The organism is Saccharomonospora glauca K62 (assembly GCF_000243395.2).
In the GTDB taxonomy this organism is placed as follows: Bacteria; Actinomycetota; Actinomycetes; order Mycobacteriales; family Pseudonocardiaceae; genus Saccharomonospora; species Saccharomonospora glauca.
The window spans coordinates 1,930,901-1,988,571 of record NZ_CM001484.1; the positions used below are offsets into that span (position 1 = coordinate 1,930,901).

The 57,671-nt window shown below is 67.1% G+C and carries 38 protein-coding genes, 1 tRNA gene, 1 pseudogene and 2 CRISPR repeat arrays (2 of these 42 running past the window's edge); of the genes and pseudogenes, 14 read left to right on the forward strand and 26 right to left on the reverse strand.

All coding sequences use genetic code 11. The features are described 5' to 3' along the window. Nucleotides 1-1,802, forward strand: the 3' portion of a protein-coding gene (locus tag SACGLDRAFT_RS21530; RefSeq protein ID WP_005463944.1) for a CHAT domain-containing protein. Its footprint begins 1,333 nt before the window's first position; 1,802 of the gene's 3,135 nt are visible here — the last part of the coding sequence; its start codon lies off the left edge, out of view; its stop codon occupies nucleotides 1,800-1,802. Between the two features lie 2 nt (nucleotides 1,803-1,804). Here the strand turns inward: SACGLDRAFT_RS21530 and SACGLDRAFT_RS09365 are convergent, their stop codons facing one another. The 6 genes from SACGLDRAFT_RS09365 to SACGLDRAFT_RS09395 form a co-directional block, all read right to left on the reverse strand. Then, entirely contained in the window at nucleotides 1,805-2,926 is a 1,122-nt protein-coding gene (locus SACGLDRAFT_RS09365) for a tetratricopeptide repeat protein (protein WP_005463946.1), read from the reverse strand. 110 nt (nucleotides 2,927-3,036) lie between these two features. After that, a complete protein-coding gene (gene nrfD, locus SACGLDRAFT_RS09370) occupies nucleotides 3,037-4,110 on the reverse strand; it encodes an NrfD/PsrC family molybdoenzyme membrane anchor subunit (RefSeq protein WP_005463948.1) in 1,074 nt (357 codons plus the stop codon). Beyond that, complete coding sequence (locus tag SACGLDRAFT_RS09375; RefSeq protein ID WP_005463950.1) at nucleotides 4,107-5,126, reverse strand: 4Fe-4S dicluster domain-containing protein; 1,020 nt, start codon at nucleotides 5,124-5,126, stop codon at nucleotides 4,107-4,109. The genes nrfD and SACGLDRAFT_RS09375 overlap by 4 nt, the downstream gene beginning before the upstream one ends. Beyond that, on the reverse strand, nucleotides 5,123-8,434 hold the full coding sequence (fdh, locus tag SACGLDRAFT_RS09380; RefSeq protein WP_005463951.1) for a formate dehydrogenase: 3,312 nt from the start codon (nucleotides 8,432-8,434) through the stop codon (nucleotides 5,123-5,125). The genes SACGLDRAFT_RS09375 and fdh overlap by 4 nt, the downstream gene beginning before the upstream one ends. Nucleotides 8,435-8,544: 110 nt before the next feature. Continuing rightward, a complete protein-coding gene (locus tag SACGLDRAFT_RS09390; protein ID WP_005463956.1) occupies nucleotides 8,545-8,781 on the reverse strand; it encodes a YbdD/YjiX family protein in 237 nt (78 codons plus the stop codon). Next, nucleotides 8,778-11,000: a carbon starvation CstA family protein gene (locus SACGLDRAFT_RS09395; RefSeq protein WP_005463957.1), complete on the reverse strand. Its 2,223-nt coding sequence runs from the start codon at nucleotides 10,998-11,000 to the stop codon at nucleotides 8,778-8,780. The genes SACGLDRAFT_RS09390 and SACGLDRAFT_RS09395 overlap by 4 nt, the downstream gene beginning before the upstream one ends. 451 nt (nucleotides 11,001-11,451) lie before the next feature. Between SACGLDRAFT_RS09395 and SACGLDRAFT_RS09400 the strand changes: the two genes are divergently transcribed. Beyond that, entirely contained in the window at nucleotides 11,452-12,078 is a 627-nt protein-coding gene (locus tag SACGLDRAFT_RS09400) for an IMPACT family protein (protein WP_005463960.1), read from the forward strand. Between the two features lie 37 nt (nucleotides 12,079-12,115). Here SACGLDRAFT_RS09400 and SACGLDRAFT_RS09405 read toward each other — a convergent pair whose 3' ends face one another. Both SACGLDRAFT_RS09405 and SACGLDRAFT_RS09410 read right to left on the reverse strand, forming a co-directional pair. Continuing rightward, the gene (locus SACGLDRAFT_RS09405; RefSeq protein ID WP_005463962.1) at nucleotides 12,116-12,493 is read right to left on the reverse strand and encodes a PH domain-containing protein; all 378 of its coding nucleotides are present in this window, start codon (nucleotides 12,491-12,493) and stop codon (nucleotides 12,116-12,118) included. Between the two features lie 95 nt (nucleotides 12,494-12,588). Then, entirely contained in the window at nucleotides 12,589-14,181 is a 1,593-nt protein-coding gene (locus SACGLDRAFT_RS09410; RefSeq protein WP_005463964.1) for an amidohydrolase family protein, read from the reverse strand. 244 nt (nucleotides 14,182-14,425) lie between these two features. Here SACGLDRAFT_RS09410 and SACGLDRAFT_RS09415 point away from each other — a divergent pair, with 244 nt between their 5' ends. From SACGLDRAFT_RS09415 to SACGLDRAFT_RS09455, 10 genes and pseudogenes are all read left to right on the forward strand, one after another. Continuing rightward, entirely contained in the window at nucleotides 14,426-14,887 is a 462-nt protein-coding gene (locus tag SACGLDRAFT_RS09415) for a MarR family winged helix-turn-helix transcriptional regulator (RefSeq protein WP_005463966.1), read from the forward strand. 351 nt (nucleotides 14,888-15,238) lie between these two features. Further along, a pseudogene (locus tag SACGLDRAFT_RS22705) lies at nucleotides 15,239-15,379 on the forward strand (helix-turn-helix transcriptional regulator); the annotation flags it as partial. Nucleotides 15,380-15,519: 140 nt separating this feature from the next. Then, nucleotides 15,520-17,607, forward strand: coding sequence for an NACHT domain-containing protein (locus SACGLDRAFT_RS09420; protein ID WP_051036191.1), 2,088 nt, complete (start codon nucleotides 15,520-15,522; stop codon nucleotides 17,605-17,607). A gap of 150 nt (nucleotides 17,608-17,757) precedes the next feature. Continuing rightward, nucleotides 17,758-18,909 carry a hypothetical protein gene (locus SACGLDRAFT_RS09425; RefSeq protein WP_005463969.1) on the forward strand — a complete coding sequence of 384 codons (1,152 nt, stop codon included), beginning with the start codon at nucleotides 17,758-17,760 and terminating at the stop codon, nucleotides 18,907-18,909. Then, nucleotides 18,906-19,292 (forward strand): hypothetical protein, encoded by a 387-nt coding sequence (locus tag SACGLDRAFT_RS09430; protein WP_005463971.1) that lies wholly within the window; start codon nucleotides 18,906-18,908, stop codon nucleotides 19,290-19,292. The genes SACGLDRAFT_RS09425 and SACGLDRAFT_RS09430 overlap by 4 nt, the downstream gene beginning before the upstream one ends. After that, on the forward strand, nucleotides 19,289-20,092 hold the full coding sequence (locus SACGLDRAFT_RS09435; RefSeq protein ID WP_005463972.1) for an ESX secretion-associated protein EspG: 804 nt from the start codon (nucleotides 19,289-19,291) through the stop codon (nucleotides 20,090-20,092). The genes SACGLDRAFT_RS09430 and SACGLDRAFT_RS09435 overlap by 4 nt, the downstream gene beginning before the upstream one ends. Before the next feature lie 35 nt (nucleotides 20,093-20,127). Continuing rightward, the gene (locus SACGLDRAFT_RS09440) at nucleotides 20,128-20,475 is read left to right on the forward strand and encodes a YbaB/EbfC family nucleoid-associated protein (protein ID WP_005463981.1); all 348 of its coding nucleotides are present in this window, start codon (nucleotides 20,128-20,130) and stop codon (nucleotides 20,473-20,475) included. Then, nucleotides 20,472-20,804, forward strand: a complete 333-nt coding sequence (locus SACGLDRAFT_RS09445) for a type VII secretion target (RefSeq protein WP_005463982.1) — start codon at nucleotides 20,472-20,474, stop codon at nucleotides 20,802-20,804. The genes SACGLDRAFT_RS09440 and SACGLDRAFT_RS09445 overlap by 4 nt, the downstream gene beginning before the upstream one ends. Then, nucleotides 20,801-21,730 carry a WXG100 family type VII secretion target gene (locus SACGLDRAFT_RS09450; protein ID WP_005463983.1) on the forward strand — a complete coding sequence of 310 codons (930 nt, stop codon included), beginning with the start codon at nucleotides 20,801-20,803 and terminating at the stop codon, nucleotides 21,728-21,730. Before SACGLDRAFT_RS09445 ends, SACGLDRAFT_RS09450 begins: the two co-directional genes overlap by 4 nt. A gap of 316 nt (nucleotides 21,731-22,046) precedes the next feature. After that, entirely contained in the window at nucleotides 22,047-22,979 is a 933-nt protein-coding gene (locus tag SACGLDRAFT_RS09455; RefSeq protein ID WP_232284107.1) for an alpha/beta hydrolase, read from the forward strand. Between the two features lie 309 nt (nucleotides 22,980-23,288). Here the strand turns inward: SACGLDRAFT_RS09455 and SACGLDRAFT_RS09460 are convergent, their stop codons facing one another. Next, nucleotides 23,289-23,882 carry a hypothetical protein gene (locus SACGLDRAFT_RS09460; RefSeq protein WP_005463986.1) on the reverse strand — a complete coding sequence of 198 codons (594 nt, stop codon included), beginning with the start codon at nucleotides 23,880-23,882 and terminating at the stop codon, nucleotides 23,289-23,291. Nucleotides 23,883-23,989: 107 nt separating this feature from the next. On the opposite strand from SACGLDRAFT_RS09460, the gene SACGLDRAFT_RS21850 reads away from it, so the two are divergent. Further along, nucleotides 23,990-24,798, forward strand: a protein-coding gene (locus SACGLDRAFT_RS21850) for an IS5 family transposase (protein WP_005463988.1) whose coding sequence is annotated in 2 segments (ribosomal slippage) — nucleotides 23,990-24,332 and nucleotides 24,332-24,798 — 810 coding nt in all. Because the reading frame shifts where the segments join, the coding sequence is not laid out codon by codon here. Between the two features lie 452 nt (nucleotides 24,799-25,250). On the opposite strand, the gene SACGLDRAFT_RS09475 is transcribed toward SACGLDRAFT_RS21850, so the two are convergent. From SACGLDRAFT_RS09475 to SACGLDRAFT_RS09540, 15 genes are all read right to left on the reverse strand, one after another. Beyond that, nucleotides 25,251-26,597 carry a hypothetical protein gene (locus tag SACGLDRAFT_RS09475; RefSeq protein WP_005463989.1) on the reverse strand — a complete coding sequence of 449 codons (1,347 nt, stop codon included), beginning with the start codon at nucleotides 26,595-26,597 and terminating at the stop codon, nucleotides 25,251-25,253. Nucleotides 26,598-26,837: 240 nt separating this feature from the next. After that, nucleotides 26,838-28,064 (reverse strand): DUF3322 and DUF2220 domain-containing protein, encoded by a 1,227-nt coding sequence (locus SACGLDRAFT_RS09480; protein ID WP_005463991.1) that lies wholly within the window; start codon nucleotides 28,062-28,064, stop codon nucleotides 26,838-26,840. After that, entirely contained in the window at nucleotides 28,061-31,399 is a 3,339-nt protein-coding gene (locus tag SACGLDRAFT_RS09485) for an ATP-binding protein (protein ID WP_005463996.1), read from the reverse strand. The genes SACGLDRAFT_RS09480 and SACGLDRAFT_RS09485 overlap by 4 nt, the downstream gene beginning before the upstream one ends. After that, entirely contained in the window at nucleotides 31,396-32,064 is a 669-nt protein-coding gene (locus SACGLDRAFT_RS09490) for a DUF4194 domain-containing protein (RefSeq protein ID WP_005463997.1), read from the reverse strand. The genes SACGLDRAFT_RS09485 and SACGLDRAFT_RS09490 overlap by 4 nt, the downstream gene beginning before the upstream one ends. Next, nucleotides 32,061-33,554: a DUF3375 domain-containing protein gene (locus SACGLDRAFT_RS09495; protein WP_040918847.1), complete on the reverse strand. Its 1,494-nt coding sequence runs from the start codon at nucleotides 33,552-33,554 to the stop codon at nucleotides 32,061-32,063. Before SACGLDRAFT_RS09495 ends, SACGLDRAFT_RS09490 begins: the two co-directional genes overlap by 4 nt. 719 nt (nucleotides 33,555-34,273) lie before the next feature. Further along, nucleotides 34,274-35,269 carry a phosphotransferase gene (locus SACGLDRAFT_RS09500; RefSeq protein ID WP_005464002.1) on the reverse strand — a complete coding sequence of 332 codons (996 nt, stop codon included), beginning with the start codon at nucleotides 35,267-35,269 and terminating at the stop codon, nucleotides 34,274-34,276. A gap of 784 nt (nucleotides 35,270-36,053) precedes the next feature. Further along, nucleotides 36,054-39,684: a CRISPR direct-repeat array (repeat unit 29 nt; unit sequence CGGACCACCTCCACGTGCGTGGAGAGCAC). Between the two features lie 18 nt (nucleotides 39,685-39,702). Beyond that, nucleotides 39,703-40,032: a type I-E CRISPR-associated endoribonuclease Cas2e gene (gene cas2e, locus SACGLDRAFT_RS09505; RefSeq protein WP_005464003.1), complete on the reverse strand. Its 330-nt coding sequence runs from the start codon at nucleotides 40,030-40,032 to the stop codon at nucleotides 39,703-39,705. Nucleotides 40,033-40,037: 5 nt separating this feature from the next. After that, nucleotides 40,038-40,970, reverse strand: coding sequence for a type I-E CRISPR-associated endonuclease Cas1e (cas1e, locus tag SACGLDRAFT_RS09510; protein ID WP_232284150.1), 933 nt, complete (start codon nucleotides 40,968-40,970; stop codon nucleotides 40,038-40,040). Nucleotides 40,971-41,030: 60 nt separating this feature from the next. After that, nucleotides 41,031-41,702: a type I-E CRISPR-associated protein Cas6/Cse3/CasE gene (gene cas6e / locus SACGLDRAFT_RS21855; protein ID WP_005464005.1), complete on the reverse strand. Its 672-nt coding sequence runs from the start codon at nucleotides 41,700-41,702 to the stop codon at nucleotides 41,031-41,033. Beyond that, the gene (cas5e, locus tag SACGLDRAFT_RS09515; protein WP_005464006.1) at nucleotides 41,687-42,454 is read right to left on the reverse strand and encodes a type I-E CRISPR-associated protein Cas5/CasD; all 768 of its coding nucleotides are present in this window, start codon (nucleotides 42,452-42,454) and stop codon (nucleotides 41,687-41,689) included. Before cas5e ends, cas6e begins: the two co-directional genes overlap by 16 nt. Continuing rightward, nucleotides 42,451-43,623 (reverse strand): type I-E CRISPR-associated protein Cas7/Cse4/CasC, encoded by a 1,173-nt coding sequence (gene cas7e, locus SACGLDRAFT_RS09520; RefSeq protein WP_005464007.1) that lies wholly within the window; start codon nucleotides 43,621-43,623, stop codon nucleotides 42,451-42,453. Before cas7e ends, cas5e begins: the two co-directional genes overlap by 4 nt. Next, nucleotides 43,601-44,317: a type I-E CRISPR-associated protein Cse2/CasB gene (casB, locus tag SACGLDRAFT_RS09525; protein WP_005464014.1), complete on the reverse strand. Its 717-nt coding sequence runs from the start codon at nucleotides 44,315-44,317 to the stop codon at nucleotides 43,601-43,603. Before casB ends, cas7e begins: the two co-directional genes overlap by 23 nt. Further along, the gene (gene casA, locus SACGLDRAFT_RS09530) at nucleotides 44,310-45,881 is read right to left on the reverse strand and encodes a type I-E CRISPR-associated protein Cse1/CasA (RefSeq protein WP_005464015.1); all 1,572 of its coding nucleotides are present in this window, start codon (nucleotides 45,879-45,881) and stop codon (nucleotides 44,310-44,312) included. The genes casB and casA overlap by 8 nt, the downstream gene beginning before the upstream one ends. A gap of 404 nt (nucleotides 45,882-46,285) precedes the next feature. Further along, entirely contained in the window at nucleotides 46,286-49,045 is a 2,760-nt protein-coding gene (locus tag SACGLDRAFT_RS09535; RefSeq protein WP_005464016.1) for a CRISPR-associated helicase/endonuclease Cas3, read from the reverse strand. Nucleotides 49,046-49,214: 169 nt separating this feature from the next. Beyond that, nucleotides 49,215-54,682: direct repeats of the CRISPR family, unit length 29 nt; unit sequence GTGCTCTCCACGCACGTGGAGGTGGTCCG. Between the two features lie 218 nt (nucleotides 54,683-54,900). After that, a tRNA-Leu gene (locus SACGLDRAFT_RS09540) sits at nucleotides 54,901-54,984 on the reverse strand. Between the two features lie 101 nt (nucleotides 54,985-55,085). On the opposite strand from SACGLDRAFT_RS09540, the gene SACGLDRAFT_RS09545 reads away from it, so the two are divergent. Next, nucleotides 55,086-56,408 carry a M20/M25/M40 family metallo-hydrolase gene (locus tag SACGLDRAFT_RS09545; protein ID WP_005464017.1) on the forward strand — a complete coding sequence of 441 codons (1,323 nt, stop codon included), beginning with the start codon at nucleotides 55,086-55,088 and terminating at the stop codon, nucleotides 56,406-56,408. Between the two features lie 93 nt (nucleotides 56,409-56,501). On the opposite strand, the gene SACGLDRAFT_RS09550 is transcribed toward SACGLDRAFT_RS09545, so the two are convergent. Together SACGLDRAFT_RS09550 and SACGLDRAFT_RS09555 are read right to left on the reverse strand one after the other, a co-directional pair. After that, entirely contained in the window at nucleotides 56,502-57,302 is an 801-nt protein-coding gene (locus SACGLDRAFT_RS09550; protein WP_005464018.1) for an alpha/beta fold hydrolase, read from the reverse strand. Between the two features lie 47 nt (nucleotides 57,303-57,349). Continuing rightward, nucleotides 57,350-57,671 carry the 3' end of an SRPBCC family protein gene (locus SACGLDRAFT_RS09555; protein WP_005464019.1) on the reverse strand. It continues 416 nt past the right edge of the window, so the window shows 322 of its 738 coding nt (coding positions 417-738); the start codon falls outside the window, past its right edge; it ends in the stop codon at nucleotides 57,350-57,352.

Genomic DNA, 57,671 nt, shown 5'->3' on the forward strand with positions numbered 1-57,671 from the left:
ACCCGAAGTTCGTCGACGGCCTCGGCTACGCCCTCCGCAAGCTGTACGACGCCACGGGCTCACGGGCCGATCTCGAGGAATGCGTCGCGGTGCTCCGCCGGGCCGTCGACGCCTTCCCGGAACACGACCCGCGGGGACTGCCCACCCGGATCTCCCTGGCCCAGGCGTTGCGTGCGAGACAACTCGTCACGGGGGAGAACGACGGCCTGTCCGAAGCTGTGGACGTGGCGTTGGCCGGGGCGAGAAACCCCGCGGGCGGGGTGTTTTCCAGGATGGAGGCCTTCGCGGCGGCCGGACACGCTCTCGCCACGTTGGGGGAGTGGGCGCGAGCGGTGGAGGTCTTCACCGAGGCCGTCGCGTTGACACCACGACTGGTCTCCCGCGGCCGAACGCGGTTCGACCAGTACGCCGACCTCGGTCAGACGGCGGGGCTGTCGCCGTCCGCCGCGGCCTGCGCTCTGAACGCGGGCCGCCCCGACCGGGCTCTCGAACTTCTGGAGCGAGGCAGAGGAGTACTGCTGAGCAGACGACTCACGCCGGGAGGAGGGCCCACCGCCCTGCGCCGCGCCGACCCCGCGTTGGCCGAGGAGTACGAGAGACTGCGGCGCGAGTTCGATGCCCCGGCACCCTCCCCGCCGCGACCGCTGAGCAGCGGCCGCGACCGTGAGGCGGAGTGGGAGGACTTCGTGAACAGGATCCGGCGACTACCGGGGCTGGCCGACTTCCTCCGCCCCGTGACCGCCGACCAACTCGTGAACAGGGTGGCCGGAGCCACCGTCGTGGTGTTGGTGGCCAGCGGGTACCGCTGCGACGCGCTTCTCCTGCGGGATCGGCACGTGGAGGCGCTGCCGTTGCCGGAATTGACGTTCGACGACGTGGTGCGCAACCGCGACCTGCTCCGGGAGGCGGTCCTCACCGCGCACGACCCCGACACCGGCACGCGGGCGCGACTGCGAGCGCAGCAGACGCTTCGCGAGCTCCTCGACTGGCTGTGGCGAACCACGGTGTGCCCCGTGCTGGACCACCTCACGTTGCGGTCGGCCTCCCGCGGCGAGTGGCCGAGACTGTGGTGGTGCCCCGTGGGACCGCTGACCGTCTTCCCCCTGCACGCCGCCCAGTCCCACGACGGCGAGTCCGCATTGGACTACGTGGTCTCGTCCTACACGCCCACGGTGGAGGCCCTCGGCCGGGTTCGTGCCAGAAAACCCGTCGCGCGGGAACGCGCCGCGTCGTGCGTCGTGGCGATGAGCCGTACTCCGGGAGAACACGGGCCGTTACCCTCGGCGGCAGGGGAGGCACGCGTCGTCGCCGACGCGCTACCCCGGCCGCGGGTGTGGACCGACGAGGAGGTGACGAGCGAACGGGTCCTCGCGGAGCTCGCGACGTCGACACACGCCCACTTCGCGTGTCACGCCGTCACCACCCCCGACCTCGATCTCGGTCGGCTGCTGACCCATGACCACGAGGAACACCCGCTGACCGTCACCGACATCTCCGCCCTGAACCTGGACGGCGAGCTGGCGTTCCTGTCGGCGTGCGCCACCACGCTGAGCGCCCCGGCACTGGCCGACGAGGCCCTGCACATCACCGGGGCCTTCCTGCTCGCCGGGTTCCGGCACGTCGTCGGCACGCTCTGGGAAGTCGACGACGCGGCGGCGCTGGAGATCACGTCGGCCTTCTACCGAGCCGGACACGACGCCGACTCCGCCCCGTCGGCACTGCACGACGCCGTGCGTTCGCTGCGCGACCGGTATCCGCTCACCCCTTCGCTGTGGGCCGCGCACATCCACACGGGGGCGTGAGCTCAGCGGCCACGAACGTGCCGGAGGACCCCGCGCACCCGCTCCGCGTTCGCATGCGTAGGCCCGTGCAGGCGTTCCCAGGCCGCCAGGCACTCCCGCGCCTCCCGCTCCGCCCGCGGGTTCCCCGCGTCGGCCAGCACCTCGGCCAACAGCGTGCGCGCGTCGAGCACCGTGGGATGGTCGGCCCCCAGGGCTTCGGTGGCGTCACCGACCGTCTCCGTGAGCGACCGTGCGGCCTCGTCGAGCCGACCCTCCTGCCGCAGCGCGCGGGCCAGACCGTGCCGCGCGTGCACCGTCACGGGATCGGCGGCCCCGAGGGCTTTCGTCGCCGCCTTCACCAGCCGCCGTAGTTCGGGGAGGGCCTCCCGCGTGCGTTGCAGGTCGACGAGGATGGCCAGGTGGTTGTTCCGGGCCTGGAGGACCGTGGGCGTGTCCGGCCCCTGGGCGCGTTCGAGACCCGTAACGAGGTCGCGGTACTCCCGCTCGGCCTCGGCCCGGTGGCCGAGCAGATGCTCGACGTTGGCCAGTTTCATGCGGCAGCCCAGTGTCTCGGCGGCGTCGCTTCCCCGAACCGTCGACATGCCGTCGACCACCTCGCGCAGGAGCTGCCGTGCCTCGTCGAGCCGCCGCAACCGGATGAGCAGTTCACCGAGGTTGCCGCCGCTGTCGAGCGTGTCCGGATGCAGCGGGCCGAGAACCTTCCGCCTCGCTTGATAGGTGAGACGCTGCAGGCGTTCCGCCTCGGGGTAGTCGCCGAGGGAGTACAGGGCGAAGGCGAGACTGTGCTGGGTGGCGAGCGTGTCGGCGTGTTCGGCGCCGAGTGCCACGCGTTGGGCGCTCAGGATCTCGCGGTAGATCGACACGGCCGTCTCGGTCTCGTGCTGTTGCATCAGAAGCCGGGCATAGGCCTTACCCGCGTCGATCGTCCGCGGATCGGTGAGGCCGAGTTCGTCCCTGTACGCCTCGTACCCCAGCCCGAGCCCCATCATCGGGCCCAGTGAGATCTCGATGACGGGTGTGCCGTCGTCCTTGGTGAACGAGGTGACGGTGAACGGCTCGTCCGACTCGGGCGCGGCCTTCCTCCGCTTGCGTGCGCGCTGGCGTCTCCGGAAACCCCAAGCCATGCCGACCCCCTCGTCGCGATGGCCCGATCATGGCTCCTCACGGCACGGCATCGGAACTGCCGGTCGGGCGAATTCCGAACCCGCGGCGGACTTTCGTCCGTGCCACGCCGTCAGCGCCGCGGTCGCTCCTCGGCGACCGCCCGTCGCGCGGCGAGCCGTTCACGTTGGGGGACGACGACGTACTCCGGGTCCTCGGTACTGGCCACACCGGCGTGGAAGACGGCGAAACGTTGCAGGGCACTGCCGCCGAGCAAGGCCAGGCCGGACAACGCGGCGGCCACGCGACTGCGAGAAGCGGCCACCAGCGAGCCGACCGCCCCCGCGACGGTGAGCCGGTGCGACCAGCGGCGCAACGTGCCCGCCCTGCCCCGCGAGTACGCCTTCGCGACCAACCCGAGACGACGTTCCAGGACCTTCGAGGCCACCAGCTCCATCACGGCACCGCCCACACCGAACGCGCGGGCGGGCCCCGCCTGCTCCACCGGGACCAGAACCTGGGCCAGCCCACCGGCACTGGCCGCCGCCGAGCCCGTGAAGACGAACGGCAACTGCGGATGCGCGGTGTTCCAGGCGGGCACCGCCGTCTGCGACAACAGCACCGCGGTGTAGGACGCGACGGCGGGAGCGACGGCGGCCGCGGCCATCCCCGCGGGTCTTGCCAACCACCGCAACAGCCGGGCGAGCAGCATGCGACGCAGCCGCTTCGGCACCAGTTCGGACACCGCCGCCAGCCCGATCGCGGGGCCGTAGGCGACGAGAATCCACGTCCCCACACTCATGGGCGAGGTGGGGCGGGCCACCCGCAGCATGTGATGAAAGCGTTCCGGCCGCCCGAGGTCCGCGACGAGCAGGTAGGTACTCGCCCCCAGACCCGCCAACGCGCTCACCCGCCCCACTCGCCGCAGGGCGGGTCGAGAGGTCAGGTCCGCGCCCGCCGCCAACACGGCGGTCCCCGCGGACAGCCCGCCGGTGAAGAAGTACGCCGGGATCAGCCACTCCCAGACCGGCGGCTTCAACACGGGACGGCCGTAGTAGGAGCGGAACTCGGCCCGCGGCACGGTCGCCGGTTCCCGGCTCCCATCGTCACCACGCCGGTCACCACGCCGCGCGAACATGCGGGCGCGCGTGTCGGCCGCGCCCCGGTCACTACGGGGCTCGCGCAGCAAGTCCTTCCGCCCCCTCATCGGCCACCTCGCCCCAGAAACGCCGACACCGCCGTGCCGAGAAACGCCACCGCCGCCATGGCCGCGTACTTCCACATCGAGGGCAGGTCGCGGGTCGGAACCACGGGATCGGGCGGCAATCCGTACACCTCCGGCTCGTCCAACAACAGGAAGAACGCCCCGTCACCGCCGACCCCGTCCTCCGGGTCGTGTCCGTAAAGACGCGCCTCGGTGACGCCGAGATCGTGCAACTGCTCCACCCGCCGCCGCGCGCGCTCGCGCAACTCGTCCAGAGGTCCGAATTGGATCGAGTCGGTGGGGCAGGCCTTGGCGCACGCCGGTTCCAGACCGTCCTTGAGCCGGTCGTAGCACAACGTGCACTTCCACGCGCGGCCGTCGCCCTCCCGCCGGTCGATGACGCCGTAGGGGCAGCCGGAGACGCAGTACCCGCAGCCGTTGCAGATGTCTTCCTGCACGACCACCGTGCCGAACTCGGTGCGGAAGAGCGCTCCGGTGGGACACACGTCGAGACACCCGGCGTGGGTACAGTGCTTGCACACGTCCGAGGCCATCAACCACCGGAACTCGGTGCGGTTCTCGGCCCCGCTGTTCGCGCCGGGCAACTCGAACGACGGCATGCCCAGATCGGCCGGTTCGGTGCCGAGCCGACCACCGCGATGCTCGGCTTGCTCGATCGCCGAGGCGGCGGCGTCCGCGGCGGCCTCACTGCCGGACGGCCCGGTCGGCAGCGAGCCCAGACCGCTGTCCTGCCCGCCCAAGGGGCGCTCCTGCTCGATGAACGCGACGTGCCGCCACGAGTTCGCGCCGAGCATGCCGGTGTTGTCGAACGACATCCCCAGCAGGTCGAACCCGTCGTCGGGCACCTGGTTCCACTCCTTGCACGCCACCTCACAGGCCTTGCACCCGATGCAGATCGACGTGTCGGTGAAGAAACCCACCCGAGGAGGAGGGTCGGTGTGGCCCGCGTCGGCGGCGGGGTCGTCGAGCGGCCCGTACAGACTGTGCTCGGAGTTCATCGCTCCTCCCGTGCTTGCGGCCCCTCGGTTGGAGGAGGCTCCGTGTGCACCACGTCGAGCGCCTCGGTGGTGGCGATGCGGAGTCCGGTTTCCGTCGTGATCCCGGCGCGCCTGCGGTAGTCGGCCAGGTAGTCCAGCAGCGCGCGCCCCCTCGGCCTGCGGCCCGGCCGGATATCACAGGTCGAGACCTTGCTCTCCTGGATGAACACGTTGGGGTCCAGCGTCACCCCGAACAGGTCGTTGACCACGTCACCACTGACCAGACCGGTGTGGCCCCAGTGGTAGGGCAACCAGATCTGGTGGACCACCCGGTCCTGCACCCGCAGCGGCGCCATGCGGTCGGTGACGATCACCCGAGCCTCGATCGCGGCCCTGCTGGTCACCACGTGCGCCCAGCCGAGGTGCTCCAACCCGCGCTCGGCCGCCAGCTCGGGCGAGACCTCCACGAACAACTCGGGTTGCAGCTCCGCCAGGTACGGCAACTGACGGCTCATGCCTCCCGCCGTGTGGTGCTCGGTGAGCCGAGCCGTGGTGAACACGTACGGGAAGACCTCGCCGTGCGCTTCGGGAGGCGCCGGGTTCGACGGGTTGTCCGGGCGACCGTAGACCTTGCGCGTCGGGTTGCCCTGCTGCCCGTACAACAGGTTGCGCACGGGCGACTCGTGGGGCTCGTAGTGCGTGGGCAACGGGCCGTCCTGCAACCCCTTCGGCGCGAACAACCAGGCCTTGCCGTCGGCCTGCATGATGAACGGGTCGTCGCCGCGCAACGCCTCGGGGCCCACGGCGCCGTCCGGCGGGATGTAGTCCGGCGGCTTGTGCTTGTCGAAGTCCGGCACGTCGTAGCCGGTCCACTCGCCGTGCTCGGCGTCCCACCACACCAGAGCCTTGCGCTCGCTCCAGGGCCGGCCCTCGGGGTCGGCCGACGCGCGGTTGTAGAGGACGCGGCGGTTCATCGGCCACGTCCATCCCCACTCCGACTCGTACGGTCCCTGTTCCCGGTGCGGCTTACGCCGGGCGGCCTGGTTGACGCCGTCGGCGAACACCCCGCTGTAGATCCAGCACCCGCACGAGGTGCTGCCGTCGGACTTGAGCTCGGTGTAGCCGTTCAGCAGACGGCCCGTCCGCAGGTCGTGGCCGTTGATGTGTTTCAGCACGTCCTCGGCGGACGGTTCGTCGCCGTCCACCTCGTAGTCCCACGCCAGGTCGAGCAGCGGCCGGTCGCGCTCGTCGGTGGACCCGGCGAGTTTTTCCTTGAGCAGCCTGCCCAGGTGGTAGAAGAACCACAGCTCGGAACGCCGATCGCCGGTCGGTTCGACCGCCTGGTCGCGCCACTGCAGCATGCGCTGGGTCTGGGTGAACGTGCCCGACTTCTCGACGTGGGAGGCGGCGGGGAAGAAGAACACCTCCGTCCGGCACCGAGTGGGGTCGATCTCCCCGGTCTCGACCTCCGGCGAGTCCTTCCAGAACTCCGCGCTCTCGATCATCGTCAGGTCGCGCACGACCAGCCAGTCCAAATTGGCCATCCCCAGCCGTTGCAACCGACCGTGGGCCGACCCGACGGCCGGGTTCTGCCCCAGCAGGAAGTAGCCGAAGACCTTGCCGTCGATCATGTCCATGACCGACCGGTAGGTGCCGTGGTCGCCGGTGATCCGGGGCAGGTAGTCGAAACAGAAGTCGTTGTCCGGGCGCGCCGCCTCGCCCCAGTACTCTTTCAGCAACGACACGATGTAGGCGTCGGCGTTGCGCCAGTAGCCCTTCTGCAGGTCCCCCCGCACGTCGGCCACGTAGCTTCGCAGGTCCCGATGCGACTCGGCGTCCGGCATCGGAAGGTAGCCGGGCAGCAGGTTGAACAGGGTGGGGATGTCCGTCGAGCCCTGGATGCTGGCGTGTCCGCGCAGGGCGATCACCCCGCCGCCGGGCCTGCCGATGTTGCCCAGCAGCAACTGGATGATGGCGCCCGCCCTGATGAACTGCGAACCGACACTGTGCTGGGTCCACCCCACGCTGTACACCAGCATGCCGGTGCGCTCCCGCCCGGAGTTGGCCGTCCAGGCCCGGCACACCTTGAGGAACTGCTCGACCGGGACCCCGCAGATCGACTCGACGACCTCGGGGGTGTAGCGGGCGAAGTGACGCTTGAGGATCTGGTACACGCACCGGGGGTGTTGCAGGGTCGGGTCCGCCGCGATCCGCCGGGCCCCGCCCTCGACCTTCGGCCCACCGGAGCCGTACTCGTACGCCGAGGACTTCTGCTTGGACTTCGCCCCGCCGGAGCCGTCCCCCTCGGTGTGGACGCTCTCGTACTCCCAGGTTCCGGGGTCGTACGAGCCCGTCCGCGGGTCGTAACCGCTGAACAGTCCGTCGAGGTCCTCGGCGTCCCGGTACTCCTCGTTCACCAGGAACGAGGCGTTGGTGTAGGCCGTGACGTACTCACGGAAGTCGAGGTCGTTCGACAGGATGTAGTTGATCACGCCGCCGAGGAAGGCGATGTCCGTACCCGCGCGCAGCGGGACGTACATGTCGGCTATGGCGCTGGTGCGCGTGAACCGCGGGTCGATGTGAATGACCGTCGCACCCCTGGCCTTGGCCTCCATGACCCACTGGAACCCGACCGGATGGGCTTCGGCCATGTTGGAGCCCATGATGACGATGCAGTCGGAGTTGACCAGGTCCTGCTGGTAGTCCGTCGCGCCACCGCGACCGAAGGAGGCTCCCAGACCGGGAACCGTGGCCGAGTGTCAAATCCGGGCCTGGTTCTCGATCTGCACCGCTCCCAACGCCGTGAAGAGCTTCTTGATGAGGTAGTTCTCCTCGTTGTCGAGCGTCGCCCCACCGAGGCTCGCGATCCCCATCGTGCGGCGAAGGGGGTTGCCGTGCTCGTCGGTGTCCTGCCAGCCCTTGGCCCGCGCGTCGAGGACCCGGTCGGCCACCATGTCCATGGCCGTGTCGAGGTCGAGCTCCCGCCACTGTGTGGAATAAGGCGCGCGGTAGAGGACACGATCGGCGCGCTGGGGGCCCGTGACGAGCTGCTTGCTCGCCGACCCCTTGGGGCACAACCGGCCCCGCGAGATGGGACTGTCGGGATGGCCCTCGATCTGGACGACCCGCTCGTCCTTGACGTACACCTTCTGCGCGCATCCGACCGCGCAGTAGGGACACACCGAGTTGACCACCCGGTCGGCGGAGGCGGTCCTCGGGGTCAGCGCCGCCGACCGGGCGGACTCCGCCGCCTTGCCCCGGCCCAGGCGGTCGGACCCCGTCAGCTGCCGGTACACCGGCCACGCGCGGAGCCACTTCCTCATGACCATCGCACTCCTCACACCGCGGAATGCCCGAGTGCTTCCTTGCTACCCACACCGGCCGTGCCCGAAACCGGTGAGCAACTCACCGTACCGGAGATCGGCAAGTTCCGTCACGGTCAGCAGCAGCGGGCACCGGGGTCGCTGGCCATCCGGTCCAGCTTCGCGCGCTCGAACTCCCGCCGCGACACGGGCCGCGCCTCGGGGTGGTGGCGGCGCAGGTGCGCCACGTAGTGCTCGTAGTCGTTCTCGCCGACCACTTCCTTGACGTACCAGCTCACGGCACGCCAGGCGCGGGCGAGCGTCGCCCCGACCCGCGCGAGGCCGGGGCGGCGTGTGGCGGCGCGGCCGGTCACGCCGGCACCTCTTCGGCGCTGCCCGTGGGCTTCTGCTTGGCCTCCCACTCGCGCCACTCGGCCGCGAGGCGTTTCTCCTCGGCCGTGGCGAACAGCCCGGACGGGGCGAAGATGTGCGACTCCTCCGCCGGATGTTCGGTGTCGCTGATCGTGCCGGAGCGGATGGCGCTGATCGACTTCCGGAGCGCGTCGACGAGCACCACGACGATCAGCAGGGCGAAGAGGATCGACAGGCTGCCCTGGATGAACGTGTTGCGCACGACCTGTTCCATCTGTTCGACGTTCTCGGCGGGCCCCATCGAGGTCTCACCCGCGGCCAGGGCTTCCTTGTAGGCGTTGTGCTGGCTCCAGTAGCCGATGTTCGGGTCGCTGCTGAAAATCTTCTGCCAGCTCGCCGTGAGTGTCACGACGACGTCCCACACCAACGGGATGCCCGGCACCCAGGCGTACTTGACCCGCCCCGTCTTGCACAGGATTGTCACGCACACGGCCAACGCCACGGCGGCGAGCAACTGGTTGGCGATACCGAACAACGGGAACAGCGTGTTGATACCGCCGAGCGGGTCGGTGACGCCCATGAGCAGGATCGAGCCCCACGCGGCCACGATCACCGCGCTGGCCAGGATCGCACCCGGCCGCCACGACGTGTCCTTGAACTTCGGCACGACGTTGCCCAGGGTGTCCTGGAGCATGAAGCGGCCCACCCGTGTCCCGGCGTCCACCGTGGTGAGGATGAACAGCGCCTCGAACATGATCGCGAAGTGGTACCAGAACGCCTTCGCGCCCTCACCGCCGAAGACGTCACCGAGGACCTCGGAGATCCCGACCGCGAGCGTGGGCGCACCGCCGGTGCGGGAGACCAGCGACTCCTCCTGCACCGCCGCCGCGGCCGCGTCGAGGGCCTCCGGCGTGGTGGAGACCCCGGCCAGGCCGAGTCCGTTGACGAACTCGGCCGCGCCCTCGGCCGTTCCGCCCGTGGCGCCCGCCGCCGAGTTCATGGCGAAGTACAGGCCCTGGTCGATCACGCACGCCGCGACGAGCGCCATGATCGCCACGAACGACTCGGTGAGCATGCCGCCGTAGCCGATGAGCCGGACCTGCCGCTCCTTGGCCACCATCTTCGGCGTGGTGCCCGAGGAGACCAGCGCGTGGAAGCCCGACAGCGCCCCGCACGCGATCGTGATGAACACGAACGGGAACAGCGAACCGGTGAACGCCGGGCCCTGGCCGTTGAACGCGAAGTCGGTGAACGCCGGCATCGTGGTGGCCGGCATCGCGACGAGCACGCCGAGCGCCAGCACGACGATGGTGCCGACCTTCATGAACGTCGACAGGTAGTCGCGGGGCGCCAGCAGCATCCACACGGGCAGCACCGAGGCGAGGAAGCCGTAGATGATGAGGCACCAGACCAGCGTCACCTTGTCGAGGGTGAACACCGAGGCCAGCGAGGAGTCGGCGATCCAGCCGCCCGCGACGATGGCCAGCAGCAACAGGGCGCAGCCGATCAGGCTGACCTCGGTGACCCGGCCGGGCCGCAGGTACCGGAGGTAGAAGCCCATGAAGAGCGCGATCGGGATGGTCATCGCGAGCGAGAACACGCCCCACGGCGACTCGGCGAGGGAGTTCACCACCACGAGCGCCAGCACCGCCAGCAGGATGATCATGATGGCCAGGACGGCGAGCAGTGCCGCGACACCGCCGATCGGGCCGATCTCGTCGCGCGCCATCTGACCGAGCGACCGGCCGTTACGCCGCATCGAGAAGAACAGCACCACCATGTCCTGCACGGCGCCCGCGAACACGACCCCGACGATGATCCAGATCGTGCCGGGCAGGTAGCCCATCTGAGCGGCGAGCACCGGGCCGACCAACGGACCCGCGCCCGCGATGGCCGCGAAGTGGTGTCCGTAGAGCACCCGGCGGTCGGTGCGGTTGTAGTCGACGCCGTTCTCCAACCGTTCCGCCGGTGTGGCGCGCTTGTCGTCGGCCTTGAGAACCTTCGTGAGGATGAACCTCGCGTAGAACCGGTACGCGATCGCGTACGAGCACAGTGCCGCGAAGATGAACCAGATCGCGTTGACGTGCTCGTCCCTGGCTACCGCGAGGATGGTCCAGGCGACGCCTCCGAGTAGGGAGATCGCCACCCAGAGCGCGATCTTCGCCGGCGTCCATCGAGGTTTGTCACTCGCTTCGACCGGTGGATGTCCGACCGTTGCCATGTGTGCTCCTGTATGTGTGCGATCGAACGACGACGTTCGTCGCCCGCCGTGATCAATGCGGCCGGCCCGCCAGCCGTGCGCGTCGCGCGAAGGCCGGAAGCGCTCGAACGGGTGATCTCGATGTCACCCGTTCGGAACTTCGTCCCGCGTCCTTCGCCCGGGCGCGTACGACTCGTGAGCATCAGGGACAGAGGTGTATCACATGACACGGTCCAATTGGCCTCCCTCGGCGCGTGTTTTTTCGGACACGGTTCGTGATCGACTCGGTGAACCTGGGTAGCCCCGAGGGATGTGGCGCACGAGACAGCGAGGGTGCCGAGCGCGGGTCCGAATACCGAGACGCCGACATGGGGTGAGCGCGGTCTTGCGCCTCGGCCGCTCGGGTGACCTCGCCGCCGGGGGCGCGGCGTAGGATCGGGCCGACGGTCGGACGACGGACGGAGGCGGGAGAGTGCGGGTGATCGCCCGCGACGGGGAGCACGAGGTCGAGATCCAACGCTCCCGGTTCCTGTGCACCGTGGCCCGTGTCTCCGACGTCGACGAGGCCAACGCGGTGATCGCGCGGGTCCGGCGAGCCGGGCCGGACGCCACGCACCACTGTGTCGCCCTGCGGATCGGCGATCCCGACACCGGCGCGCTCACGGCGCGCAGCAACGACGACGGCGAACCCTCCGGGACGGCGGGGGTGCCGATGCTGGAGGTACTGACCCGTCGCGGCCTGACCGATGTCGTGGCCGTCGTGTCACGCTGGTTCGGCGGGATCAAGCTCGGGGCCGGTGGACTGGTCCGCGCCTACTCGGGGGTGCTCGCCGAGACGCTGGACATCGTCGGCGAACTCCGCCGGGTCCGCCACCGCGAGCTGCTGCTGGCCGTCCCCCACGACCGCGCCGGACGGCTGGAGAACCACCTGCGGAACTCGCCGTACCGGCTGCGGGGAGTGGACTACGGCTCGGACGTCACCTTCACGGTCGCCGTCACCGAGGACGCGGTGGGGGAGTTCGAGGCATGGCTGGCCGAGCACTCCGGCGACACGATCGAGGTCCTCGACGCCGGCCCCTGCGACCTCTACCTGCCGTGAGGTTCCGAGTCGCGTCGGGGCCGGGACGGATTCGTGGTCAGCGTGCGATGTAGGTGCTCAACAGGGCCTGGACCTCGTAGATGTCGACTCCCTTGCTGAATTGCTTCGAAATCGGTACTCCCATCCCGGAAAGCCAGATCTTCAACTCGGCGTCGAGGTCGAAGTGACCGGCGGTCTCGACGGAGAAGTGGGTGATGCTGCGGTACGGAATCGAGTGGTATTCGATCTTCCGACCGGTCACGCCCTGTTTGTCGACGAGGATCAGGCGGTGGTCGGTGAAGACGAAGTAGTCCCGGATCAACTGGTAGGCCGCCCGGACCTGTTCTCCCTCGGCCAGCAAGCGCTCCAGCTCCCGCGTCGCCGAACCGGGATCGATTCTCGACGCGTTTCCCATCAGTCCGCTGAAAAGCCCCATGTGTCGTCCCCCGTCGGCGAGTTCGGATGGTGTGATCACGGTAGCGGAACATCGGTCCCCGAGGGCCGGTTTCGCGGCGACGGCAAGAATTTCCCTCACGCGAACAAGTCCGGCCGAATTCCCACCGCGCGGAACAGGTAGTCGCGCGAGTTCTCCAGATCGTGCCGCAGGCGGTCGAGATCGACGCCGAGCAGCCGCCCCCGCCACTTGCGGACCTTGCCCGCGACGATCACGGTCTCGACGTTGGTGCGGTCCATGAGGGTGACCACGGCACCCGGCACGTTGTTGAGCGGGGCGACGTTGAGGGCGGTGGCGTCGAGGAGCACGATGTCGGCCTCCTTGCCGGGGGTGAGGGAGCCGGTCTTGTGGTCGAGGCGAAGGTGCGCGGCCCCGTTGATCGTCGCGTAGCGCAGGACGTCGCGAACGGTGAGCAGCGGCGGGGTGCCCTCGGCGGGCGTCGGCCACTCGTTGGGCGGGGTGAAGTCGCCCTGTTCGAGGACCATCTGGTTGACCAGCATGCGCTGCATGGTCAGCGCCGACCGCATCAAGGTGAACGGATCGGCGGCCATGGTGGTCTCGACGTCGGAGCTAAGAGAGGGCTCCATGCCCAGCTTCTGCATCGTGAGGATGGGCGGCACGCCGTGGCGCATGTGCATCTCGATCGGGAAGGCCACCGACACCCGCACCCCCGCGTCGCGGGCCCGCCGCCAGGTCAGGTCGGACATCCCGGTCATGTGGATGAACAGCACGTCCGGGCCGAAACCGAGATCGCCCGTGCTCCCGCCGGTGCCTCGGGCGAGCTCGTCGATGACCGTCCGAGGCACCGCACCCGAGACGGCGTGCGCGGCGATCAACAGATCCAGCTCGCGAGCAATCGTCCAGGCGCGGGTGTAGACCTCCTCGGCTTCCTGGATCTCCCCGCCCATGACCATGCTCACCAACTGGTCGTCGGAGGCGAACCACTGTTTTCTGATGCGATAGGCGTCCCGCGGATAGCGCGCCTCGGGGCGACCGTCGCCCTGGAAGTAGCCGAACGCGGCGCGCCGTTCGGCGTCGACGAGTGCCTGGATCGCGGCGTCGGAGTGCTCGGGCGAGTGGTGGATCTGGGAGACGTCGTGCACGGTGGTGACGCCGGCGTCGAGTTGGGCCAGTCCGGCGAACAGCGAGCTGAGATAGACGTCCTCCGGCCGATACGCGGGCGCGAACCGTTCCAGTACGTACTCCACGTACGACGGGTCGGCGCTCGGTGAACCGGATCCGTCGTCGCGCAGCAGGGCGTTGGGCAGGAACGACCGCAGCGCGGTCTCGAACTGATGGTGGTGCGTGTCGACGAACCCCGGCATGACGATGCGTCCTCGCGCGTCGATCTCGTCGACCCCCGGTGCGTGGACGTGCGGTCGGATCTCGACGATCTTCGTGCCGTCCACCACGACGTCGGCGACCTCGAAATCGCCCACCGTCGGGTCCATCGACATCACCGCCCCGCCTCGGATCACGTAGCGGCGTCCCGGCTTTCCGCTGTCACGCGGTGGTTCCTGGCCCCGGCCGTCGTGCGCTCGAGCGGGAGGCGACGTCAGCAGGCTCGCGCCCGCCACGCCTGCCACCGCTGACGCCTTCAGGAAATCGCGACGGCCGTGTCGCGAAGCGAAACCGTTCCGCGGGGAGTTGTCGTCGTCCCGGCTGGGCATGAGGAGTCTCCTTTGCAAGTGAGAGGGCCGGCGAAGGGAGCGTGGGCGCGAGAAGAAGTGGTTCGGACGTGTCGAGGGGAGGAACTAAAGACGCCTCTCGCGGCGGGAGAGGAGATTCGGCTCGCCCGGACGACGATGCGCTTCCCGAGGTCCACGGGAACCTGCCCTGTTTCGGCGGAATCGAGGTGACACCTCAAATCTACGCCTCCGAGTTGATGTGTCAACTCACCGTTAGGATGCCGTTATGGAGCAGCCGGAACTGACCGAACGCGAACTCCGCGCATGGCGGACCTCCTACCAGATGCTGGAACTGCTGCGGAGCCGCATCGAGCAACAGCTTCTCGCCGACAGTGGGCTGTCCAATGCCGACTACACCGTGCTGGCGCTGCTGTCCGAGGCGCCGAACGGGCGAATGCGCCTCTACGAACTCGGCCGGGCGGCCGGGTGGGAGAAAAGCCGCCTGCACCACCAACTCACCCGCATGAGCACACGCGGCCTGGTCACCCGAGAACGCTGCGGCTCCCGCGGTAGGGAAGCGGTGATCACACCGAAGGGCCTCACCGCGCTCAAGGACGCCGTGCCGGGACACGCGCGGGAAGTCCGACGCCTGTTCATCGACCGCCTCACCCCCGAAGAACTCGACCGCTTCGGCGACATCGCCGCCAAACTCCTCGACTCCCTGCGCGCCGACCGGCCCACCCCCTGAGATATCGGGACTTCACGGGAACGGAAACAGCCGCCTCACCCAGCCGAGACACCCTCCGCGTGATCTCCCGGACCTCCGAATCTCGAAGTCACCGTCGGCAACGACACCGGGATGCCGACGGCGATAGTGCTCGGCGAGCCGCTCGGCCCCTTCCGCCTCGTCCAGCCACGGCGTCCTGTAACCGCACTCGCCGCACCAGTACCGAAACTCCGCTGACATCGTGACCTCCCGTGGGCCAGCGAAGTCTCACCGATTCCCGAGGTCGACAACAGGTCGAACACCTGCCATTCCCGGCCGGTCGATCGGCACTAGGATGATCTCGTTTCGTCGTCGGCCTGGGGGAACTCCATCGTGGTCAATCGTTTCGGCGTCCTGCTGCGCGACGCGCGACGACGAGCCGGACTGACCCAGGAAGAGCTGGCCGCCCGATCGGGCGTCGGCGTGCGCACCATTCGCCGACTCGAAACCGGAAGCGGCACCAACCCCCGCATCGGCACCGTCACCCTGCTCGCCGACGCACTGGAGGTCACCCCCGCCGAACGCCGCGACCTGCTGGCCGCCGCCGACGGCGAACACCCCCCGACACCCGAGCCGAGCCAGCCCCGGACCCCGCCCCGGCGGCCTCCGGCCCCGTGCCCGCCACCCTGCCCGCGGTCCCCGAAGAGGTCGCGGAAGCCGCCGACCACCTGGCCCGAGTCATCGACGCCCGCCTACGACGCGAGGAGGAACTGCGCCGCCTGCCCGACCCGTTCCCCCTCCCCGTGCGCTGGCAGCAGGCGCCCGACCACCTCCTCGACCACTGGGACAACATCTGCCGTGTCCCGGTGGGCATCACCGCCGCCCCACTGGACCTCGCGGGCGAGATGGCGGACATCGCGGCCGTCTACCGGCGCGTACCGTCGCAACGACTGGTGGTGCTGGGACGCGCCGGCTCGGGCAAGACCGTGCTGGCGCTTCGGTTCGTGCTCGACATGCTCGCCACGCGCACGCCGGGCACCGCGGTACCGGTGATCTTCAACATCGGCTCGTGGGACCCCACCGCGACACCGTTACGCACCTGGCTGGTCGAGATGCTGCAACGCGACCAACCGGGACTCGCCGCGGCCGCGCCCGGCGGAGCCACGCTCGCCGCGGTCCTGGTGGACACCGGGCGCATCCTGCCCGTGCTCGACGGCTTCGACGAGATCGCCGAGGGACTGCACCGCCCCGCACTGGAGACACTGAACTCCCTGTCGATGCCGCTGCTGTTGACCAGCCGCTTCGACGAGTACGCCCGCGCCGTGACGGCGGTCGACGTGCTGACCTCGGCCGCCGTGGTCGAACTGACCGACCTCACCCTCGACGACCTCGCCGGCTACCTGCCCCGCACCACACGCCGGATCACCGCCGTCGACGGCGGCACCACCACCCCGTGGGACCCCGTCATCACCGCGCTGCGCGACCCCGCCGGAAACGACCATTCCGAAAGGCTGGCGGCGGTGCTGCGAACCCCGCTCATGGTCGGGCTCGCCCGCACGGTCTACAGCGACTCCCGCGACCGCGACCCGGCCGAGCTGCTGGACACCACCCGGTTCCCCACCGCACAAGCCATCGAGGAACACCTCCTCGACACCTTCGTCCCCACCGTCTACGGCGGCTGGCCGACCGCACCGGACGCCCACCACACGGTTCACGGCTGGGAGATCGCGCGAGTACGACGTTGGCTGGGGTTCCTCGCCGACGACCTCGACCGGCGCGGCACCACCGACCTCGAATGGTGGCGCATGGGCGGCTCGCGCCGCCGCGGGGTCCGAACCCTGACGGTGACGGCCTGCGTGTGCCTGGCCACGGTATTGGCCAATTGGCTGTTCTTCACCCCGGTGTCGGTCCTCGGCCTCGGCATACCGCTGTCCTGGGACGTCGTCCTCCTCGACGGCCTGTTCGGCGCCCCGGTCATCGGCCTGCCGTTCGGCTGCGTCTACCACCTGATGCTGGTCCGCAAAGACAGATTCAGCGAACTGATGCGGGTCCGAGTGCGGTTGTTCGACCGGGCCGGCAGACCTCCGGGATTCCGGCGTAAGGTCCTCACCCGGTTCGCGGTCGGGTTGTTCGCCGGCGCCATGGCCGGAGTCGGATACGCCTTCCTGAGACTGTTCGTGCACCTGCTGGCCTCACATCTGCAGGTCAACCCCGACCTCGGCATCGTCGTGTACTCGGTGGCCGTCGACGCCCTGGCCTTCGCCGTCATCTTCGGCCTGGCCGCCGCAAGCGTGCTGGCGCTCGCGGCCGCACTGGAGGCCCCGGCCAACCTCACCACGGCCACCAGTCCCGACGACCTGCTCGCGGCCAACCGCACGACCGTACTGCGCCTCGTCGGCCCCCTCGCACTGCTTTTGGCCCTCGTCATCACCGCCCTCGGCTTCCCCGTGTCCCACGCAGTGCGGACCGTTCTCGGCCCACCCTTCGAACTGCTCTGGGACGTGGAGGTCGGCTTGGCCGTCGGCCTGACGGGCGGGATCGGCGCCGCCGTCGGCTACATCGTCGCCTTCACCGCGTGGGGCCACTGGCTGTTGTTCACCCGCCTGCGGCTCCCGCTGACCGGCAAACTCCCGTGGGCCGTCGACACCTTCCTCGCCGACGCCTACCGGCGCGGCGTGCTGCGCCAGTCGGGAGCCGTCTACCAGTTCCGGCACGTGCGGCTGCAACAACACCTCGCAAAGGCCTACCGCACCGGCAACTGACGCCGTTTCCCCAGCTCAGCACACCCGGCCAGAAATGGCCGCCCCACGACCTTCCGCGTGCCCCGCCCCGGACGCGACCATCGGCCCCACGCCGACCGTGAAGTCGGCGACCGGAAAGGGGATTTCGGGGTGGTAAGCGAGACATCACCGGTGGGAACGGATATCGCCGGCCTGTGGGACGCGTACTTCGGAGAGCCCACTCCACCGGAGAACGGCGTCAACTGGGACGCATACAGCCACGAGGAGCTGTACCAGATGCTGTGGCAGGACGCCGACGTCGCCGACGTCAGCACCGTCGCCGCCGAATGGGCCGAACACCGCGCCGCGTTGGTGAACCACGCCGAGGTGCTACGGCAACAACGAATCGCGCTGCTGGAGAGCTGGACGGGAACGGGAGCCGAGGAAGCCGCACGCCGACTCGACATCCTCGCCGACCGCGTGGAGAAGCTCGCCGAGCTGGCGTACGCGGGGGAACGAGCAGCCGGACAAGCCGCCGACGCGCTGGCCAGAGCACGGGCGATGATGCCACCGCCACCGGCAGACCCGGCCGGTGCCACCGCGGTCGAGACCACACCCACCGCCACCGACTGGGCGACGTTCGGGGCGCAGTTCGCCGAACTCGGGCGACCCTCCGCAGCCACCACGGCCTCCTCCGCCTCCGACATGGTCGGCTCCTTCAGCGCGGTGGGCGGAGCCACCTTCAGCTTCTACGTCGGCGCCACGACCGCCGAGACCCAAAAACAGCAGGCCGTGCGCGCGATGCAGGGCTACGAGTCCAGCCTCACCGACTCGAGCCGGATGCTCGGCCGAGCCCGCGACATGATCCCCGCCGCCTCCACCCTCCCGAGCACCGCCACCACGCCCGCCAGCGCGTCCGACGACACCCGACGGTCGTGGCGCACGCTCGTCGGTGACCCGGCCAAGGGACTGACACCGGGGGCTGTCACGGGCGCCGTGGCCGGTGGAGCACTCGCCGCGGGAGCGGGACGGGCCGTGGGAACGGGGTCGTTCACCGGAATGGCCACGCCGGGCACGCCACTCGCGCCGGGCCTGCGAGTCGGGTCGATGGCGCTGTCCGGCGGTCCCGGAGCGACGATCACGCAGCTCGCCGCCGAGACGGCGGCCACGCGACCGGGCGCGATGGGCGGCATGGTGCCGCCCGGAGCCACCGGAGCCCGCCCCGGCTCCGACGACGAGGAACACGAGAACCGGATGCCGACGATCGACCACGGATTGTTCCCCCTCACCGAACCCGGTAGTGAGGCGGTCATCGGCCTGAACCAGGGAGACGACGAGCTGTGAGCGCGAAACGGGGAATCGAACTCGAACCGGATCTGCTCGACCAGCGCATCAAGACGCTGGCCGAACTGGGCGATCTGACCGGCGACCTGGTGGCCACCGCGAGCCGACTGGCCGAACGACTGCCGAGGCTCGGCACCGCGCCCCCGGCCGTGCACCTGGCATTGCGCCTGCGGGAGGCGGCGGGCAGCTCCGGCCTCGCGGGCGAGGTCGAGGCCACCGAGCGCGAGGTCCGCGAATACAAGCAGATGCTCTCCGAGGCCAAACGCAAGTACGAGGAACACGAATCCCAAGCCCGTGAGGACCTGCGGGCCGCCGAGGAGTCCGCCGCAACCGCCGGACCCGACGCGACAGGTCGACCCGGCTCACCGAGGCGATCGTCATGACGGCCGCGATCACCCCCACCGAACGCGTCGACCTGACCCCGACCGAGCTGGACCTGCTCGCCGCCTACGCGGGCAGACCGTTCCCGTTCCCACTGCGCGTGCCCTCGACCGGCCGGATCGCGGGCGAACGCGCCGCATTGTTCGCCGCGGCGGGACAACGACTCGCCGAGCGCGGACTCGCCACACCGGACGGGCCCGTCGGCATCGCGGCGGAACTGATGACCGCCCTGCGAGAGCACCGAAACACCGTCGACCTCGTGGTGATCGACGGCACCCAGGTGACGGGAGCCGTCACCATGATCCTCGACTCCCACGCGGTGGTGTGCCGACAGTCGATCGGCCCCGAGCCCGCACCGGTCACCGTCACGCGAGTCGCCGACACCGCACTGACCACCGAACTCACGGCATTCCTTCCACGCGTGAAGGCCGCGCCGACCCTGCCCCTCACCCTGCCGCCCGGCGTGCTCGAGGACGCGTTGCGACTGCTGCGGAATACGATGGGCATCACCGCGCCCCGCGAGCGAGTCCGAGCCCTGGTCCGGGAACGCGGGGGAGAGGCCTCCGCCGTCGACGCGCTCATCGACCTCGTGCCGTCGGTGTCGGGACGAGGACAACTCGGCGTCGTCCTCCGATCGCCGACCGGCGCCGCCGACCGCCCACCCGAACTGTCGTGGTTGGACACCCCCAGAGGCCGAGTCCGAGTCGACCGCGACCCCCGAGGCTGGGTGAGCGTCAACCCGTTACGACACGGCGAACTGCTCACGGCCCTCAACGACGCCGTGGCCCGAGCCCGCGCCTAGCCCAATTCGACGGTGGGAAACAGAAAGGAACCCTCATGGAACCAGCACAGTGGTTGGCCGACTACCGCGACCGCCTCGAACGCGCGGCCTACGGCGCCCAACGAGCCAGCGAGAGCCTACGCGAGGTCGGAGCGACCGCCACCTCCCCACGCGGTGAGGTCACCGTGTCGGTGAACGCCGCGGGCGCACTCGAGGACATCAAACTGGTCCCCGCGGCACGCAAACTCGAAGCCGAGGCCCTCGCGAGACTCATCATGACCACCGCCCGCGAAGCCCAGCGCATCGCCGCCGGACGCATGGCCGAGGTGATGGCCGGCTACCTCGGGGACAACCCGGCACTCATCGAGATCACGAAACACCTGCCCGCGGAGGTCGTGCGATGAGCCCGCAACCGTCCTACGAAGTCGACCCCGAACAGCTCCGCGCCCACGCCCGCAGGCTCGCCGCGCACGCCGACCAACTGTCCTCCATCGGCACGGCCCTGCCCTCGCAGATGGGAGCCCAGTCACTGGGAGCGTTCGCACAGTTCATCACCGCGAGCATCGGCGCGGCGATGACCGCGACGACGGACGCCTTCGCGCACGCCTCCTCCACTGTGGACAAGGTGAGCGAGGGCATGCGACGCGCCGCCGACCGGTATCAGGAATCCGACGACACCCACGCCACCGACCTCACCGGCATCGGGGCACACATCGAGGAGGAACCCCGATGACCACGACCTCACGAACCCAGCACGAGCCCTCCGAGCGTTCCGCGGTGGAGATCAGCACGGCACTGGCCGACCTACGAATCGCCGGGGACGCCATCGGCGGCAAGCAATGGCTCTCGGCCGACCTCGCGGGCGAACCCGTGGTCTCGATCAACATGCTCGGCTCCACGGCCAGCCCACTTTCCGCCCTCGCCAGCGCGGGATGCGACTTCCTCACCCCACTGATCTCGTTCCTCGAGGAACCACTCGCGCAACTACGCGGAGAGCCCGACTCGGTGTCCGGCCCCGCCGCCGAGCACGACGAGGCCGCGCGCTCGGCGAACGCCGTCGCCGACGACTACCGCTCCACGGTGGAATCGGAGACCAGCGAGTGGTCCGGCGACGCCAAAACCAACTACACGCAGACGGCCTACCAACTCGTCGACGGAATCCTGTCCATCGCGGAGACCGCCGCCACCAACGCGAAGGCGATGATCGCGGCGGGCGAGGTGGTGGCCCAGGTCGTCGACATCGTCACCCGACTGATCACCGAGGCCGTCGGAAAGATCGTGCCGATCATGACCGAGGCGATCGCCGCGGCCCCCGCCACGTTCGGCGCCAGCATCGCGCAGGCGATCCCGCAGTGCGTGGCCATCGCCGTCGACTACGGCGGACGGATCGCGGCCAAGCTGGGGGAGCTGCTCGCCAGCGGCGAGAACCTGGTGAAGCTCATCGAGGGCGCGACCGGGGTCCTCAAGGTTGTTCGGCAAGGCCTCACCGTCATCGGCGACCTGGCGGGAGGCGGTGCCCCCTCGGACACGGGCGCCCAAAGCGTGAAGGAACTACCGAAGCCCGAGACGAACACCGAAAGCCGAGGCGAAGAGGACCAGCCGCAACCCGAGGTGGACAACCCACTGGACGGCGAGTGGAGCCCCATCACGCGGGAATAGAGGCCATCGACCCGGTGGCGCGCCCGGCCGGCGAGTGGCGTCGTGACGTGGGGGCACGACGGCGCCTTACCGACCACGCGCCACCGCCGATGCTCGCCATCCACGGCACCCGCCATGTCCCCGGGCGAGGACGATGTCGTACTGAGTGAAGGAGAGTCATGACAATGCGATGGAGGACATCGGGAGCGCTGGGCGCCGTGCTCGCGCTCGGGAGTGTGCTCGGGCTCACCGGAGCTACCCAGACGTATACGCGGCCACCGAGCCGCCGGTCTTCGCCGACGGCCACGGGCTCACGGTCGTCGAACAGCCGTGGTGGGTGGATGACGAGCAACGAACGTTCAAGCTCGTCGTGCGAACCGACGAGGTGCCTCGTTACTCGACGCTGGAGGGCCAGACCTCCGGTGAGCACGTGATCATGGTAACCCTGCCGGAAGGGTATGACACTTCCGGTAACACCCGCTATCCCGTTCAGTACCACCTCCACGGCCACCCCGACTACCCGGATTCCGTGACGAACAAGGAGATGTTCGAGGAGTCGACCGCAGGTGGCGTTCCACTGATCACCGTGGCACCCAATGGTTCCGGCCGCGGCTGGTACACCAACTGGGTCAACCCGCCCGACTCGCTCGGACCGCAGAACTGGGAGACTTTCCACCTCGATCAAGTGATTCCGTTCATCGACGCGAACTTACACACGATCCCGAGCCGGGACGGACGAGCTATTTCCGGGCACTCGATGGGCGGTTTCGGGGCGATGCACTACGCGGAGACAAGGCCGGATCTCTTCGCCTACGTGGGAAGCTTTTCGGGTGGTCTCGACCTGTTGAACCAGGCACAGCGCGTGGCGGTGGTAGCCACGACACAACTTCCCACCAGCGGCATGCCGACGGTCCCTCCGGACGCGATCTTCGGTGTCCCGGTGTGGCCGCTGGACACGGTCTGGAACGAGGTGAGCCCCGCGCAGCACGTGGAGTCATTGCGGGGCATGGGTGTGGCGCTGTATACCGGGGACGGCGGAAATCTCCTTGATAACGCTCCACAGGCTGTCATCGAGAAGGTGGTGCGCGACACCAATCTCGTCACCCGTGACCACCTCGTCGCGGCCGGAATTCCGCACACGTTCGTCGACTACGGCGACGGCAGCGAGTGGGCGGAAGGCTGCACCGGTAAGCACGCACAAGCCGCGTGCCTGAAGGCCGACATGAAACACTTCGTCGGGATACTTATGGAGGAACTCGCTCATCCCTAACGCGCGATGCGCCGCGGCTACCGGCGTGCCGGGCGTAATACCACCGACGGGCACGCAAAACTCGTGGTTACCGACGCACCGTCCGAGGGCCGCTCCCGGACCGACCGCCACGCCGTTGCTTTCGAGGGTAAGGGCGAGAAGCTGATCGAACAGCTCACCTCGACGACCTCTATGGGCTCCATGGGGCGGCGTGGCGGGTCGAAGGACATTCGAGACCGTGTCGCTTTCCTTGCGGACCACCCCTTGGCATCGGGCAGACGGTCTTCGTCGCCGGTGGCATGGGACGGGTGGCCGAGAAGCTGCGCGCTGTCACCAGGTGAGGGCGACGGCTGCCGTGGCGGTGGCGTCGAGAACCGCTGCGGAGGGATCGCCGCGAAGAGGCTCGGTTTCGGCGAAGATCACCGATGAACCCCTGGTTTTCGAGTCGTAGTGGTGTCCGGTGAATGGTACGAGAGGCGCGATCGGGCGGATGTCGCCGGTGCCGTGCTCGTCGATGAGGTCCTTGAACTTTCGAGCTTGCGATGTCCGTCGCATGGTCACCTTGGACACGGCCACCAGCATCTCGTTGCCCGCCTCGTCGATGACCGGGTATTGCCAGCGTTGCAGCTTGCGACAGGGCGTGGTGAGGAAGAACTTCTGCACTTGCCCGAAGCTGAAGGTCACGCACTCGACGGCGTCTTCGTGACGCTCCCGGCCCTTGCGCATCCGTAGTTGTTTCCAGGCGCGCTGGGAGTGGCCCTGGCGAGCGGTCCGCTTCGCTTTGGGGAGCTGAGACTGGATGTTGCGGATCACGGCGGACTCGGCCGCGGACAAGCCGGCGGAGCTGCCCGCCGAGCCACCCACCGTGGACAGGCCACCGAATCCGCCCGAAGCGCTGAGCGCCACGGTGGTGCCGACCGCCACGGCAGCTACCGTTCTTCGCCCCTTTCCATTGACTGGAACTTTCCTTCCATCGGCTAAGAGCGTGTCTCGTTTGGATCTTGGTTGGGTTGCGGGCATGATCTTGGTTCGTGGTTGATGAGTTGTCGCGGCGGTTGGTGCCTGATGAGCTGTGGGCACTGGTCGAACCGCTGGTCCCTGCGCATCAGGTTCGTCCGCAGGGAGGCGGACGGTCGCGCGTGGATGATCGTGCTGTGTTCACCGCGATCGTGTTCGTGCTGACAAGCGGGTGCGCTTGGCGACACCTGCCACCCAGCTTCGGAGTGAAGGTCCCGACCGCGCATCGTCGCTTCACCGAGTGGACGAAAGCCGGATTATGGCGCAGGTTGCATCGCGCGGTACTCGATGAACTCGGCAGCCAGGGAATGATCGACTGGTCCCGCGCGGTCCTGGACGGAGCCTCCGTCAGGGCCAAAAGGGGGGATCTCTGACCGGTCCCAGTCCTGTGGACCGCGGGAAACCCGGCTCGAAGATCCATGCACTGTCCGACCGGGCGGGACTGCCGCTGGCGGTCGCGATCTCGGCCGCGAACACCAACGACGCGCACGCCCTCAAACCGCTGATTCTGGCCATCCCCGCCGTGAAATCCCGGCGGGGGCCCCGCCGGCGCAAGCCGGACAAGCTCCACGCCGACAAAGCCTACGACCAGGCCGAACTCCGAGACTGGGTACGCAAGCAAGGAATCACCGTGCGCATCGCCCGCAAAGGCATCGAATCCAGCCAGAAACTCGGCAAGCACCGCTGGGTCATCGAACGATGTATCGCGTGGCTGTTCGGATACCGACGATTGACCATACGCTACGAGCGCTACGCCAACCACTTCTGCGCCTTCCTCACTCTCGCCGCAGCCCTCACCTGCTTCAAGAAACTCGCGAAATGAGACATGCTCTAAAGTCACCCACCTCTGTTCGGGCATCGTCCTCCTCCCTCGGTGTGAGGGAGATTCTTGATCAGCTGATCGGACGCCGTGGGGGAACGGGGACAACACCCCCGAATGGGTGAGTCGAGGCGAGAAGCAGGGGGAAGTGACTGTCAGGAGTGGGTTTAACCGTGGCGGACCATTGTGGCGCTAGGGTCTGTCGCTATTGCATGGACATTCGTAACTTGAATTTATGGGGTAATCCAAGGAAGCCAATAAGGTGAGAAAGTGCCCCAGAACTGAGCGTGAAGAATTCTGTCACTTTGGTCTAGTGAGACTTGAGTTCTTTCGAGGTAGTGTGGCCACGCTTACCCATGCCCCTCTACGCCCATACATCGGGCTCATGGTGATGTCGCGGTCCCGAGACCGAGCTTGGCTGTCGAGGCTGCGGTCGGAACCGCGACATCGTGGTGTCAGGGAAGTAGGCGCATGGCGAACACGGTTCCATCCGGGCGGATCGACACCGGGCCGTCCCATGAGTTGTTCTCGGAGGGGTCGGGCCAGGAGTAGCGGCCGGCGTAGATTTCACGTCGATACTGTTTCACTTGTCCTTTTGCCAGGAGACGAAGCAGGTCCTCCGCTACGCCGGAGAACGCTTCGACCCTGACGCCGTTCAAGCGGAAGACATGGTCGGTTCCGGCGAACTTGATGCCGCAGAGAATATGGTCCACATCCTGCACGCTGCCGGCGCCAGCGTGGGCAAACCCCTCGAAATGTTGCTTCCCCTGGCGTTTGGTGAGGTACTGGGCCGTCGCTTCACCGTCGCCCGCGAAGGACGTCAACCCGGCGGCGTTCGTGCGCGCTAGCACACGACCGAACCATTCGTATCGCTCCGGGGTAACGTGGAATCCACAGGTGTCAGGAAGGTGTTTCTCTGCCTCGGGGGGAACCTGTAACTGATGGAAGTAGTTCTCGTCCCCGAGTTCGTCGTCCAGGTTGCTCGGTTTGCCGCTCACCTCATTCAGCCATCCACCGCTTCCTCGACTGCACAACGCGTGGACTGTGACACAGCCGTCCGAAGGTAGTTCGGTGCTGAAGATGAGGACGGGAGTTTCGTTCCATGGTCCAATGTGAACCATTTCGACGTGCGCTGACGCGGAGGCGAGCTGGCTGTGGGAGTACTTGATATCGCTGTGGTTGCCTTTGCAGGCGATCGGGAACACCAAGGAAGGCGATCCCGGCTTCCACAGCTCGGCGAAGTACTGTGGCTTGTACTTTCCCGGCTTGCTCCATCCGGCCTGCAGCACCGTATCCGCGGGTGTGATCGAGACGAATCGGTCGGGATAGCGCTTCGACAGAATTCGCTGTGCTGTCACCAGGGCGAAACCGATGCCGAGTTCGCGTGACTGGAGAGCCTTGTAGTACTCCGCCGTTATCTTTCCTTCGTCGGACAGATGCATGAAGGAGTCAGTTTTACCGGTCAGCGCTTGGCTGTACTTCAACGCTCCCCAGTGTTCGGCGAGGCCGCGTGCAGCTCCTCGTCTCGCAAGGGCGATGGCTTGGCCGAGCGCATGCAATACTTCCCAAGGAGTGGTTGCGATGGGCTGACTTTCCCGGTCGGGGAGGGGTTGCAAGCCCGGCTTCCGGCGTAAGGGGATGTGTCTGTCCTGCTCGCCCTTCTCGGCCTGCTTCTTCGCGCGTTCCTCGTCGTCTTTCTTCGCGGCCGCGGCTACGGCGTTTGCTAAGTTTAAATTGGAGTCTACGGAGAAGTTGGACTCGCGGGCGAGATCCTGAAGTACTTCCTTCGTCGGCTTCAGCACCGTCCCCCCAGGGTATGCGATAACTGTGCTTTGGTCTTACGCGATCTCTACCGCGATGCAACGTTACGGTCTTGATCGCACGCGCACATCCGCGTATTGAGTGATATGGTCCGAGGATTTTTCACACTCACGGATCAGTCAAAATCTATTGACAAACATCTTTCGAAGTTGGAGAGGCTTTCCTTCATGCATTGGTGGTGGCCCCATGACTTCGCAGCCGGAGGTCCTCGGCGCCTTCACTCAGCTCCGGCCGTTCGTAACGTGCAGCAGGCGGGTCACGGCGTGATCGAGGGGGATGACTTCCTGTTCGATTCGTCGGAACGGCGTGGGGCCCGCGGTCGCGATGGTGTCGTAGGCGAGGCGTTCGGCCTCGGTCAGGTGCGGTAGGACCTCCGCCGACGGTGAGAGACGGCGACCGTGTTCGTCGTGGTTGACGCCGTGATCGGCATAGCGGTGGAGGTCGGTGTCGTCCATGAGGATCGAGTGGACCGGCTTGGGAGGTGCTCCGTCCGATGCGGGCTCGGCCAGCACTGCCCGGAAACGGTCGAGGATCGCGTACCCGTCCGTGTCGATATCGCCCCAGTAGACGACGTGTTCGGCGGTCCGGAGCCAGGGCACCTCCGCGAGGAGGGAGGCCGCGGCCTTGCCACCACCCTCGACCACGATCGTGTCGCGGACTTGCGGGAACCAGAGGCGACAGTCGCGGTTCTCCACGACGAGCACGACACGAGGCCGATAGGCGATCTCGTGCACGTCCCCGGTGGTCCAGGCGTCGTGTCTGCGACGGCCGGACGCCAGGTAACCGGGATCGATGTAGGTCAGGTGCACGACCGCCGGTCGGGGCCGCGCCTCCGCACGGACGTCTCTTCCGGAGACATCGCGTAACAGCGCGCCGTGGGAGCCGAGCCACTTGGTGTGCATTCCCGGAATCGGGAGCTGCCGCAGGGTCCACGCGCTGAGGTCGGGGTGCTGACGCAGCCAGTCCACCGCGCGAAGCAGCACCTCCACGTCGTGTGCCTGAAGCCGGTGGACCGCACGGAGCGTGGCCGGGGTGAGCACCGCATCGACGGATCGCAGTGCCGAGGCGAGCTCGCGAGCCCGTTCAACATCCACAGGGGGCGGCTCGGCACCGAACTCGGCGAGGAACGCGACGCCGCCGTCGAGGTCAGCGACGAGCCTGGCGGGGAAGTCACCGACGACTCCTCGAATACTGAGCGTGCGGGGAACTAGTCGCACGCCGTGGGGGAGTCGGTCGGCGATGTCACGCCAGCGCATGCGCCACTCGTGCCAGACGCCGTATCCCAGCCTCTCCACGGCTTTTCCCGTTGTCACGCCGGGACATAGCGGCACGGAGAAGATGACTGTCTCGCCGCCATGCACGCCCGTGCACACGGCTTCCGCCCACTTCCGATCGATTCTGCGGCGGAGCTCCGCACACGCACCCTCCGGGGTGACGAGCGTGCTCATTCGTCCGGGACCCCCACCAAGGGCTTCGCCCACGACCGGCCCTCGGAGTTTTTGAGGATCAGATACTCCGCGTCCACGTGCGGCTCGATCGCGCTGTGCTTGTCGTTCGGGGCGCTGATGATCAGTTGGAAGCCGAGCCCCCGCCAGGCCCCGATGGCACGGCCGGTGAGGCGCGCGTCCGCCTTGATCAACGCCTCGTCGAGGAAGACCGGTGCGTAGCGGGGGCGGGTGGCGCCCGCGTCACCCAACTGATACCGCAACGCGGCACCGACGATGAACGCGACCAACTCCTGCGACTCACCACCGGACTTCTCCCCGATGTGGTCATACACGGCGACGTGGTTGCCGTCGAGGTCGCGTTTCTCGGCGCTGATCCGCACGTGGTTGCGGACGTCGACGAGATCGGAGAACTCGGGGGCCGTGCGGCGAATCCGATCGATCACCCTGGCCATGCGGTGATACGCGCGTTCTCGCTCGGCGTCCGTGGTCGCGCTGTCGATGAGGGCGCGGACGTCGCGCAACTCCTTGCGGAACCGGGCGCGGACCGCGGAGTGGCTCTCCTGCGGATCGATGCGCAGCCGGTGGTTGTCGTCGGCGAACGGCAGATCGGCGAGGATACGGTTGACCGGATCGATCCGGTCGCGGATCTCGCGGACCGCGGCGGCCAGCTCGCTGTCCAGGCCGGTGAGGTCGTTGCCGGACAGCTTCAGCAGGCTGTCCCGCCACTCGGCCTCCAACTCGTGCAGGCCGCTGGTCTCCAGGTCGGTGAGGATGCGGTCGAAGTCGCGATACGAGGCGTCCGCGTCGGTGCCGAGGTTCGGGTTCGGCCAGCGTTCGAGGAACGTCGAGAAGATGTCCTCCAACGCCTTCCTCGACCGGGCGATCGTCTCGGTCGCCGAACGTCGGTCGGTGTCGAGCCGGTCGGCGGCGCGTTTGACCGCCGCGTCGAACTCCGCCAGCTCCGTGGCGCTGTCCGAGTCGCCCGCGAACAGCGACTCCAGATACTCCCGGTGTTCCGGAAGGACCACCGTGCCCGTCTGCATGGCCGCGTCGAGCGCCGACTGGGCGCGGTCCACCTCGTCGACGGTCGACTCCCACTGCTTACCGAGCACCTTCACGGTCTTCTTTTGCTCGCCGACGCGCTCGGTGAGATCCCTAACCCGCTGCTTCAGCTCCTCGACCTGTTTCTGCAGCTGGTCGATCCTCGGGTTGCCCGCGCGGACCTCCTCGACGACGCGGTTCCACCGGTCTTGCTCCGCGCGCACCGAGTCGACGTCCACCTGCTTCCACGACAACTCCGTCACGGTCCGGTAGGCCGCGCGTCGGGCCTCGAACGAGTTGAGCTCGTCCTCCGCCCGCGCCACCCACGCGACGGCCTCGTCGAGACGCCGGTGCGCGAGGTCGATCCGGTGCTCGAGGTCGGCGAGCAGCCTGCCGTTGGTGAAGCCGAGCACGTTGGCGCGGCCGTGCCCGCCGTGTGCGCCCCGGCCGCCGCGTTCCGACGTCTGCCCGGAGATCGTCAGCGCCTTGGCGTACTGCCCGAGCTGCCGGGGCGTGTCGACACAGACGTAGTCGAACCGGCGGGCGAGTTCGCTTTTGAGCCACGCGGTGAACGGCGACGGACGATAGTCGAGCCTGCCGGGGAGCGTCTTCGGGTTGAGCGTGACCTCGTCGCGCAGCCCCGTGCGCACGCCCTGGAAGTGCACGCGCCGGGTCGTCCTGACCTTGTTGACGGCCTCCCGGAACGCGCTCAGGCGCCCGGAGTCGATGAGCATGAGCGTGGCGAACCCGCCGAGCGCCAGGTTGAACGCCTCCCGCCACGGCTCGAACTCGGTGCTCACCTCGATCAGCTCGCCGACGAACGGCAGCTCGTCCGGGGTGAGTCCGGCGGCCTCGGCCAGCGCCGCGCGGGCCGCGTGCAACTCGGTGGGGATGTTGCCCCGCCGGGACTTGACCGCCTTGTGCTCGGCCCGCAGCTCGGCCAGCTCCGCCTCGGCCTGCTTCTTCTCCGCCACGGCCTCGGCGAAATGGGTCTGGGCGGTGCGGCGGGCCTCCGTGTCGGCCAGGGCGCGGTGCGCCGTCTCCACCAGCGCGGCGAAGTCGTCGCCGGTCGACACCGTGGCGCCGAGGGTGTCGAGGGCCCGGTCCAACTGCTTGCGCGCTCGTTCGACGTCGACCAGCCGTTGCTCGATGGTGCGCAGCTCACCGAACGCGGTCTTCAAGTTGTCGCCCCCGGAGGCGCGAAGCGTCTCGGTCGCGCCCTCGCACTGCGCTTCGGTGGCTTTGACCAGGGCCTCGGTCTCCGCCAGTTCGTCCTTCGCCCGCTGATAGCGCCGGGAAAGATCCCGCTCGGCCGCGCGGAGAAGGTCGAGTCGTCGTTCGTGACACCACAACGCCGCGGGGGAGGACTCCGCGCTGAAGGACCCGACCGCCTCGATCAGCCGCAGCCGCTGCTCGGCGTCGTCGATGGCGCGGCGATGCTCGCGGATCGGCGTCAACGCCTTCACCTGCTGACGCGCGACGATCATCCGCTGTCTGGTGCCGGACAGTTCGTCGAACTGCTGCACCACCGCGTCCGCCGTGGCCAAAGTGGAGGGTTCTTCGAGGACCATCGTCTTGTAGAGGGCATCGACGGTGGTGATCTGCTGGCCCGCCTGGATACGGCCGAGCAGCGCGACCGCCTTGTGGCCGTCACCCGCGGCACCGATACCGAGCGTGGAGTGCAGCCGCGCGGTGAAGTCCCGGTCGGTGTCGAAGCAGGTCACCCCGGTGGCCTCGACCTCGGCGCGCGCGAACCTCTTGGCCGCCGGGCCCTCCAGATCCCGTAAGCAGTAGTGGCGGTCACAGGTGGCGCGCACCGCCACGACGTCGTCGAGGGTGCGGGCGGCCGCCGGCACGTACCAGGCGCGCAGCGCGGTGAACTCCGCGCCGGTGTGATCGACCCAGGTCATCGCGATGGCCGACCAGGTGTCGCGGCCGTCGCCGCGCAGCACCCGCATCTTCGTCTCGCCATCGGCCCTGGACTCGTCCAGCTTGCCCCGCGCATACGACAGGATGTTGCGCTGGTCCTTGCCCCTGGGCCTGCCGACCACACCGCCGTTGGAGGCCCCGTTGAACGGTGTCGTGTGGGGCATGAGCAACGCGATGTGGGAGTCCATCAGCGTCGACTTGCCCGACCCGGAACCACCGCTGAGCAGGGTCGCTCCGGGCGCGAACCGCACCCGGTGGTAGCCGTCATAGCCGCCCCAGTTCACCAGCTGCAGGTCGCGGGCCACCCACTGCTGTCCTCGTGATGCCGCCGGGATCAACCCGAACAGCGTATCGATCATGCTCACGCCGTGGCCTCGTTCCGTTCGCGCAACCACTGCTGCAGTTCGGCGAGCTTCTCCGTGCTCAGCACGACCTCCACCAACGGTGTGATCCGATACCGGCCCGCCGACTCCTCGACGAGCAGCCCCTCGGTGACCAGCCGCTGCACCGCGCTGCGAACCTCCTGCTGACTGCGGGCCAGGTTGTGGTCCTCGGGGTCGAAATAGGTCAGCACGGTCTGTTCCAGTTCCTCGATGTCCACACGCGCGGACGCCTCACCCGTGCCGCGTTCCCGCTGGAAGACGGTCCGAAGCTGCACGAGCACCAACGTCTCGGCCCGGTTGTAGGACTCGTCCCGCAGCAGGATCGGCACGTCCAGCTCCGTCGACCGCACCTGCTGCTTGTAGGCGACGCCTCGCTCGTGGTCGACCACGAGCCGGATGAACAAATCGTGCATCCGCGACTCTATGATCTGCTGATTCTCCAGCAGAGTCCGCCACTGCGCGGGATTCTTCTCGGCCAACAGGAACTTGCGGCGCAGCAGCTGGACCAGCACCCGCCGCACGTCCGCCTCCAGCGTGCCCGCGTCACCGGGGAACAACTCGGTCGGGTCGTCCTCCATCGACACCGGGTCGATGAACCCGGCGGCGGTGCCGGTCGACCAGCCGTTCTCGGGCTCGACCTCACTCATCGGTCACCACTCCTATCAGCCGGATTGGCCGCCACCACACCGCCGAGGGCGAACCGGCGCCGGGACCCGTCGGGCCGGATCGTGTCGACCGTGGTGACCTCCTCGGTCTCGGTCATCCCGGCGTCGTGGGCGATCTCCAGCAGCCCGAGCAGATCGACCGGCCGCCGGAGGTCCTCGTCCGCCGCGCGGAACGCCGCCACGACGTCCACGCGCTTCTCCCGGCCCGCGAACGCCGCCAAGTGGTCCTCCAGCTCGGGGTATCGGGGACCACCCCAGGCCCTGGTGTCGGCGGTGGTCACGTCCTCGATCTCCTCCCACTCCCGCAACGGCGCGGGCGGTTGCGGCGGCCGCAACTCGCTCGTCCGCTGCCGCAGGTGCCCCAGGTCGGCCACCGGAAGACGGCGCAGCGGCTCGACGGGCTCGCCCCGACGAGAGGCGGGAACCCACTTGTGCAGTTCGGACATCACGTTCCTCAGCAACTCGTCGACCTGACGGTCGCGCAGCGGGTCGTGATTGCGCACCTGGGTGGTGATGACGTGGGAAGCCTGGCGTTGTGCGGCCAGCACCTCCTTGACACCCTGTTCGACCCGGCGCGAGATGTCGGTGAGTTCCCGGCGCTGCTGTTCGGACAGCAGATCGGTGAACTTGTGCCGCAGCACCGTGCGCAGCTGGCTCCACAAGTTGTGGATCTGTGCGGGGTCGCCGATGAGCCGCAACGCACCGGCGAACGCCCGACCCTCCGGGGTGGCGTCCAGGATGCGCTGGCCCCGCTCCAGGTATTCGCGAAGGACCTCACCGGTCGGGCGCACGTCGTGCCGCAACTCGGCGACGACGTCCCGCTGCACGGCCTTGATCGACTCGGCTACTCGGGCGAAGTCCGCGGGCAACTCCCGCGCCAGGTGCAGCACGTTCTCGGCGGCTTCGAGCAACTGCTCGTCGGGGACGGTCTCGACCTTTCCACCGCGTTCCAGCCGGGCGAGTTCCTTCTGCCGCTGCTGGATTTCTTCGTGTAGGCGGGAGATTCTGGCCATGACGTCGGGGTCGGCGTCCTGCGCGAGCCGCTCGATCGCCTGCAGCAACGTCCTGACCCGTGATTCCGACACCCTGGTGCGTACTCCGCCGACCCGGCCGGCGACTTCGAGCGCGCCGACGCCGTGTGCCGACAGCCGATACACCTCGACGTCGTCGTCGGAGACGTGCCGCACCAGCCACCCGGCCTGCACCCACTGCCGGCACAGGTCCCGCGCGTTCCCGGAAGGCAGCGGTTGGTTGTCGTCGTCGCCGTAGCCCGCGGCCCGCAGCTGCTGGAGGGCGTCGTCGATCTCCGCGTGCGCGTCGGCCACCGCCACGCTCGGCCGCTCGGCGGTGAAGACCATCGCCAGCGCCGTCACCACGAAAGGCGCGTGTGTCTGATGGAGGAGAGCGAGCATGGGGTTCTGGAACGCTCGCAACGCACCCTGGTACGCGCCTTCTATGCCTCGTGTAGCCATCGCGGCGTTAGGGTACGGCGTGAGGCCGACACACTCGGTGCTGACCGCTCGCGCCGTGCCGGGGAGCGTCGTGGTAGTCGGGAGTGCGACGTCACCACAGGGGCTTTCGCGGCGACTCGATGACCAACGCGTTGGGATCTTCGGAGGCGACAACCTCCGAAGAAACCGTGCGTGCTGGCCGACGAGTGCAGCGCCATTGCTTGGCGGTCTCGCCGCTACGATTGGTTACTTCTCGATTTTCGGGCATGGATCGTCCCCAGGGCTATGTCAAGGGATTCACGAAACGGTTCTCGGGAAGCATCGGAAGTTGTTTTTCGTGACTGGGATAGTAGTGATGGATGAGGCGAACGACAGCAACGGTGACAACGCCAAAGACAGCGAGATCTGGCTTGTTCCCGGCAGGGGTTGCCGGATTCGTGTTCATGGCCAAGGTAATGGTTTCCATGGGGCACGCGGAGTCCCGCAAACTGCCTGTTTTGCAGGCCCTGGTTTACGGGGCGTTCTTTCGTTGCTACTCGGCCCGGCGGTGGCACTGAGTCGTCTTTCGGAGTCGTCCAAGATGCGGAACGTGCGTCAGGGACTACACCGCGCTCTCCGGACTTAGGGGTTGAAGGAAATTCTGGGCATCACGGCCCGTTTCGTGATGCTATTTCCCGTTGCACCGAAAGAAACCTTTCGAACGCTGAAGCCCCGTACCTTGGTTAGATGGACTGTCTTGCTCACGGGGCCGGGAACGTCTTCAAGGTCTCCACGGTATCGGCGAGGCCCTGCCAGGCTGTTTCGGTGTCGCTGGTTCGGGTGTGCGGGCTGCGAAACCACGCGAGGAACTCGGCGAGGTCGGTCAGAGCCCAGCGCAGCCGATACAACGCCAGCGCTGACGGATCCGGGGCGAAGCCCGTCAGCTCCGTGTAGTGGCCGAGGGCTGCCGGGTCGTCGGAGAGTAGGGACAGGTCGCGTTCGGGCACCGCCAATCCGACGGTGTCCCAGTCGATGAGGAGATACCCGCCCTCGATGCGCAGGAGGTTGCCGGGGTGGGGCTCGCCGTGCGTGACGACCAGCGGCCCGCCGCCGCGCCGGACCCGGTCGGCCAAACGGTCGAAGTCGGCCAGCCGCGTGCGGAACAGCTCCGCCTCATTGGTCACGAGTGCTCGTGCGGGTTCGGAAAACGGCCCGCCGGACCACGGCAAGGAGGCCTCCGCGAGGGCGCTTTCCAACCCGGCCCGCCCCGGCGGGTCCAGCACGGTGGCCGGAGTGCACCGCGGCGGTGTGCTGCGGTGCAGCCGGGCGAGCAGACCGAGCACCTCGTTCCGCTCCGCGCTCGACAACTCCCGAGAGAAGTCGCCCGCCTCTCCGTGGACGAAGGGGAAGAGGCTGAGTGCGTAGCGGTCGTCCACCGCGACCACGGGATCCCCGGTGCGGGAACGCCGGGGAGCGACCACGAAGTCCAGGCCGGCGCGCTCGTGCAGAGTGGCCGCGGTCTCCATGGCCTTGCGCAGCCCCACTAACGCCATCTCGGGAGTCGGTCCGCAGTGTTCCTTGTGGGCCAGGTCGGAAACCTTGGCGAACCACTGCCGACCGTCCTCATCGGTGACGCGCCAGTGGTAGTCGCCGAAACCGACCGGGGCGTAGGATGCCGTGTGCACGACGACGCCGAAGTGTTCGGCGAGCCCGGTGGCCAGGTCCTCCTCGCCGAAGTTCTCCGGGCGGGTCTCCATGACCTCACGCTACCAAGCGAACTACGCAAAACTCCCCATAACTGTCGTCGTCGAACTCGCGCATTTGCCGCAGGAGAGAAGCGAACAGCACGGGGAGACGAGGACCGAGACGGCGAGCAGGCCCAGCACAAGACGGGCGGCGTAGGTGGCGGCCGCACCGTCTCGCCTCGCAGGTGCGAGCGAAGGAAGAGCCGGAAGTCATCGCTCCATGTGAGCCGTGGCTTGCAGTTCCGTGTATCGCTCGATCACCGACGCGAATCGGCCCGTGGTGTCTCTGGGACGATCGATCGCGATGCTCTCACCCGATGGGTTCCTGGCTAGGGCGTCGGTGGCTTCCAGCCGAGGACGAGCATGTCGAAGATTGTGACGACGGCGTCGCGGCGATCTAGGGCGATTGGGGGACGAGAGCCGGGATCGTGAGGACGAACCGGGCGAGCGCGCGGCATCCAACGCGTCGTGGTTCACGCTGTCCATCCATCGGAGATGGCTGCGTCGAGACTGTCGGTGTGACAGACCCGCATGCCCGCCGTAGGCGCGGAGCTCTGGCGTGGAGTCCACCAGGCAGTGAAACTCGACCAGCTGTGGGTGCTCAGTAATCGGCCAGGTGCCGAGGAAGTACTGCCGGAGCGTGTCAGGACGCTCTGCCCCGCAGTCCAGCCCGCCGGGGGACCGCGCGGATACTGCACTTTGCCAACGGCACGACCGTAGAGACCGATCTGGTTATCCGGCGCCGCCAGCGCGTTCTCACGGGTCCGTCCGGCGGTCTCCCCAGCCGCCCCTACCGCGGCCTACCTCCACGTGCGTGGAGAGCACCCCGCCGATACCCAACGCCTGCACCGTGGGGTCGGACCACCTCCACGTGCGTGGAGAACACGAACCATCGGCACCCGTCGCGGTCTACCAGGTCGGACCACCTCCACGTGCGTGGAGAACACCCCCTCCGGTCCCGGTTGAACGCGTCCAACGACGGACCACCTCCACGTGCGTGGAGAACACCCCTCGCCGACGTCTATGCATGGTGGGAGGAGCGGACCACCTCCACGTGCGTGGAGAACACCGCCCCCAGATTCCCTCGAATCGCGTGCTCCGCGGACCACCTCCACGTGCGTGGAGAACACGGCGCGATCGGCCGCCTACGGCCAAATCAGATCGGACCACCTCCACGTGCGTGGAGAACACGTCGGCGAAAGGCACGGTCGCCCTCCTGGTGGCGGACCACCTCCACGTGCGTGGAGAACACGGGGTGTCCGGGCTCGCGCCTGGCGCTCCGGCCGGACCACCTCCACGTGCGTGGAGAACACGCGAGGGAGAACTCCTCGACTGTGGCGGCACGCGGACCACCTCCACGTGCGTGGAGAACACGCCGCCCTCGACCCGCTGAACACCGGCCGAGTCGGACCACCTCCACGTGCGTGGAGAACACGGGCCTGAGAGGCTCTGTGAGCCGCGCGGTGCCGGACCACCTCCACGTGCGTGGAGAACACGAGGACCGGCCATCCCCGCTGACTCAGGTCTACGGACCACCTCCACGTGCGTGGAGAACACCCAACCACGGGTGATCCAGACCGCGTGGCCGGCGGACCACCTCCACGTGCGTGGAGAACACAGGTCACGATGTCCACCAGCGAGCCGCGCTTCCGGACCACCTCCACGTGCGTGGAGAACACGGGGCACTGCCCTGCCGGGGTGGTGCCCCTCCCGGACCACCTCCACGTGCGTGGAGAACACGACGCGGCGGCCGACTACCCGTGGGTGGTGGACGGACCACCTCCACGTGCGTGGAGAACACCGTGTTCCAGCGACAACTGGCCCACCCAGCCACGGACCACCTCCACGTGCGTGGAGAACACGGTGGTGACCATCGTCCGGTACGCGGCCAGACCGGACCACCTCCACGTGCGTGGAGAACACCCTCCCGACTGGCCACTGTTACACCAGATAGGCGGACCACCTCCACGTGCGTGGAGAACACTCTGCTTGCTGACAGTTAGATAGGTGGGTATGCGGACCACCTCCACGTGCGTGGAGAACACCCGGTCGGCACCGTCGGAAGACGCAGCGACGTCGGACCACCTCCACGTGCGTGGAGAACACGTACGCCGTGCCCGCGTGCCCGTCAATCACGGCGGACCACCTCCACGTGCGTGGAGAACACTCCAACCTCAACGCCCGTCAGTGTCTTCGTTACGGACCACCTCCACGTGCGTGGAGAACACGTACTTCCGTAATTTGATTCGCGCTCTCCGGTTGGACCACCTCCACGTGCGTGGAGAACACCCGAGCGCCTGCCACCCCCCATGGCGCCCCGCCGGACCACCTCCACGTGCGTGGAGAACACAGTTTTGCTCCGGGGGCCTACCGAATGACCGGCGGACCACCTCCACGTGCGTGGAGAACACCGTGGCGCAGGCGGTGTGCGACGGCATCAACGCGGACCACCTCCACGTGCGTGGAGAACACCCGCTGAGGGAGAACAGCGCCTCCGGCCACACCGGACCACCTCCACGTGCGTGGAGAACACCTGCTCACCTATCTCGGCCGCATCAACCAGAACGGACCACCTCCACGTGCGTGGAGAACACCGTGTCCTGGCGACCCTCCACGCGGACGCCATCGGACCACCTCCACGTGCGTGGAGAACACAGCTGGCTGAGCATCCCATAGATGCCAGTGGTCGGACCACCTCCACGTGCGTGGAGAACACGTGTAGAGCCCGGACAGGTCCTGCGGGAACGCCCGGACCACCTCCACGTGCGTGGAGAACACCACTCGAAACGCAAAGTTGCCACCTTAGCGGCCGGACCACCTCCACGTGCGTGGAGAACACGGGCGTTGGCGACCCTCCAGGTCAAGTCGGAGCGGACCACCTCCACGTGCGTGGAGAACACGTCACGGGCTGAAGAGACGAGATCGTGATGGCCGGACCACCTCCACGTGCGTGGAGAACACGTGGTCCCTGAACCGAAAGGACGTCTCAGTCCCGGACCACCTCCACGTGCGTGGAGAACACTTCCCCGACGTGAGGTTCGACAACGAGGCTCGCGGACCACCTCCACGTGCGTGGAGAACACACGGCGCCCTCGACGATCCAGGCGAGGGCGGCCGGACCACCTCCACGTGCGTGGAGAACACGTCTTCTGGGGCTAGACAATCATCCAATAGCGCGGACCACCTCCACGTGCGTGGAGAACACGGTCGGGGCCGCTTGGCCTCCGGGTCGCAGTCCGGACCACCTCCACGTGCGTGGAGAACACGCCCGTCGAAGGCGCCCCTGCTGTCGAGTCGCTGGACCACCTCCACGTGCGTGGAGAACACTCGTGGAAGGTGGTTTTCCATGTCGCCGAGGCCGGACCACCTCCACGTGCGTGGAGAACACATCATTTCTCGGGGGCTCCGGTACGTCCCTAATGGACCACCTCCACGTGCGTGGAGAACACACCTGCCGATCGATTCGAGCCGCGTGACCCTGCGGACCACCTCCACGTGCGTGGAGAACACTTCTCCGGTCCGACCTTGGTTATCTCTCCTAGCGGACCACCTCCACGTGCGTGGAGAACACACCAGCGTGGACAGCGCCGGTGACGCTGCGGCCGGACCACCTCCACGTGCGTGGAGAGCACCGATGGAGGTGGCCGACACGGTGGAGGCGGTCCGGACCACCTCCACGTGCGTGGAGAGCACAACTGGAATGTTGAGCGCGGAGGGTCTGTAGTCGGACCACCTCCACGTGCGTGGAGAGCACTGGTCCTGGAGACCTACCGCGAGCGCAAGCTGCGGACCACCTCCACGTGCGTGGAGAGCACTCGGCCGCGGCCTGCACGCCGAGCTCCTGCTGCGGACCACCTCCACGTGCGTGGAGAGCACCCGTCGAGGAGTTGTCCGGGGCCGTCCCCAGTCGGACCACCTCCACGTGCGTGGAGAGCACCTCTGTTGACAGCTCGGCACGCTTGGCGAGTTGCGGACCACCTCCACGTGCGTGGAGAGCACAGTGCCCGGTCTGTGTCGCGGATGGGCCGAAACGGACCACCTCCACGTGCGTGGAGAGCACTGAAGGCCGCGATCAACGGCGCAATCAGAATCCGGACCACCTCCACGTGCGTGGAGAGCACGCGACCTACACCGACGTTTACAAGATCGCGCACGGACCACCTCCACGTGCGTGGAGAGCACGCGGCGGTGTCGATGATGTTCGCCACCACGCTCGGACCACCTCCACGTGCGTGGAGAGCACTCCGGCCGGACACCGTTTCAGATTCTGGAGGACGGACCACCTCCACGTGCGTGGAGAGCACGTGCTGAAAGTGCAGCCGGATCAACCCGGCCACCGGACCACCTCCACGTGCGTGGAGAGCACGTTCGTTTATCGCTATAAGGGCCACTACGGAGCGGACCACCTCCACGTGCGTGGAGAGCACCCTTCGCGACCTGCGGTTTTAGAAGGGCAGTTGTTCGTTTTGGTTCTCTTGCCACGGCGGGTTCAGGTCACGGAAGGCGATGAGTTGCAGACCGTCGAAGTCCATGACTTGGCGGCGTCGTTCGCCTGCGGTCTTGATGACGTAGCGTTGCTCATTGTCAGTGGGGTGAACGCACACTGCGGCCCCCTCTCCAACGGCCGCGCTGACCTGCTCCCATAGAGCGTCACGCACCCGAGCGGATATCGACCCGACGTAGAGACCGGGAGCCGGCTCGGTCAACCAGCGGCTCAATGAACCGCGCACATAGTCCGGCACAGCGGTAGTGGAGATCACGACCAGATTGGGCATCGGGCTCAATCCTCCCAGTCCCAGCCATAGTTGACCCCGGCTTCGACCGCACCGAGGTCAGGGTCCCACAAATGCACGAGCTCGACTTCCTCCGGATCTTCCGTCTCGCCGGGATCCTGGGCTATGGAAGGGTCGAGGAGCCGCTGGACGTCTCGCACGATCCGGGGCATCAGCCGGTACAGGTGGAAATCTTGTCGCATCCGTATTCGGACGTCACGGTCCGGCTGAGCGCTCTTGTGGAGCGCGAAAGCCAGCGGGATGGTGTGTTTGGCCTTGTACAAGTCGGCCACGTCGTAGACGAATGAGTGCTGCTTTCCACTGTGGATGAACCCCAGCGCCGGCGAGCACCCCAGCGCGAGCAAAGCACTGTGCACGGCCCCGTACAAAGCTGTGTTCGCCGCCGAGAGTGCTTGATTGACAGGGTTTTGATCACCCCAGTTCGCCGGGTTGTAGTTGCGTTTGAAGCCCCGCAGCCCGTGGCGGTCCGCCAACGAGCGGTAGAGCGCTTTCATTCGCTGGCCCTCAAGTCCCCGCAAGGTGTTCAGGTTGGTTCCGGCCGGGACTTCGGCGCCGAACCGCATGGAGTACATGCGGGCGGCCACGTCTAACCGGGTGGAGTCATCTGCCCAGGCCCGCACCTGACGCTCCAACCATTCGGTGGTCAGGTTGGGCGCATGGCTGCCGGAATACATCCGTACGCCACCGGCTCCGGTCCACAACACTGTCGTGTTGTGACGTGCGCACGTGGCCATGGCGGGCTGGGTAACCGAGGTCCCGGTACCGAACAGGATGCAGGAGATCGCCGCTACGGGTAGATAGACCCGACTGGTTCCACCGTCCGGCTGTTCGACATACGCGCACACCCCCGTGTCGTCCTGAACGACCCGCACGTTCTCCAAGTACAAAAACGACAGCGAGTCGGCCACGCGCGGCAACATCGCCACGGTGGGGGTGGTGAGTAAGCGTCTCGGGTGATCGTCGCCACGTGTCACAGGCGTTCACCCACCGGACGTCGGCACCGGCGCGATGCTGAGCAGTCCGCAGCCGTAGGTTCGGGCACGGCCGACACCTTCGACTACCGCGGAGCGAACCTTCTCCGGGGCGGCTACCACCGCGACCCCCTCGAATCTCGTCACCCCGTGACTGGTGGCGCGACAACGTCCCCGACGATCCCGGTTGCGGGAGCCCAGGATGTCCGGCATAGCCGAAGCAGTGGTGGAAAGCAGCTCAAGACCTGATTCGGCCGCACGCCGATGCCACCATTCCTCCGCATCCGCCCCATGCAAAGCAGCGAGTCGGCCCTTCTTGTCCCCCGCGCTGTTACCGAGCCGTTTGGTGGGGTTGGCATCGATGCGGTACCGAACTTGTGTTCCGGAGCGCATCGAGCTCACCAGGGACTCGATGTTTCGGCATTCCGGGGTGCCGTGCGCGAAGTCCGGAGCAAGATTGTCCACCCGCGGTGCGCAGGAGAGTTGGGCGAGGATCTTCAATCCCCGCTGGGTGTGCTCGGCACGGAAAAGGACATTGGCCGCTTTACGCGCCTGGTCTCCGAGAGCATCGGGTGCCAGCCGCATGATGTCCCGGTGGAGAGCACCTCCGTCGAGGGTTCCGCGTGACCACACCCGATGGCATCGGGGGTTCACCAGAATCCGTACTAGCCAGAGTGACACGCCACTCCTTCCCCGTTCAGGTATTTCCGCAACTGCTCCGGGTACTCCCGCAACGTCGAAACTCCCAGCTCTGCCGGTAGCGTCAGTGTGCTCCGCCACACGGGACGTGGTGAATAGGCGCGGTCCACCGACGTGAACGCGGCGGGCACATCGTGGATTTCGCTGCGGACACCGTCTCGGCGTTCGACAGGGAAGATGAAGTCGACCGGGACTGTCTCCTCGTCTTTTCCCACCCGGCGGGCCAGTGGCACCCGCGTGCACAACTCCGCCACCGGGTCCTCCACCGGGACATCGAGTAACAAGGGCTGATCGGGAGGGCAGGATCGCCGCCCCAGATACGGCTGCCAGTGCGGATACCGCAAGGCATGCCGGACCTGATCCAACACCTCCGACGGACCCTGCACCGCCACCACGAAAACCGCATCGGCGAGATACTCCCGCCAAGTCTGCACGGTGCCCTTCCCAGCCGGTCTTCCCTTGCCGTCCGCGGTCGGTACTTTCATGCTCGGCGGCAACGCGCCACCAGCGGTCTGGTAGTCGATGATGCGGGTGCCGGGGCGGTCCACCCGGATGGTGAATGTCAAGGCCGCCAGATCCTCCAGCGAGTCGCCTCGCCGACGCCCCATGACACACGCCAGAAGCCCCAACAAACCGGAGCGAGTGGGAAACCCGGCTGTGTCACGCACGTCGAACGTGCTGCGTTCACCCCACGACTGCAGGGGACCGGCCAGCCGCAACAGCAGACCGCTCATGACCGCCCGCCGGGAAGTGCCACGTCCACCGCGTCGTCGATCAACTTCTCGAACGAACGCGCATTGACACCGAGATGGCTCCACCCTTCCGTGTTCTTCGGCATCGCGCCCGGTGTGGTGGTATGAGCGGAGAACAACACGTGTGACTCGCCGAGCAACTCAGCGATCGCCCCGGCATGGGAGTCCAGTCGGTGTGCCGACTTCCTCACGAATCCGTCACCGCCGCCCACGGGAGCTTCGAACGCGTTCGCCAGCGACACCGGTCGATCATCACGTACCGTGACGTAGACGAGGTCCGGCAGCGTGACAGCGGCCGTCGCGTTCTGCTTGCCGGAGGGCACCGTGGTGATGAAACCGTCCAAGAACGTCTTCACCAGCACACGAGCCAGGTCCGTGTCCCGGTCGAGGTTACGGAGCAAGTCCGTCAGATTGACGTTGGCATAGCGGTAGAAGGTTCCGGCGCTGAACAAAGCGGTGTCCATATAACCGCTCCCCGGGAGGTCGAGTTTTTGCTCGATGTCGTCCACGGCGGTGAAGAAATCGTACTCCACCGCGGTGCCGTGAGTGGTGAAGGCATGCGCCACCTGCACCGCACCGTCGACGTTGGCACCGGGTAGTTCGGCCACCATCCGCCCGAACAGGTTGATGGTCGCACTTCGGCGACTGAGAATCTCGTTGATCCTCTCCGACGGCAGCTTCGGCTTCATGCCGGTGAGCTTTTTCGCTTTCTTGGCCTCCGCGAGGATCATCTCACGGTGTTCGTCGGCCAGAGCTGCCAGCTCATCGATTCCGCTTTCCGGCAACAACAACAGAACGTTGGTGGTCAGGACGACCTCGTCACTTTCGTCCTTCTCCTGCTTCAGGCTGATCTTCTTCCCCGCGGACAGAGCGATCTGAACCCCGGCCGCTTCGGCCTCGGGCTTCTCCCAGCCTTGCTTGATCAGACGTTCCGCGACACCGACCACGACACGACGAGTGCGAACGGTCTCGCCACCCACGGCCTCCTCCACGTGCTGGCGGACCACGCGCTTCCAGCTCTGGCTCGACACCCTCGTTCGTTCCACGCCACCGAACTCCACCGTCTTGGGTGAGCCCGTGTCGTCGCGGTTCACATTGGAAAAGGGGAGGGTCTGGATGACGTGGATGTCAATGTACTTCGGCGTGCTCATTCTTCTCCTTACCGGTCGTGTCGTTGGGTTCGTCGTTGAGCTGGCGGTAGTAGTCGCGAAGCCAGGTGGCTGAGATATGACGTTGCGAGTACCGATCCCACCGTGCTAGGTCCTCGATCAACTGCGCCCAGTCGACTTCGACCAGCCCACTGCGCAGCAAGGCGACGAGTCGAGGCAATTGGCGATGCACGCCGACGTTGTTGGCGCGGCACAAAGCGTGCAGACGGGCTTCCATGGTGCCCGACCGAGACAATCTCTTCAGGACTGCTTCAGCGCAGCTGGCGCCCAAGGACCGGGGACTCGACATGGTCGATGCACTGTCGGAATCCCCTGACACGAGATCCGTCTGTTCGGCCCGTGCGGGATCCTTTGTCTCCGTGGGTGTGGAGTTGGCTTGCCCGGCAGCGATGTCCTGTTCCCTCGGACGCAGTGGTTGGGCGCACATCATCGCCGCCACGGTCAAAAACGCTCGTTCGACAGCAGGGTTCGAGGACTCGGGAAGAAAGGCGGAGACTTCACCGAGCGCCACGAAGGTACGCGCTTCCCCGGGCTCTCCGCCCAAAGCCGCCCGCACGGCCGCCCGCCGCGCCGGGGTCGTCAACACATCGCGACGCACGTGCCGCACCCACCGCTTCGCATGCCGTCGAATCTCGTCTTTCTCCGACCGCGAGGCGTTTTCCCCATCGTCAGCCATCGTCTTCTCCGTTCGCCTTAGCTTCCGAACGCCATCCCCGCCACAGACCGCGGCGATGTTCTTCCACCGCCTTCACCTGCTTCGGTTGGCGCATGAGGTCGGCGGTGGTGTCGTCGTATGTCCGCAAAGCGACCTCGATCATTCGGTTCCGCACCGGGGCAGAGGCCTCCTCGGCATGCACTGCTTCCCAGAAGCAGCGTTCCGCTGATTGCCAGTACGTCGTCATCGCCTTGTGCAGCCACGGAACACCACGATCACGCGCCTTGCCGTTGGTCGTCTTACTGAGCTGCTGCCACAGCCCGGAGAGCGCTTCCTGCAGCTGCCATGCGGTCTGCTCCGCGGCCTCTCGGGCTTCTCGAAGCTGCGCCCACCGGCGCGGATCCCGTGCTTGCCACGCCTCCAACACCGGTGGTGTGATCCCCGAGAAGTACTGACGCTCCTTGGCCTGGGAGCGGTCCTGGTCGAAGCCGAGCGCTCGGATCGCTGTGAACGCGCCCTCCTCGACTGCTAGTTCGTCCAGGTGCGCGAGCACCTCCGGTCGCCGGCGTTGTTCTGTCCTTCCCAGCAAGGCGTCCAAGTCCCGCCACACCGCCCGAGTGGCCGAAGCTGATTCCGAAATCGGAGCACCGCCGTTCGTGGGAACACGGTGCATCACATACGGGTCTTCGGTCGGCGCATGTTCTTCGCGCCAGGCCCACGTGATTCGGGCATCGACTACCGCGTCACCGGATTCGGAAGGAGTGAGAAGCACCGCGTGCCGAAAGCGACCGGTCAACTTTCGCGCCAACCCTTGTGCCGGTGGGGGAACGCTCAACGGGTCGTGGGGTTCCTCTTCCCATGGGGCGGCATCGTGCTCATGCCAGGGAACATAAGGAAGTCCCAGCACCAGCGTGTGGAAGAGGCTTTTGCCCACGGGATGGTAGGAGACCGTGCCCCGTAGCGGGCCCGACTTGGTGTCTCCCGCCCTTGTCTTTCCCACCTGACGTGCGGTGCAGCGGCCGGGCGGACCGTAATACAGCCATGTCAGCAGTGACCACACCGCCTCCGCGGCCGGGACCGGAGAGGGATCGGCGTCGACCGTGTGGCTGTGCCACACGAAAGCTTGTCCCGCGGCACGGTTGAGGACAAGTTTGTTCACACCGGAACTGACCTGGTCACCTTGGGGATTCCGGCACTGCTCGAGCAGACGTGCATCCTGCAGAAAGGGGTGCGCCGTCGCGGTGTGGAAGAGTTCGAAACGCCCTGAGAACTCGTCGAAGTACCGGCGGATCGCCGTTTCGTCGAACCGTCCCGTGTGCAGAAGGTCCTCGCGTGCCTCCTCCCAGTCCTCGAAGGACTCCATGCGGTCCAAGCCCGTGATCCGTCCGGTCAGTACCACCAGGATGCGAAGGAAGCCCGACAGTGCCGGGGGTGGTGATATCTCCACATCCTCGATCCGATGAGCATGCAGCAGCAGATCGACCAAACCCAGCGGTGTTTCCGGACTGAATGTCTCCGGCCGCTGCCCTGCACGCCATCTCACCGGGCAGAACCCGCGCTCGGCGAGATCGAAACCAGGGGGCATGTATCAGCCCTCTCTCGTCTTGTATGCTGCTTGATGCGGAATTTCGCTGTCTGATCGGCTCGAATCTCCACTTATCGTGGAGGTGGTCCGTGGCGAGCCCTGAGAGCGGTTACTTGGCCGCTGCTTCTCCACCTATGTGGAGGAAGCGCTGGGCTACCTTCAGTGCGGTGGCCCAGCGCAAGCCCGGCTACTACGTCAAACACTCGTGCCTACCAAGAACGCCAGCAGGCTCACAAACATGATCAATGCCATCCTCTCGGGAAGATAGATGTGGAACCTCCTGTCTTGTGGGCCTCGGTGGTCGCCGCATCCAGAGCACTTGGGTTCGCTCATGGGGAATGAGTATAAGTGGCGAGCCCTAAGGGAATTTGACTACCCTCCGTATTCAATTTGAAACGGCCGGTTCATTCCACGGCGAGTAAGCCGAGAACGTCGTCCAGCAGGAGTTTTCGACCCCCTACGGAGGCGGGGTGGACGGTCCCGTCCTCGTCGATGTGGTGTGGCAACACGACGAGATCGCGTAGCACAGTGATCTCCCGCCACGGCTCGGGAAGCTGATGTCGTTCGTCTTTTCCTCGCACCACGGAACCGGGCACCGGGACGGTGTGCTTCATGATGCTCTTGAGTTCGTCCTTGCTCAGCTTGCCCTCCCGCGGGACGGGAAGAGGTTCTCCGTGCGCGCCACCCAGGCGAAGGGCTCCGTCATGGGTCCGGAACACCGGCAGCGCTCGATGCGAGTCGGCGTTGAAGCGCGTGGTGACCTGTTCTTCCTCCAACGGTCCTTTCGACAGGTCGGCGAGGTTCGTCAGCGCTTTCGGAACCGGGATGCTCGCGGAGTCCGCGGTCCCGGTCTCGACCAAGGACTCCGCCGAGCGGCGAATTTCCTCCTCGGTGAACCCACTGACCGAGGGATCATCGAGGTCGGGAAACTGGCCGGGATTGCCTCGATCCACCAGCTCTTGAACATCGTCGGGAATGCGGACTCCCAGCGCGGTACGTTCGGCCAAGAGCCGGTGCGCGCGAATCAAGCTGATCGGTGGGTAGATGAACTTCCACGACCTGGGCAGCCGATGCAGGTCACCGTCAGGTGCCGTCAACACGATGAAACGACGCTGCCCGCCGCGGGACACATCCGCCCACGCCGGACGGTGTGGATCCCAGCCCGAGTGCCGTTGCAGGCGTCCCGCCCGTTGGAGCAACAGTTCAATCGGCGCCAGATCACTGACGACCAGGTCGAAATCCAGATCCAGGCTCTGTTCCACGACCTGGGTCGCGACGACCACCGCCTTCGCGGGACGGTTCCCGGCTTGGGAAGCACCACCGTCTCCGTGTTGCGGTTTACTGAAAGCACGCATCAACTCCGTGGTCAACGTTTCGCGTTGGTGCATCGGATAGCGGGCGTGGAGCAGACGCAGGTCCACGTCCGTCTCGCCCAGCCAGTCACGGAGAGCCCGGTAGGTTTGCTGGGCCTCGGCAACCGTGGTGCACAGCACCAACGCACATCCACCACCTTCGTCCGCGACGATCGGGGCGAGCACTTCACGCAGCACCGGGAGCCGGTTTGGCCCGGATTCTCGTGCCACGGCCACAGGACGAAGCTGAACGGAGAGTGTGCGGCGGTGGGATCGGGGGAAGTCCACCGGTCGGGTCTTGATCTCGCTCTCCCGTTCGATGTAGGTCCAACCCGGGTAAGGAACGGGCACGTCGGACGGGGTACCGGTGTTCTGCCCCCGATACGCCGCCGCGAGCTCCGCGGCGATGTTGCGTGGCAGCGTGGCGGACAACAGCACCACCGGCACGTTCCACTCACCCAACCAGCTCAGCAAGGTGCACAACAACCGACGCATGTAGGGCGAAAAGGCGTGGACTTCGTCGATCACCACGGTTTTGCCGAGCAGCGAGAACAACCGGAGCGCGTTGTGACGAACCGGAAGAACGGCGAGTAAGGCTTGGTCGATCGTGCCCACACCGACAGGTGCCAGCATCGCGCGTTTCAGACCCTGCAACCACTCCAGCCCGTGAACTTGGGTCTCGTCATCACTGCTGAGCTCCTCCTCTGCGTGGATTTGCTCAAGGGTCTCCCGTAGTGGTTTGAGCCACGCCATGCCGTGCAACAGTGACTGCGCGACACCGGTTTCTGCTCGGCGGACCACGTAGCGGGCGATCCGGTCGAACATTTGGTCCGACGTCGCCATGGTGGGCAGTGCGAAGAACATGCCCGAGGTACCGGCGGTGTCGCTCAGCAGACGCGCAGCGTGCAAGGCAGCCTCGGTTTTACCGAACCCCGTGGGGGCCGCGATCATCAACAGGCCCGGGTTCCCCAGTAGCCCGGGAAGCTCCGCGGCGATACTGCTTTGCAGCTCGTTCGGCTCATCGAAGCCGAACTCTTCCTCAAAAGTTCCCCCGCGAAGACGCAGCCGGGACAGCCCTGCCTGCCTGACCACGGACTCCGTTGCTTCCCGTGATTCGTGCAAGAACTTGCTCAACGCGGGGAGATCACCTTGTTCCGGCAGGAAGGGAAGGCGGGAACGCACGTAATCGATCTGGCTCACAAGCCAGTCCGCAAGGATCACAACGCCCGTTGCGACAGCGGCGGCGTGGCGGCTCAACCGCTGTGGCAAGGTGGGCGGTGCCAACAACGCCCGCCACGCTTGTAGATGTGCATGTCGTTGCAGGTTCCACGAGGAGTCACCCAAGCCGAGGTGGACGAACATGTCGGGGCGGAAGTCAGCGGAATCGCGACGACGGAAGACCCCATGATGGCCCCCCAACATTTGCGCGATGAGCCGCGCGTTCCGGCTATTCGTCGTGTGCTCGACGGCCGTCAAAGCACTCGGAAGCCATATGTGAGAAGCCTCCTCATGCCTGCACCGCCGTCCCTCCGAATCCGGCAGATATCCTTCCGGGACACCGACCTGCTCCTGGAATCCCGGGGTCAGTTTGCCGACGTCATGCGCAGCGGCCCAGAACTCCAGAACGCGACACGTCTGCTCCTCGGTCAAGCCCACGGCTTCGGCCAACCCCGCCCGAACACGCGCGGACAGGTATCGCTTCCACAGCCAGCGCACCGCAGCAGCCGCATCGAGGCCATGGCATACCAGCGGGTACCGAGCCCCCTCCAGCCCCCGTTCCTTCCCCCAGAAACGAAGATCGACCAGCAACACATCCCCCAGATCAAGCTCTACACTCAGACCTGCGCGAACACAGTACTGCTGCGTTCGCGTCGACACGGTAGCGATCCACACCGACAAAAATGAGCAGATGCGCCACACCCCTTCGACGACACGCGACCAAAACGTGCAAACGATGAACTAAAGTCGCAGGTCACGAAGGGTGCTCTCCACGCACGTGGAGGTGGTCCGAAGGGCACGGGCCAGGTGGCCCAGTCGTGGTCGTGCTCTCCACGCACGTGGAGGTGGTCCGCGGGTGTTCTTCACCCAGGTCGCGGGGGTGGCGTGCTCTCCACGCACGTGGAGGTGGTCCGCGAGCCTCGAACGACTGGCGGAACTCCTGAGAGTGCTCTCCACGCACGTGGAGGTGGTCCGACGAGTTGGTGATCTCGCAGATACTCGCCATGGTGCTCTCCACGCACGTGGAGGTGGTCCGCGGCACCAGCACCAGCGAACGTGACGTGCACAGTGCTCTCCACGCACGTGGAGGTGGTCCGCGGAACCAGACGCCGGACCAGACCGGACCAGCGTGCTCTCCACGCACGTGGAGGTGGTCCGCGCGGCAACAAGCTCGTGATTACCGCCGGAAGCGTGCTCTCCACGCACGTGGAGGTGGTCCAGAGGGCGCGAGGAATTGTGACCGCAAGAGCTCGGTGCTCTCCACGCACGTGGAGGTGGTCCGGACACGGCGCCTCCGGCGGCCATGCTGGCGTTGTGCTCTCCACGCACGTGGAGGTGGTCCGGCTGCACGGACTGCACAGGGCGCGCGGTTATCGTGCTCTCCACGCACGTGGAGGTGGTCCGCCTCCCGGCTAGGTCGACTTCAGGTAGGGGCAGTGCTCTCCACGCACGTGGAGGTGGTCCGGCGATGCACGCTCTGGGGTGGGTGATCTCGTGGTGCTCTCCACGCACGTGGAGGTGGTCCGACCGACCGGCCTTCGTTCGCGGGTGAGGGCCTGTGCTCTCCACGCACGTGGAGGTGGTCCGCTCGGTGTCACCGGCCCGTTGTCGGCGTACGCGTGCTCTCCACGCACGTGGAGGTGGTCCGGGCCGGCGGTCGGGTCGGCCGTTCGAGCTTGTGTGCTCTCCACGCACGTGGAGGTGGTCCGGGCGGCGGATCAGTCGAGAAGAGGATCGCCAGGTGCTCTCCACGCACGTGGAGGTGGTCCGGTGTCGAGGTAGTGCACCATCGGGTTGACGTCGTGCTCTCCACGCACGTGGAGGTGGTCCGCTGCGTCTTCGCGTCCCGCCACGCTTCCAGGAGGTGCTCTCCACGCACGTGGAGGTGGTCCGGTCAACGTCACGGTGACTGGCTTAGGGATGCCGTGCTCTCCACGCACGTGGAGGTGGTCCAACAGAACACGACCCCGTACAGCGGGGCGGACCGTGCTCTCCACGCACGTGGAGGTGGTCCGAATCCCCCGTAGTGAGGCCCGTGAGTTCAGGTGTGCTCTCCACGCACGTGGAGGTGGTCCGCGACTCTCGATCCCGTTTCCGAGGGCCGAGGGGTGCTCTCCACGCACGTGGAGGTGGTCCGGTCGGCGAGGGTGCGTTTGGGTTCCCGGCGTCGTGCTCTCCACGCACGTGGAGGTGGTCCGGATACCGGGGAGGGGGTCTCAGGCCGTCAGAGGTGCTCTCCACGCACGTGGAGGTGGTCCGCCGGCTTTCGCTCCCTCGGTCAGCAGACGGAAGTGCTCTCCACGCACGTGGAGGTGGTCCGTTGGCCAGCTACGCGCGGTCCGGCGACAGCCTGTGCTCTCCACGCACGTGGAGGTGGTCCGATTCCATCACCGGGGACCAGGTGCACCGCAAGGGTGCTCTCCACGCACGTGGAGGTGGTCCGTCGTGCAGCGAGGTCCCGATCCAGGTGCGCTCGTGCTCTCCACGCACGTGGAGGTGGTCCGACGACCGCCACGGCCGTGCGGACACCCTCGACGTGCTCTCCACGCACGTGGAGGTGGTCCGACCTGGTGCGAGCGAGTCCGGCGCGTCGCTCGGTGCTCTCCACGCACGTGGAGGTGGTCCGACGGGGCCTCCAGAGCGAATCTGGAGGCCCCGGTGCTCTCCACGCACGTGGAGGTGGTCCGGGGGGTGCCCGAAGGCGGCCACTGCCTCGAACGTGCTCTCCACGCACGTGGAGGTGGTCCGCCACGTGTCCGCCGGCACGACCGCCACGTAGGGTGCTCTCCACGCACGTGGAGGTGGTCCAGGCCCCGCGAGTGTTCGCCGCACTCCGGGGCCGGTGCTCTCCACGCACGTGGAGGTGGTCCGCTGCGGAACTGGGGCCATTGCGCGGGCCAGATCGTGCTCTCCACGCACGTGGAGGTGGTCCGAAGAGGGCGGTTAACTAAGTAGACCTGAGTTAGTGCTCTCCACGCACGTGGAGGTGGTCCGACTGGCGCTCGTGGCTGATCCCGTTGTCGGTCGTGCTCTCCACGCACGTGGAGGTGGTCCGTGAGAGGAATCGCGAGACATGAGCAGACTTAGGTGCTCTCCACGCACGTGGAGGTGGTCCGACCTGGTGGGTATGTCACCCGAGGCCATCGTGGGTGCTCTCCACGCACGTGGAGGTGGTCCGCCATCCTCCGCGCGACCGAGGAACACCGGGTCGTGCTCTCCACGCACGTGGAGGTGGTCCGAGAGAGGGGAGTGTCGTGGTGGCCCTTATAGCGTGCTCTCCACGCACGTGGAGGTGGTCCGACATTCTGATCGACCAGGAGAGAGCCTGGGCGGTGCTCTCCACGCACGTGGAGGTGGTCCGATAGGTGCTCTAGTCCATCTGGGTGATATCCCGTGCTCTCCACGCACGTGGAGGTGGTCCGAGTCCCAGGCCTGACCACTAGCAACAACCGAGGTGCTCTCCACGCACGTGGAGGTGGTCCGACGCACCTCCCCGGCGGTCCACTTCAGAGGGCGTGCTCTCCACGCACGTGGAGGTGGTCCGGTGTGTTGCTGTCCCATGTAACACCTCCAGAGGTGCTCTCCACGCACGTGGAGGTGGTCCGAGCATCGATGTCCTCGGCACGGCTCCGGCGGAGTGCTCTCCACGCACGTGGAGGTGGTCCGCCTGGGCGTTCTTCGTGGACGACATCGACCGTGTGCTCTCCACGCACGTGGAGGTGGTCCGCGCGCCGAGGACTCCCCAGTCTCGGTCGACGGGTGCTCTCCACGCACGTGGAGGTGGTCCGGCCGCCGTCGCGGCCGTCGGCACCCTCGCTACGTGCTCTCCACGCACGTGGAGGTGGTCCGCTCCTCAACCTCATTGACCCCGAGGCCATCGAGTGCTCTCCACGCACGTGGAGGTGGTCCGGGGACCAGACGCAGCGGGTTTGGTGACACGGGGTGCTCTCCACGCACGTGGAGGTGGTCCGGTCTACAACGCCGCCGCCCACCTCTCGGCCAGGTGCTCTCCACGCACGTGGAGGTAGTCCGTAGACGCCGTCGGAACCCCACACCCTCGTCGGGTGCTCTCCACGCACGTGGAGGTGGTCCGGGCCATGTCAAGGTCGGACATGATGGGCGTGGGTGCTCTCCACGCACGTGGAGGTGGTCCGGAAGCACTCACCCGAGCCTTGGCGGACGTCGGGTGCTCTCCACGCACGTGGAGGTGGTCCGCACTACCGAAACGACTTGGCCAAGGCCATGAAGTGCTCTCCACGCACGTGGAGGTGGTCCGGCCAGTTATCCCGCTGCGGACTTTGACGATTTGTGCTCTCCACGCACGTGGAGGTGGTCCGGGGGCCTTTTGAACCTGGCTGTGTACAGAGAGGTGCTCTCCACGCACGTGGAGGTGGTCCGTGGCCGGGGAGCATGCGACGGTGCGTCCGGGCGTGCTCTCCACGCACGTGGAGGTGGTCCGGGCGTCGACGTGCGCCTGTCGTCGCCGGTGACGTGCTCTCCACGCACGTGGAGGTGGTCCGGTTGTTCACGCTTGCCACACTCCCTTGTGATCGTGCTCTCCACGCACGTGGAGGTGGTCCGAATCCTTCCATCACTGGCGGTTTCCCCGTAGAGTGCTCTCCACGCACGTGGAGGTGGTCCGCGAACCCGAGCGTCAGCTCGCCGCGCCGGCGCGTGCTCTCCACGCACGTGGAGGTGGTCCGTAGTGGCCGAGCGACATCGTGTCGGTCTGCTCGTGCTCTCCACGCACGTGGAGGTGGTCCGATGCTCGACGATGTCACCGGGCTGCCCTACGTGTGCTCTCCACGCACGTGGAGGTGGTCCGTCGGGCGCGGCGACCTCGGTTACGGGTATCTCGTGCTCTCCACGCACGTGGAGGTGGTCCGCCTTGGCAGCCAGGGCCACCACCGCGAGTACCGTGCTCTCCACGCACGTGGAGGTGGTCCGCACAATGCGTAATCTGCCGATTGATTCGAATCGTGCTCTCCACGCACGTGGAGGTGGTCCGTCGACGCCGTGTGCATGGGGTTCGCTGAGCTCGTGCTCTCCACGCACGTGGAGGTGGTCCGCTGTCGCCCGCGTTGTGAGACGACGCCACCGTGTGCTCTCCACGCACGTGGAGGTGGTCCGCAGCAGCAGGAGGCCGCCGCAGAGCAGGGTGGGTGCTCTCCACGCACGTGGAGGTGGTCCGGCTTTTCGGTTGCTCGTCGCCACTTGGTGTTGGTGCTCTCCACGCACGTGGAGGTGGTCCGATCCTCGACGGTCTGCGCCAGCGTCACGACGTGTGCTCTCCACGCACGTGGAGGTGGTCCGGCATCTCGTCCTGGACTGGACCAGACACGCGGGTGCTCTCCACGCACGTGGAGGTGGTCCGATCGGACGCAGCGGCGTCCGCGTCGACGGCACGTGCTCTCCACGCACGTGGAGGTGGTCCGCGTGGACACCTTCTTCGTTGCCGTTGCCACAGGTGCTCTCCACGCACGTGGAGGTGGTCCGGCGCATTACGGCATCCACGTCGGCAAGGAACAGTGCTCTCCACGCACGTGGAGGTGGTCCGCCCGCCGAGGGCACACTGGACGACTTCTACCGCGTGCTCTCCACGCACGTGGAGGTGGTCCGCGGCCAGAGTGGGGCGTCACGGGCCTACGAGAGTGCTCTCCACGCACGTGGAGGTGGTCCGTCCCTGCGCGAGGACGGGATAGAAGACCTCGACGTGCTCTCCACGCACGTGGAGGTGGTCCGTGGTGCGCCACCGCCTCCACGGCGTCGAGGTCGTGCTCTCCACGCACGTGGAGGTGGTCCGTGAAGGCCGCCGCCAAGGCGAAAGCCGTCGAAGTGCTCTCCACGCACGTGGAGGTGGTCCGAAGACACCACCACGGCGGGTCGGCCGCCCCGCGTGCTCTCCACGCACGTGGAGGTGGTCCGAACAGCTCGCTTTCCCGGCTTGCCTCGATGATGTGCTCTCCACGCACGTGGAGGTGGTCCGGTCGGGTGATCGCGTGAACATCGCGGCCGTGAGTGCTCTCCACGCACGTGGAGGTGGTCCGTATTGTTGGGGTTGTCACGGAGCCCAACACAGGTGCTCTCCACGCACGTGGAGGTGGTCCGGCCCGATATGACCGCGAAGCCCCGCATCACCCGTGCTCTCCACGCACGTGGAGGTGGTCCGGTCAGGACCGCCGCGAACAGCTCCCGTTCAGACGTGCTCTCCACGCACGTGGAGGTGGTCCGTGGCGCGCTTGCGTATCGATATGACCTCCGGCCGGAAACCGGCACGCCGGTGAATCGGTACACCTGGCTATCTTTCTTCCACGGCGCGGGCGGGATGGTCAATCGGCTGTTTCGGTCAGCGACGGAGACTCGAAGGACGATGCCCGAGGCGCCTGAGGTGGTGAGCAACAAAAAAACCGGCCGTCTGCGACGGCCGGTGCATCACCTGACACTCGGAGTGTCCGAGGGGGGACTTGAACCCCCACGCCCTTTACGGGCACTAGCACCTCAAGCTAGCGCGTCTGCCATTCCGCCACTCGGACTTGCTGGGGAATACTTTAGCCCATGCCCGAACAGCTCGTGCACGGGGGGTGCCCTTTCGCGCCCACGGCGAGTTCACCTGCGCGAATGATAGGAAGGTGCGGTGACCGAACCCAATCTGATCGACGAAGCCGCCGACGAGGCGGTGACGCTGACGAGTGAGCTGATCCGCATCGACACCACCAACACGGGTGATCCGGAGACGGTGGTCGGTGAGAGGAAAGCCGCCGAGTACGTGGCCGAGAAGCTCACCGAGGTCGGCTACGAGATCACCTACGTGGAGTCCGGCGGGAAGAACCGGCACAACGTGATCGCTCGCCTGGCGGGCGCCGACCCGAGCCGGGGCGCGCTGCTCGTGCACGGCCACCTGGACGTCGTCCCCGCCGATCCCTCCGAGTGGTCGGTGCACCCGTTCTCCGGGGCTGTCCGGGACGGGTACGTGTGGGGCCGCGGAGCCGTGGACATGAAGGACATGGTCGGCATGTCCCTGGCGTTGGCGCGGCACTACAAGCGTCACAACATCGTGCCCCCGCGCGACATCATCTTCGCGTTCCTCGCCGACGAGGAGGCCGGCGGCCTGTACGGCGCGCAGTGGCTCGTCGAGAACCGGCCGGAGCTGTTCGAGGGCGCCACCGAGGCCATCAGCGAGGTCGGTGGTTTTTCCATCACACTGCGTGACAACGTGCGCGCCTACCTCATTGAGACCGCGGAGAAGGGCATCCGCTGGATGACCCTGCGGGTTCGGGGCACGGCGGGCCACGGCTCGATGCTGCACCACGACAACGCCGTCACGAAGTTGTCGGAGGCCGTGGCGCGGCTCGGCAACCACCGGTTCCCGCTGGTGCTGACCGATTCGGTGCGCGAGTTCCTCGCGGGTGTCACCGAGATCACCGGGTGGGAGTTCCCGGAGGACGACATCGAGGGCGCGGTGGCCAAGCTCGGCAACATCTCCCGCATGATCGGTGCGACGCTGCGGGACACGGCCAACCCCACCATGCTCAAGGCGGGCTACAAGGCCAACGTCATCCCGTCCATGGCCGAGGCGACCGTGGACTGCCGCATCCTGCCCGGCCGCGTCGAGGCGTTCAACCGCGAGCTCGACGAGATCCTCGGCCCGGATATCGAGAAGGAGTGGCTGGAGCTGCCGCCGGTGGAGACGACTTTCGACGGCGCGCTGGTCGACGCGATGAGCGCGGCCGTGGTGGCCGAGGACCCCGGCGCGCGCACCCTGCCGTACATGCTGTCGGGCGGCACCGACGCGAAGGCGTTCCAGAAGCTCGGCATCCGTAACTTCGGATTCGCGCCCCTGAAGCTGCCGGAGGACCTCGACTTCTCGGCGCTGTTCCACGGCGTCGACGAGCGCGTGCCCGTGGAGGCGCTCAAGTTCGGCACGCGTGTGCTGGACCGGTTCTTCCGGAACTCGTGAGCCTTGTGGGGCCCGTCGCTCGCGGGCCCCACAAGCCTCGGTGGGGGAGCGTCGTCGGGACCGGTCCCTCTTTTGAGGACGCTTCCGGCGGCGTCAGGATGCGAAGTGTTCCTTCACCACCGGGGCGAGCATGCTCGCCTCGATCTCGTGGGTCTGGTCCGCCAGCTGTCGCACCTCGGCGTTCGGCAGTACCGTGCCCAGCGCGCGGGCTCCGTTGTGGAGCCACGGCTCGCTGGCGCCGCCGTGGAGTACCAGGGTGGGGGCGGTCACCGAACTCCAGCGATCCTCGGGCAAGGGCTTGCCGGACATGAGTCCTTCCATGATCTCGCCGTCGTAGGCGACGGTGTGGGCGACCGCTTCCATGCCGGCGAAGAACGGCTCGGCGCGCATCCCTTCCACGAACTGTTCGGGGATACCGACCGCCTTGGTCATGGCGTGGGCGACGGCGTCGCCATGGCGTCCCTCCGCGAGCATCGCCTTGACGTCGGCGAGATAGCTGTCCGGGCGCGGCGGGCGGCTGTCGTCGACGACGAACGGCGGTTCGTAGACGGCGAGGCGGGTGATCGGAACACCGTGTGCCGCGGCGTCCAGCGCCAGCACGGCGCCGGAGGACATGCCCAGGACGGCCGCGGACCCACCCGCTTCCTCGATCACCGCCGCGAGATCCTCGATCTCCCGCTCCACGGTGTAGGGGAGGGTGTCGCCGCTGTTGCCGCGACCCCGACGCTCGTAGGTGTAGACGGTGTGGCTGTCCGCGAGTTGGTTCGCGAATTCCGAGGCCCAGGGGTCGATGGCGCGGTGGACGAACGCGCCGTCCACCAGAACCACCGGGGGTCCCTGGCCCACCTTCTCGAAGGCGATCGTGGTGCCGTCGTGGGACGTGACAGTGCTCATCGAGCCTCTTTCGTGATCGGTTGTGTCGGTCGGCGAAGCGCGCGTTGTCAGGCGAAGGTCGTGGTGAGCCAGGACTGCCAGGCGCGTTCGATCGCGGGGCCGTCGACGTCGCCGAATCCGGAGTACTCGATGACCACGCTGTCCTGGGCGTGCATGAACGCGTAGAAGCCGTCGTCGGTGGTCACGCCCACCCAGTGGGGGAGGCGGGCGAAGTCGATCACGCCTTCGGCGGGGGCGAGACCGTCCACCGTGATGCGGGCCTTGTCCCCGACGGACACGGTTTCCCCCAGCCCCGTCACGGTCCGGAGGGCGTTCCACGCCCGTTCCCGCGGGATGTTCTCGCGGGTTTCGAACAGGGTGAACGTCGCG

Excerpts from the sequence above, each read along its gene's own strand:
- cas2e (WP_005464003.1), bottom strand. The coding sequence starts at position 40,032 with ATGCCCAATCTGGTCGTGATCTCCACTACCGCTGTGCCGGACTATGTG.
- SACGLDRAFT_RS09375 (WP_005463950.1), bottom strand. The coding sequence starts at position 5,126 with ATGAACTCCGAGCACAGTCTGTACGGGCCGCTCGACGACCCCGCCGCC.
- SACGLDRAFT_RS09500 (WP_005464002.1), bottom strand. The coding sequence starts at position 35,269 with ATGGAGACCCGCCCGGAGAACTTCGGCGAGGAGGACCTGGCCACCGGG.
- SACGLDRAFT_RS09440 (WP_005463981.1), top strand. The coding sequence starts at position 20,128 with ATGGAACCAGCACAGTGGTTGGCCGACTACCGCGACCGCCTCGAACGC.
- SACGLDRAFT_RS09410 (WP_005463964.1), bottom strand. The coding sequence starts at position 14,181 with ATGCCCAGCCGGGACGACGACAACTCCCCGCGGAACGGTTTCGCTTCG.
- cas7e (WP_005464007.1), bottom strand. The coding sequence starts at position 43,623 with ATGAGCACGCCGAAGTACATTGACATCCACGTCATCCAGACCCTCCCC.
- cas5e (WP_005464006.1), bottom strand. The coding sequence starts at position 42,454 with ATGAGCGGTCTGCTGTTGCGGCTGGCCGGTCCCCTGCAGTCGTGGGGT.
- SACGLDRAFT_RS09495 (WP_040918847.1), bottom strand. The coding sequence starts at position 33,554 with ATGGCTACACGAGGCATAGAAGGCGCGTACCAGGGTGCGTTGCGAGCG.
- SACGLDRAFT_RS09365 (WP_005463946.1), bottom strand. The coding sequence starts at position 2,926 with ATGGCTTGGGGTTTCCGGAGACGCCAGCGCGCACGCAAGCGGAGGAAG.
- SACGLDRAFT_RS09415 (WP_005463966.1), top strand. The coding sequence starts at position 14,426 with ATGGAGCAGCCGGAACTGACCGAACGCGAACTCCGCGCATGGCGGACC.
- casA (WP_005464015.1), bottom strand. The coding sequence starts at position 45,881 with ATGCCCCCTGGTTTCGATCTCGCCGAGCGCGGGTTCTGCCCGGTGAGA.
- SACGLDRAFT_RS09395 (WP_005463957.1), bottom strand. The coding sequence starts at position 11,000 with ATGGCAACGGTCGGACATCCACCGGTCGAAGCGAGTGACAAACCTCGA.
- SACGLDRAFT_RS09435 (WP_005463972.1), top strand. The coding sequence starts at position 19,289 with ATGACGGCCGCGATCACCCCCACCGAACGCGTCGACCTGACCCCGACC.
- SACGLDRAFT_RS09405 (WP_005463962.1), bottom strand. The coding sequence starts at position 12,493 with ATGGGGCTTTTCAGCGGACTGATGGGAAACGCGTCGAGAATCGATCCC.
- SACGLDRAFT_RS09480 (WP_005463991.1), bottom strand. The coding sequence starts at position 28,064 with ATGAGCACGCTCGTCACCCCGGAGGGTGCGTGTGCGGAGCTCCGCCGC.
- SACGLDRAFT_RS09445 (WP_005463982.1), top strand. The coding sequence starts at position 20,472 with ATGAGCCCGCAACCGTCCTACGAAGTCGACCCCGAACAGCTCCGCGCC.
- casB (WP_005464014.1), bottom strand. The coding sequence starts at position 44,317 with ATGGCTGACGATGGGGAAAACGCCTCGCGGTCGGAGAAAGACGAGATT.
- SACGLDRAFT_RS09490 (WP_005463997.1), bottom strand. The coding sequence starts at position 32,064 with ATGAGTGAGGTCGAGCCCGAGAACGGCTGGTCGACCGGCACCGCCGCC.
- SACGLDRAFT_RS09450 (WP_005463983.1), top strand. The coding sequence starts at position 20,801 with ATGACCACGACCTCACGAACCCAGCACGAGCCCTCCGAGCGTTCCGCG.
- SACGLDRAFT_RS09550 (WP_005464018.1), bottom strand. The coding sequence starts at position 57,302 with ATGAGCACTGTCACGTCCCACGACGGCACCACGATCGCCTTCGAGAAG.
- nrfD (WP_005463948.1), bottom strand. The coding sequence starts at position 4,110 with ATGAGGGGGCGGAAGGACTTGCTGCGCGAGCCCCGTAGTGACCGGGGC.
- cas1e (WP_232284150.1), bottom strand. The coding sequence starts at position 40,970 with ATGTTGCCGCGCGTGGCCGACTCGCTGTCGTTTTTGTACTTGGAGAAC.